The sequence below is a fragment of the Streptomyces sp. NPDC001351 genome (assembly GCF_042896045.1).
GTDB lineage: Bacteria > Actinomycetota > Actinomycetes > Streptomycetales > Streptomycetaceae > Streptomyces.
The window spans coordinates 503558-559419 of sequence record NZ_JBIAWS010000007.1; the positions used below are offsets into that span (position 1 = coordinate 503558).

The window sequence follows — 55862 nt, forward strand, 5'->3', positions numbered from 1 at the left end:
GATGCGCTCGTCGACAGTCTCAGCGACATCTCCGTCTGGCCCGAGGAGGCGGCGGACGGGCTGCTCGTGGTCGTACGGAACTGGCAGCCGTACGCGACGCTGCGCCCGGAGGAGTGGAAGGTCGCGCGGGAGGTGTTCTCCGCCGCCATGGAGCGGACGCCCGCGCTCACCGTGGCGCTCGCCCTTGGAGGTTCCTCCTAAGCGCCTCTGACCAGCCTGGATGTTGTGACGGGGCATCGCATTCCGGTCGTCATGGGACAATGAAGTACGTGCTCTTCCCCCTGGCTGACCTGTCCGGGGGCCACCTCTGATCGACTGGGATGTGCAGCACGTGCGTTTCCTCAACGACATCCAGCCCCCGTACGACCTGACGTACGACGACGTCTTCATGGTCCCGAGCCGCAGCGCGGTCGGCTCGCGGCAGGATGTGGACCTCAGCTCCCCGGACGGGACGGGCACCACGATCCCGCTGGTCGTCGCCAACATGACCGCCATCGCCGGCCGCCGCATGGCCGAGACGATGGCCCGGCGCGGTGGCCTCGTCGTCATCCCCCAGGACATTCCGATCGAGGTCGTCACCGAGGTCGTCTCCTGGGTGAAGAGCCGCCACCACGTCCTGGACACCCCGATCGTGCTGGCCCCGCACCAGACCGTCGCCGACGCGCTGGCCCTGCTGCCCAAGCGCGCCCACAACGCCGGCGTGGTCGTCGACGAGGACGGCCGGCCGGTCGGCGTCGTCACCGACCAGGACCTGACCGGCGTGGACCGCTTCACGCAGCTCGAGGTCGTCATGTCCCGGGACCTGCTGCTCCTGGACGCGGACATCGACCCGCGTGAGGCGTTCAACCGGCTCGACCACGCCAACCGCCGCTACGCGCCCGCCGTCGACAAGGACGGCAGGCTCGCCGGCATCCTCACCCGCAAGGGCGCCCTGCGCGCCACGCTGTACACGCCCGCCACCGACGCGCAGGGCAGGCTCCGCATCGCCGCCGCCGTCGGCATCAACGGCGATGTCGCGGGCAAGGCCAAGCAGCTGCTGGACGCGGGTGTGGACACGCTCGTCATCGACACCGCGCACGGCCACCAGGAGTCGATGATCAGCGCCATCAAGGTGGTGCGCGCCCTCGACCCGCAGGTCCCGATCGTCGCCGGCAACATCGTCGCCGCCGAGGGTGTGCGCGACCTGATCGAGGCGGGCGCGGACATCATCAAGGTCGGCGTCGGCCCCGGCGCGATGTGCACCACCCGGATGATGACCGGCGTCGGCCGGCCGCAGTTCTCCGCGGTCCTGGAGTGCGCGGCCGAGGCGAGGAAGTACGGCAAGCACGTGTGGGCCGACGGCGGTGTCCGGCACCCTCGCGACGTCGCCATGGCCCTGGCGGCCGGTGCGTCGAACGTGATGATCGGGTCGTGGTTCGCGGGCACCTACGAGTCCCCCGGCGACCTGCAGCAGGACGCGAACGGCCGCCTCTACAAGGAGTCGTTCGGCATGGCCTCCGCGCGTGCGGTCCGCAACCGCACGTCGGACGAGTCGGCGTACGACCGTGCCCGCAAGGCGCTGTTCGAGGAGGGCATCTCCACCTCGCGCATGTTCCTCGATCCGGCGCGTCCCGGCGTGGAGGACCTGATCGACTCGATCATCGCGGGCGTTCGCTCCTCCTGCACCTACGCCGGTGCGGGCTCCCTGGAGGAGTTCGCCGAGAAGGCGGTGGTCGGCATCCAGAGCGCGGCCGGCTACGCGGAGGGCAAGCCGCTGCACGCCAGCTGGAGCTAGGCGCCCGGCTCGGGGAGCCGAACAGGTCGTGGGGCAGCTGCGCGAGACCACATGTCCCGTCGCCTTGCTGGACCAACGCCCCGTCGGCCACGCGGAGTTGCGCCGGAACGGCTGCGACGCCGCCGTGGTCCGGACGGCGCGCGGTCGTCGGGCTCGGCGTGGCCGAGGACAACCCGCGCGCGGCCGCCAACCGCACACCCCTTCGGTTGCAGCGGCCCGCTCCTGGCGCAACGAATGGGCACACACCCCCGATGAACGCAACGATCTTGCGGCCATGCGCAAGGTTGCTGCATTTCGCCTGCGAAGGCATGCCCCGTAGGGTCATGCCCTGTACGTGGCGTGGCAGGGACCCCGCTCGGTGGGTTCCTGCTCGCGCGGGGATGCCGCCGGTCCCCGCCGCCCTGACCGCAGTGACGAAGGAGTCAGCGCGTGCTCGATCAAGGCGCACCCCCGCAGGACCGCACCACGAACGCTCCACCGTCTTTGGGCGTCGGCGCGCGCCTCATGCGGCGCAAGCCCGTGGAGCGCCTGGTCGCGGAGGGCGGCCAGGGTGAGGGAGGGGCCCTGCGCCGCTCCCTCGGACTGTGGCAGCTCACCATGATCAGCATCGGTGCCACCCTCGGCACCGGCATCTTCGTGGTCCTCGGCGAGGCCGTGCCCAAGGCCGGCCCCGCCGTCACCCTGTCCTTCGTGATCGCCGGTCTGACCGCGCTCTTCTCGGCCCTCTCGTACGCCGAGCTGGCGGGCACCATCCCGGTCGCCGGATCCTCGTACTCGTATGCATACGCAACCATGGGCGAGCTGATCGCCTGGATCTGCGGCTGGTGTCTGGTCCTGGAGTACGGCGTCTCGGTCGCCGCCGTGGCCGTCGGCTGGGGCGAGTACCTCAACGAACTGCTCGACGGGACCATAGGCGTCACCATCCCGGACGCCCTGTCCGCCCCGCCCGGCGACGGCGGCGTCTTCAACCTGCCCGCGCTGATCGTCGTACTGCTGGCCATGGCGTTCCTGCTGGGCGGCGCCCGGGAGTCCGCCCGCGCCAACACGATCATGGTCTGTGTGAAGATCGCCGCACTGGTGCTGTTCTGCGCCATCGGCATCCAGGGCTTCAAGTCCGGGAACTACGCGCACTTCATGCCGCTCGGCATGGCGGGCGTGAGCGCCGCCGGTGCCACGCTCTTCTTCTCCTACATCGGCTTCGACGCCGCCTCCACCGCGGGTGAAGAGGCCAAGAACGCCCAGCGCGACCTGCCGCGGGCCATCATGCTCTCGCTCGTGATCGTCACCGCGCTGTACGTGCTCGTCGCCGCCGTCGCCGTCGGCGCCAAGCCCTGGCGGCGGTTCAACGACTCGGAGGCCGCGCTCGCCCAGATCATGCGTGACGTCACCGGCCAGTCCTTCTGGGGCACCCTGCTCGCCGCCTGCGCCGTCATCGCCATCGCGAGCGTCGTGCTGACCGTGCTCTACGGCCAGACCCGCATCCTCTTCGCGATGTCCCGGGACGGGCTGGTCCCCAAGGTGTTCGGCAAGGTCCACCCGAAGACCGGCGCGCCCCGCGCGAACACGGTCATCGTCTCCCTGTTCTGCGGAGTCCTCGCCGCCGCGATCCCGCTCGGCCAGCTCGCCGACGCCACCAGCATCGGCACCCTCTTCGCCTTCGCCCTGGTCAACATCGCCGTGGTGGTGCTGCGCCGGACCCGGCCGAACATGCCCCGCACCTTCCGGGTGCCGCTCTCCCCGGTCCTGCCGGCCGTGGGCTTCGCGTTCTGCGTCTGGATGATGGGCAGTCTGTCCGCCGTCACCTGGGTGGTCTTCGGGGTCTGGATGGCGGTCGGGCTCGTGTTCTACTTCGGGTACGGCTACCGCCGCTCCCGCCTTGCCACGCGAGAAGAACTCGCGACTCCAGACGTACTCGCGACTCCAGAGAAGTGAACCACCAGCAGTGCTGAACGATCTCGACGAACGCATCGTGCACGCCCTCGCCGAGGACGCCCGCCGCTCCTACGCGGACATCGGGCAGCTCGTCGGCCTGTCCGCGCCCGCCGTGAAGCGGCGCGTGGACCGGCTGCGCGCCACCGGCGCCATCACCGGCTTCACGGTACGGGTGGACCCGGGGGCGCTTGGCTGGGAGACCGAGGGGTTCGTCGAGATCTACTGCCGGCACAACACCTCGCCGGAGGTCATCCGGCGGGGTCTCGAGCGCTACCAGGAGGTCGTGGCCGCCTCCACGGTCACCGGCGACGCGGACGCGATCGTGCAGGTCTTCGCCTCCGACATGCGCCACTTCGAGCGGGTCCTGGAACGCATCGCAGGGGAGCCGTTCGTCGAGCGCACCAAATCCGTGCTGGTGCTGTCGCCGCTGCTGCGCCGCTTCTCGTCGGGGTCACCGACATAATCCCCGGACGGGACCGCCGCACGCGCCTACCATCGGTGCCATGACCTGGCGACATTGATCCACCAGCCGTGCCTCCCGAGGACCGCCTCGGACGCCGTACCTCCGGCATCCGATCCGTCCCTGCGGGAAGGCCTCATGACACTCTCACCTGCACGCGTGCCCGTCACCGCCGGCGTCCGCCGGCTCACGGCCACGCTGTACGGCTACGCGTTCCTCGACGACTTCGTCCTGCTCTACCCGGTGTACGCGCTGCTGTTCAGCGACACCGGTCTGTCCGTCTGGCAGATCTCCTCCCTCTTCGCCCTCTGGTCGGTCACGGGCGTCGTCCTGGAGTTGCCCTCCGGCGCCTGGGCCGACGCCGTCTCCCGGCGGCTGTTGCTCTGGCTCGGCCCACTGCTCACCGCGGCCGGCTTCACCCTGTGGGTGCTCACCCCCTCGTACTGGGCCTTCGCCCTGGGCTTCGTCCTGTGGGGCGCCCGCGGAGCACTCGGCTCCGGCGCGCTGGAGGCGCTGGTCTACGAGGAGCTGGAACGGCTCGGCGAGGCCGACCGGTACGCCAGGATCATGGGCCGGGCACGGGCCGCCGGACATGTCGCGATCATGGCGGCCATGGCGCTCGCCGGACCGGTGTTCGCCTGGGGCGGCTACCCCGCCGTCGGAGCGGCGAGCGTACTGGCCTGCCTGGCGAGCGCCGCGACGGCGACCCGCTTCCCGGAGGACCGGGCGGTGCCGGAGGCCGACGCGGAGGACTGGTCCACGACCCTGCGGGAGGGGCTCACCGCGGTCCGCCGCGACCGGTCGCTGCGCGGAGCGCTTCTGCTCGTCCCGGCGGTGGGGGCCGTGTGGGAGGCGCTCGACGAGTACACGCCGCTGCTGGTCCGGGACACCGGCGTGGCGGAGACGTCTGTCCCCTATCTGCTGCTGCTGATCTGGGCGGGAGCGACCGCCGGTGGCCTGCTGGCCGGACCCTGGGAACGCATGGGTACGGCGGGACTGGCGGCGGTCCTCGCGGTGGCCGCCCTCGCCATGGCCGTGGGCGCCGCGGCCCGTACCCCGGGCGCCCTCGTCCTGCTCGCCCTCGCCTTCGGTGGCTTCCAGCTGGCGACCGTACTGGCCGACGTCCGCCTCCAGCAGCGCATCGACGACACCCGCCGGGCCACCCTGACCTCGGTCGCGGGCCTGGGCAGCGACCTGGCCACGGTCGCGGCGTACGGCGTCTACGCGGCGATCGAGACGAGAGCAGCGCACAGCACCGCGTTCGCGCTGTTCGCGGTGCCCTATCTGGTGACGGCGATGCTGCTGGTGCTCAAGTGGCCATTGCGGTCCCGCCGGAGCTTCCCGTAGGTTGTGCGGCGTCGTTACCGACGGGTAGCACTGGCGAGTAACTCCGGGGAGTGAGTATGCGCCGGCTCATCGGCCGTCCCAGCACGGTACGCGCCCGGATCGTCGCGCTCGCGTTCGCTCCCGTGCTCGCCCTGCTGGTGCTGTGGAGCTTCGCCATGGTCTCGGTCACCGGCGAGCTGCGCGCGCTCGTCCGGGTGCAGGGGGTGTACGAGGAGTTCGGCACCCCCGTCGACACGGCGATCGGGCAGATCCAGATCGAACGGCGGCTGTCCGCCGCGTACTTGGGCACGGACAGCCGTACGCCGCCCGTCGCCGGCCTGCTGGAGCAGCAGCGCCGTACGGACCGGGCCGTGGACGCCATGCGCGACGCGATCCGGTCCGGGGACCGCGACCGGCTCTCCGAGCGGCAGCGACAGGCGCTGGACGCCATGGTCAGGACCGCCGGCAGGCTGGAGGGCCTGCGGGATCGGGTGCTGTCCCGGGACATCTCCTGGGACCGGGCGGTGAGCGAGTACAGCGCGCTGGTGGAACCCGGCTTCGACGTCGAGTCCACGCTCACCGCCCTGCAGGCCGGGCAGCTCGCGCGGGAGGCCCAGGTCGTCGTCGAGCTGGTCCGGGTACGGGAGTTCGTCTCGCGGGAGGACGCGCTGGTCGCCGGAGCGCGGGCGGCCGGCACACTGACCGGCCGGCAGTACGACACGCTCACGGCGACCGTCGAGGACCGGCGGGTCTTCGAACGGACATATGTTCCCGACCTGCCGGGGGACTCGCGGGCGCTGTTCGAGGCGTTCCAGCGCGGGCAGCTGCACCGGAAGCTGGTGGCGAGCGAGGACGCGCTGCTGCGGGCCGGAGCGGCGGGCGCGGGGGACGCCGTCGCGGCCGACTCCTGGCGCTCCACCACCGACCAGGCGGTCAAGCAGTACATGCGGCTGTGCACCCGGTCCGCCATGAACTCCGCCGGGCGCGGGCGGCAGTTCGCCTACCGGGAGCTGGCGAGGGCCGCCGTGGTGGGAGGGGTCGGGCTGGCTGCCGTAGGGCTGTCGCTGTGGTTCGCGGTGCGGGGTGCGCGGCGGATCTCGCGGCGCCTCGAGACGCTGCGGGATGCCGCCGATCTGCTGGCCACCAGCCAGCTGCCCGACGTCATGGCGAGGTTGGGTGCGGGCGAGGACGTGGACGCGGTCACCGAGGCGCCGCCGCTCGCGGACGGGGAGGCGGGCGCCGACGAGATCGGCGACGTGGGGCGGTCCTTCAACGCCGCGCGCCTCGCGGCCGTCGAGGTGGCCGTACAGCAGGCGAACCTGCGCCGCGGGCTCTCCGCGGTGCTGCTCAACATCGCCCGGCGCAACCAGTCGCTCGTACACCGGCAGCTGAAGCTCGTCGACACGCTGGAGCGGCGCACGGACGACCCGGACGTTCTGGAACAGCTCTTCCGCATCGACCACCTCACCACCCGGATGCGGCGCCACGCCGAGAACCTGATCGTCCTCTCCGGCTCGGCACCCGGCCGCAGATGGCGTCGCCCGGTGCCCGTCGCCGACGTCGTCGCCTCCGCGGTCGGTGAGATCGAGGCGTACGCCCGGGTCGAGGTGCCGCCGATGCCCCGGGTGGGCGTCGCGGCGGACGCCGTCGCCGACGTCGTCCATCTGATCGCCGAGCTCGTCGAGAACGCCACGGTGTTCTCGCCGCCGGACACCCGCGTGACCATGCGCACCGCACGGGCCGACGGCGGCTTCGTCCTGCAGATCGACGACCGGGGGCTCGGGTTCGACGCCGGGCAGCTGGAGGAGGCGGAACGGACGATCGGGAATCCCGGCGGCTTCGACCCGACCCGGCACGACCGGCTCGGGTTGTACGTCGTGGGGCGTCTCGCCGCCCGGCACGGGATCGAGGTGGCGTTCGGCCCCTCGCCGTACGGCGGGACGACGGCGGTGGTGACCCTGCCGGAGGGCGTGCTGGCGGAGGAGGACGTGGCGGCGCGGGCGTCCCTGCCGTGAGCGACGAGCACTGGTACGAGGACGAGACCGGGGCGATGGTGCGGCCGTACACCGTCACCAGGGGGCGGACCCGGCCTTCCGACGGGCATCGCCTTGATCTGATGGCGTGGGTCACTGCCGTGGGCGGGGAGGCGGGGGCGGGGGTCGACCATGCCGGGGCCGCACTGCTTGCGCTGGTCCGGGGTCGGTCCCGGCCGGTGGTGGAGCTTGCCGCGGATGCGGATCTGCCGCTGACGGTGCTGCGGGTGTTGCTGGGGGATCTGGCCGAGGCCGGGCTGGTGCGGGTTGATGCGCCGCGGCGCGGTGCTGCGGGCAGGGCCGCGGATGATCCTGAGTTGCTGCGGGAGATTATTGAGCGGTTGCGTGAGCTTTAGCGTGGGCCGGGATCGATGGTTGTCTGCGGGTGCGTTGTGGCTGGTCGCGCCCGCGCGGCGGAGCCGCATATCGACACAGCCCCGCGCCCCTATCGGGGCGCTGCAGGAACCCGGTGGCTGAAGAGCGCAATGAATCGCCGTCTGACAGGCCCCGGACGCAACGAACCGCTCACCAGCGCGCAACGGGTTCTTCTTGCTGGGCCCAGGCCAGCGACCGTACCGTCTAAATGGCCCCCGAAACCCTCCGTACCGCTGAGGAACACGCATGCGTACCGCCCTGCTCCAGAGCTCCGGTCGTCCCGGGTCCGTCGGCGAGAACCTCAAGGTGCTCGACGCGGCCGCCGGGCGTGCCGCTGCCGCGGGTGCCCTGCTGCTGGCCGCGCCGGAGATGTTCCTGACCGGGTACGCGATCGGCGACGACATCGGCCGCCTCGCCGAGCCCGCCGACGGCGAGTCCGCGGACGCGATCGCCGACATCGCCGGGCGGCACGGGCTCGCGATCGCGTACGGGTACCCGGAGCGGGACGGCGAGACGGTCTTCAACTCCGCGCAGCTGATCTCCGCCGAGGGCATCCGCCTCGCGAACTACCGCAAGACCCACCTCTTCGGCTGCTTCGAACGCGACCACTTCACGCCGGGCGAGCAGCCGGTCGTCCAGGCCGAGCTCGGCGGGCTCGCCGTCGGCCTCATGATCTGCTACGACGTCGAGTTCCCGGAGAACGTCCGCGCCCACGCCCTGGCCGGCACCGACCTGCTCGTCGTGCCGACGGCGCAGATGCACCCGTTCCAGTTCGTCGCCGAGTCGATGATCCCGGTGCGCGCCTTCGAGAACCAGCTGTACGTGGCGTACGTCAACCGGGTCGGTCAGGAGGGCGAGTTCGACTTCGTCGGCCTCTCGGCGCTGGCCGGTCCCGACGGGGTCGCCCGCGCCCGCGCCGGACGCGGCGAGGAGCTGGTGTTCGCCGACGCCGACCCCGCTTTCCTCGCCGCCTCCCGCGAGGCGAACCCGTACCTGAAGGACCGTCGCCCGGGCCTCTACGGGTCCCTCGTCTGAACCCCTCACCCCGTACTCGTACTTTCCGTGCAAGGAGTCCGTACCCCATGACGTCCACCGTGCCCAACGCCGTCGAGCACGCAGACGAGCAGCAGCTGCCGCCGATCACCATGTTCGGCCCGGACTTCCCGTACGCGTACGACGACTTCCTCGCCCATCCGGCGGGCCTCGGCCAGATACCGGCGACCGAGCACGGCGCCGAGGTCGCGGTCATCGGCGGCGGACTGTCCGGCATCGTGGCCGCCTACGAGCTGATGAAGATGGGCCTCAAGCCGGTCGTGTACGAGGCCGACCGGATCGGCGGGCGTCTGCGGACCGTGGGGTTCGAGGGCTGCGACCCGTCCCTCACCGCCGAGATGGGCGCGATGCGCTTCCCGCCGTCCTCGACGGCCCTGCAGCACTACATCGACCTGGTGGGACTCGAGACCCGGCCCTTCCCCAACCCCCTCGCGGAGGCGACCCCGTCGACCGTCGTCGACCTCAAGGGGGAGTCGCACTACGCCGAGACGGTCGACGACCTGCCGCAGGTCTACCGCGATGTCGCCGAGGCGTGGAACAAGTGCCTCGAAGAGGGCGCCGACTTCTCCGACATGAACCGTGCCCTGCGCGAGCGTGACGTGCCGCGCATCCGCGAGATCTGGGCGAAGCTGGTCGAGAAGCTCGACAACCAGACCTTCTACGGCTTCCTCTGCGACTCCGAGGCCTTCAAGTCCTTCCGCCACCGCGAGATCTTCGGCCAGGTCGGCTTCGGGACGGGCGGCTGGGACACCGACTTCCCCAACTCCATCCTGGAGATCCTGCGGGTCGTCTACACCGAGGCCGACGACCACCACCGCGGCATCGTCGGCGGCAGCCAGCAGCTCCCGCTGCGGCTCTGGGAGCGCGAGCCCGAGAAGATCGTCCACTGGCCGTACGGGACGTCCCTGAAGTCCCTGCACGTGAACGGCGAGCCCCGCCCGGCCGTGACCCGGCTGCACCGCACGGCGGGCAACCGGATCACCGTGACCGACGCGAACGGCGACATCCGCACCTACCGGGCGGCGATCTTCACCGCCCAGTCCTGGATGCTGCTGTCGAAGATCACCTGCGACGACTCGCTCTTCCCGATCGACCACTGGACGGCCATCGAGCGCACCCACTACATGGAGTCCAGCAAGCTCTTCGTGCCCGTCGACCGCCCCTTCTGGCTCGACAAGGACGAGGAGACCGGCCGGGACGTCATGTCGATGACGCTCACCGACCGCATGACCCGCGGCACCTACCTGCTGGACGACGGCCCGGACAAGCCCGCCGTCATCTGCCTCTCCTACACCTGGTGCGACGACAGCCTGAAGTGGCTGCCGCTGTCCGCGAACGAGCGGATGGAGGTCATGCTGAAGTCGCTCGGCGAGATCTACCCGAAGGTCGACATCAGGAAGCACATCATCGGCAGCCCGGTGACGGTGTCCTGGGAGAACGAGCCGTACTTCATGGGCGCGTTCAAGGCCAACCTGCCCGGCCACTACCGCTACCAGCGGCGCCTGTTCACGCACTTCATGCAGGACCGGCTGCCCGAGGACAAGCGAGGAATCTTCCTCGCCGGCGACGACATCTCCTGGACGGCCGGCTGGGCCGAGGGCGCGATCCAGACCGCGCTGAACGCGGTCTGGGGCGTCATGCACCACTTCGGCGGCGGGACCGACGCGACCAACCCGGGGCCGGGCGACGTGTACGACGAGATCGCGCCGGTCGAGCTGCCGGAGGACTAGATCCCGGCGGCGCGCACGGACTCGTAGAGCTCGGCGGCCACGTCCTTCAGCTCCTGGGCGTCCCGCGCGCCGCCCTGGAGCTCGAAGAAGAACTCGTCGAGGCCGCTTTCGGCATGGGCGGCGAGATCCTCGACGATCTGGGCGATGCTGCCCTGGAACGGGGAGCGGTCGGCCCCGTCGTACGCCTTGGGTGTGTACCGGGCGTTCACCCGTACCGCCGTCTCGATCGGCCCGGTGCGGCCGCGCTCGGCCGCCAGGTCCTGCAACTGACGCCATTGCGCGGCCAGTTGCTCGGCGCCCATGGCGATCGGCATCCAGCCGTCGGCGCGGTCGACGAGCCGGGTCATCGCCTTCCTGCTGTTGGTGGGCAGCAGGATCGGGACGGGACGGGCGGGCTTGGGGCCGACCACGGCCGAGGCGATCCGGGTGATCCGGCCCTCGTACGTCACCGGGTCCGGGCCCCACACCGCCCGGCAGACGTCGATGATCTCGTCCAGGACCCGGCCCCGCTCCTCGAAGGGGGCCACGCCCGCGGCCGCGTACTCGTCGAGCGACCAGCCCGTGCCGAGTCCCGCCAGCACCCGGCCGCCGCTCGCCGCATCCAGCGTGGCGAGCGACTTGGCCAGCTGGAAGGGGTTGTGCAGCGGGGCCACCAGGATGCTCGTGCCGAGCCGTGCCCGGTCGGTCGCCGCGGCGGCCAGGGTCAGCGTCACCAGGGGGTCCGGCACGCCCCGGTACACGTCGGGCCACGGCAGGCCCTCGACGCCGTACAGACCCTGGGTCGCGGGTTCGGGGAAGAGGGCACGCTCATAGACCCACAGGCTCTGGTAGCCGATCTGTTCGGCGGTGCGTGCCACGTCGGGCACATCGCGTCCGATGTCGTACTGCCGTGCCTGAGGAAGGCTCAGTCCCAGCCGAATGGCCATGCGTCCGCTCCTTTGCGTCCGGTTCAACAGTCAACTTAACTCGGGAGTGGTGTGAGCAGCATGCGTCCCGCGAAGCCCACCGCCGCGTCGAGGCGCTCGGTGAACTCGGCGGCGACCTCGGGCAGTCCGCGCAGCGCCCACAGCGCCCGTGCCGCGGTCCAGGTGGCGTCCCGGGCGCGCTCCAGACTCCAGGCGCCGAGCAGATGGGTGAGCGGGTCGGCGATCTGGAGGAGGTCGGGGCCCGGCATCAGATCTTCGCGGATGCGCTCCTCCAGCGAGACGAGGAGCTCGCCCACGCGATCGAATTCGTCCTCCAGCTCGGCCGGTTCGCAGTCCAACGTACGGCAGCTGTCCACGACGGCGAGCGCCAGGTCGTGCCCGATGTGCGCATTGATGCCCGCCAGCGCGAACTGCAGCGGTCGTACTCCGGGATGGCGGCGCAGCTGGAACAGGGGCCGCCAGCACGCGGGCGGGTGCCGCTCGGCGGTGACCGCGTCGACGGCGGCGAGATAGCGCTCGGCGAACCGTACGTCCAGCGTCGTCGCCGCCCGCGCGTTCGCGAACCGATGGGCGTCGATGCTGCGGTCGACGGCCTCGGTGACGGCGAGGTAGACGCGGTTGAAGACCGCGACACCGTCCCGTTCGGGCAGGGCCGCGTCGAGGGCGCGCATCCGGGAGACGACTGCGTCTACAGAAGTGGTGAACTGTTCCAATTGCGCCATGGGGGAAGGGTCCCAGTCCTAGGCTGACGGGGGTGTCGGCGGGCCCGGCGCTTCCCCAGAACGGGGGAACGGAGTGGGGGGGGGAGCAGCACCGTGTCAGGCTTACGCGCGCAGCGACTGGCCGCACGCAGGGCCGAGCGCAGGCGGGCCAAACGGCGCGGCGCCATGGCCGCGGCGGCCTGGGTCGTGGTCGCCGTCGGCACCGCGACCGGCATGATGTCGGCCCTCGACGACGGACGCGGCGCGCAGCAGGCGAAGCCCGAGGTGACCAGTTCGCCGCGGCTCGAGCAGCTGCCGGTGGTGCCCTCCGCGTCGGCCACGCCCACCAAGTCCGCGTCCCCGACGCCGAGTTCATCGACGAAGGCCAGTCCGTCGCCGACCAGGACGGAGCAGAAGCGGCAGCCCGCCGCCGTGTCCGCCCTCCTCTACCGGCAGTCCGGCTCGCGGGTGCTCGACTGGGTCCGCGCCCATCCGGACGACCCGCGCACACCGGTCATAGAGTCCCGGATAGCCGATCAGCCGGCCGCCGTGTGGTTCGCCGACTACACGCCGGCGACCATCACCTCCCGGGTGCGCGCGGTCACCTCGGACGCCGCGGCGCAGGGCCGGGTGCCCGTCGTCGTGCCGTACGCGATACCCGGCCGCGACTGCGGGGGCGCCTCCAAGGGCGGGGCGCCCGACCTCGCCGCGTACGACGCCTGGATCGACAGCTTCGCGGCGGGGCTCGGCTCCGGCGAGGTCGTCGTCGTCCTGGAGCCCGACTCCATAGCCCAGTCCGGCTGCCTCTCCGACCGCGCCCGCGCCGACCGCTTCGCCTCGCTGGCCCGCGCGGGCCGCGTCCTGAAGGCCGCCGACCCGAAGGCGCGGGTCTACTACGACGCCGGGCACTCCGGCTGGAACCCGGCCGCGCAGCAGGCGGCGCTGCTGAAGGAGGCGGGCGCCGCCTCGGCCGCCTCCTCCGACGGGATCTTCAGCAACGTCTCCAACTTCCAGACGACGCCCGACGAGATCGCCTACGACCGCCAGGTCCTCACCGCCCTCGGCGGCCCCGCGAGCCTGGGCGCCGTCATCGACACCAGCCGCAACGGCAACGGCGCCCCGGCCGACGGCGAGTGGTGCGACCCGGCGGGCCGCAGGATCGGCCGGGCGCCCACGCTGAGCACAGGCGAGGCGCGCATCGACGCCTATCTGTGGGTGAAGCTGCCGGGGGAGTCGGACGGCTGCAAAGGGGCTCCGGGCACGTTCAGCCCGTCGTACGCCTATGACTTGGCCTCGTCGTAGGAGGACGTGCCCTCGTCCAGGAGCGGCTCCTGGGTCTTGAGATGCGCGGGCGCGAAGGCACGCAGGGCGTGGTAGCCGGTGATGACGACCAGGGTGCCCAGGGCGATGCCGCTGAGGGAGAAGTGGTCGGTGAACTTCAGCGTCACGTTGCCGACGCCGATGATGATGCCCGCCGCGGCCGGCACCAGGTTCAGCGGATTGCGCAGATCCACCCGGGCGTTGGTCCAGATCTGCGCGCCCAGCAGGCCGATCATGCCGTAGAGGATGACGGTGATGCCGCCGAGGACTCCGCCCGGGATCGCGGCCACGACCGCGCCGAACTTCGGGCAGAGGCCGAAGAGGAGGGCGAAACCGGCGGCCGCCCAGTACGCGGCGGTCGAGTACACGCGGGTCGCGGCCATCACGCCGATGTTCTCGGAGTACGTGGTGTTGGGCGGGCCGCCCACCGCGGTGGACAGCACGGAGCCGATGCCGTCGGCCGCGATCGCCGTGCCCAGCCGGTCGTCCAGGGACTCGCCGGTCATCTCGCCGACCGCCTTGACGTGCCCGGCGTTCTCCGCGACCAGGGCGATCACGACCGGCAGCGCGACGAGGATCGCGGACCACTGGAAGGACGGGCCGTGGAAGGACGGCAGGCCGATCCAGTCCGCCTTGCCGACACCGGAGAGGTCGAGTCGCCAGTGGTCGGTGAGCTTGCCGCTCGCGTCGACCGAGTGGATCTTCCCGAAGATCCGGTCGAAGGCCCAGGAGATGCCGTAGCCGAAGACCAGGCCGAGGAAGATCGCGATCCGCGACCAGAAACCGCGCAGACAGACGACGGCCATACCGGTGAACAGCATGACCAGCAGGGCCGTCCACTGGTCCTGCGGCCAGTACGTGGAGGCCGTGACCGGCGCCAGGTTGAAGCCGATCAGCATCACGACCGCGCCGGTGACGATCGGCGGCATCGTGGCATGGATGATCCGCGCCCCGAAGCGCTGCACGGCGAGTCCGGCGACGAACAGCGCGATGCCGACGACCAGGACCGCGCCGGTCACCGTGGCGCTCGTACCGCCCTGCGCGCGGATCACGGCGGCTACCCCCACGAACGACAGTGAGCAGCCCAGATAGCTGGGCACCCGGCCGCGGGTCGCCAGCAGGAAGATCACGGTCGCGACGCCCGACATCATGATCGCGAGGTTGGGGTCCAGGCCCATCAGCACCGGCGCCACGAAGGACGCACCGAACATGGCCACCACGTGCTGGGCGCCGAGGCCGGCCGTGCGGGGCCAGGAGAGCCGTTCGTCGGGGCGTACCACCGCTCCGGGCGCGGGCGTCCGCCCGTCTCCGTGCAGTTTCCAGCGCACGCCGAGATCCATGGTGGGGTTCTCTTTCTCTGTGCATGAAGACGGTCCGGACCATTGTCACGGCCGGTCGTCGCCTCTACGCTCTCACGGTCCTACTCATGAACTGCGTTCACATTTCTGACCCTTCGTTCGATGGATCGGAGTGCTCGATGAGTGGAAGATCCCGTGCCGCCGTCCTGCTGGCCGCGGCGGCGACCCTCGCAGCCGTCCTCGTCCCCTCCGCGCACGCGGCACCCGCGGCTCCCGACACGGCCGTCCTCGACGGTGCCCAGCTGCAGCGGACCAAGCTCCGTCTGGAGCAAGGCGATGCACAACTTCAGCTCACGCTGAGGGAGTTGACGGCCCGCGCCGACAACTGGCTGAGCCAGGGCCCCTGGACGGTCGTCGACAAGCCCAGACCGGCACCCGGCGGCGACCTCCACGAGTACCTCAGCCAGGCCCCCTACTGGTGGCCCACCCGGACCCCCACGGCCGACAATCCGTGGGGCTGCCCCTACGTTCAACGGGACGGACAGCGCAACCCCGAAGTCGACTCCGGCACCGATCGCCAGGACGTCGAGAAGGTCTTCGACTCGACCTACGACCTGTCCCTGGCCTGGTACTACACCGGCAAGCGGGCCTACGCCGACAAGGCGGCCCAGGTCCTGCGCACCTGGTTCCTCGCCCCGGCCACCCGCATGAACCCCAACCTCGACCACGCCCAGTTCATCCCGTGCAAGTACGACGGCCGGGCCATCGGCATCATCGACTTCTCGCAGTCGTACACCAGCGTCGTCGACGCCCTGGCGATCCTCGGCACCGGCGCCCCCGGCTGGACGAAGACCGACCGGACGGGGATGGCGAAGTGGAACGCCGACTTCCTCGGCTGGCTGAAGAACAGCGCCTTCGGCAAGGAGGAGGGCGCGGCGGCCAACAACCACGGGACCTTCTACGACATGCAGCTCGCCGCCCTCGCCTACGCCACCGGCGACCGGGCGCTGGCCCGGCGCACCGTTCTCGACGCGCGCACCAAACGCATCGACCCGCAGATCGCGGCCGACGGCAGCCAGCCCCAGGAGCTCGCCCGGACGCGGAGCTGGCACTACTCGACCTTCGACCTGGTCGCGTACACCCGGCTCGCGGCGATCGGCCGGCACGTCGGCGTGAACCTGTGGGCCTATCAAGGCCCGGACGGGCAGGGCCTGTTCAAGGCCGTCGACTACCTCCTGCCCACCGCGACCGGCTCCACCGCGTGGCCGCACCCGGAGCTGGAGTTCCACCGCTACGCGGCGAGCGACGTCGTGCACGCGGCGGCGGACGCGGGCGACAAGGCGGCGCAGCAGGCCGTCCCCAAGCTGGAGACACCGCCCGACGGCGACCTCTGGGCGCTGCGCCCGGCGGCCGAGCAACTGGACTCGATAGCGGGCTGACCAGGGCCTTTCCGGCGGCCCTTCCGGTCAGGGCTCCTGAGCGTCCGCTTAGGATGAAGTGTCCCGCCGCTTCGTCCCCTTGCTCAGGAGCCCCACCCGTGACCGCCGAAGCCACGATCGCCCCCGCCCTGTCCTACGGCCGGCTGATCCCCGTCACCGTCCACTTCGACGACCTGGACGCCCTCGGCCTGCTCCACAACGCCCGCTACCCGCTGATGGTCGAGCGGGCCTGGGCCGAGCTGTTCCAGGAGTACGGCTTCAGCTTCGAGGGCGACTGGGCCGCGGCGGGGGACGCCTGCAACGCGGTCAAGGAACTCCTGATCAGCTACGAGGCCCCGGTCACCCGGCCGGGCGCCTACGCCGTCCACCTCTGGCTGGAACGGCTCGGCACCACCGGACTGACCTACGGCTTCCGGTTCTGCTCCCCGGACGGTTCGGTGACCTACGCGCACGGGATCCGGGTGCTGGTCCGGCTGGACTCGGAGACGATGCGGCCCGCGCCGTGGAGCGAGCGGTTCAGGGCCGCGGGTCGGGAACTGCTGCGCTCGGACGGCTGACCTCCGGGCGGCTGCGGTCGCCGGTGCGCAGGACGCCCGCGAAGGCCGCGAGACCGCACGCCAGGACCGTCACCAGCACGAACGACACCACCAGGCTCGTCGCCTGCGCCACCCCGCCGATCAGGCTCGGTGCGATCAGCCCCGAGGTGTACGTGATGGTCGCGACGCCCGCGATGGCCTGACTCGGGTTGGGGCCGCTGCGACCGGCCGCCGCGAAGCACAGCGGTACGACGACCGCGATACCGAGGCCGAGCAGCGCGAAACCGCCCATCGCCACGGCCGGATGGCCCGCGACGACGATGAGCAGCCCGCCCAGGACCGCCAGCGCGCCGCCCGCCCGCACGGTGCGGACCGCGCCGAAGCGGTCGACCACCACGTCGCCCACGAGCCGGGCCACCGCCATGGTCAGCATGAAACCCGTCGTGCACGCGGCGGCCAGGCCTGCCGACGTGTCGAGCTGGTCGCGCAGATAGACCGCCGACCAGTCGAGACTGGCGCCCTCGGCGAACACCGCGCAGAAGCCGACGGTGCCGATCAGCAGCGCGGACTTCGGCGGCAGCGTGAACCGCGGCGGCGGCTCCTCGTCCTCGGTGGCCTGTATGTCGAGCACCCAGCGGCAGGCCAGCACGCCGAGCAGGGTGAGGGTGGCCGCCGCCAGCGCGAAGTGCAGACGGGCGTCCGAGCCGAGGTGCGCGGCGAGCGTGCCGGCCGCCGAGCCGGTCAGCGCGCCCGCGCTCCACATGCCGTGCAGGCTCGACATGATCGACCTGCCGAGCAGCCGCTCCACCTCGACACCGAGCGCGTTCATAGCGACGTCGGCCATGCCCGCGCTCGCGCCGTACGTGAACATCGCCAGGCACAGCGTGAGCATGTTCGGCGCGAGCGACGGCAGGACGAGGGCCAGCGTCCACAGCGCGATCAGGCCGCGCAACGCCGAACGGCTGCCGAAGCGGTGGGTGATCCGCCCGGCCAGCGGCATGGAGCAGGACGCGCCGAACGCGGTGAAGGCGAGGGCGAAGCCGAGCTGTCCGGCACTCAGCGAGGCATGGTCCTGGACCCATGGCACCCGGGTCGCGAAGGACCCGGTGACGGCGCCGTGCACGGCGAACACGGCGGCCACGGCGTACCGGGCCCGCCTCACCTCGCGCAGGTCGTAGACCACGTCGCCCATGCTCGGCCCCTCCCCATTTCCCCTACGGCTCCCACCGGCGTCGCGTAAACTATCAGGAACCCTGCCTGATAGATAGGGGATTTACGGCCGCCCGGGCGCACGCTCGCCTCGGGCCGGTCCCGCCGATCTGGAAGGATCCCGGCATGCCCGCATCCCCCAGCACCGCCCGGGCCATCAACGACCGGCTCGCCCTGCGTCTGCTGCAGCAGGAGGGCCCGTTGACGGCAGGCCAGTTGAAGCAGCTGACCGGCCTGTCCCGGCCGACGGTCGCCGACCTGGTGGAGCGCCTCGGCACGGCCGGCCTGATCACCGTGGTCGGGGAGGCGGGGGAGCAGCGGCGCGGGCCGAACGCGAAGCTGTACGGGATCGTCGCGGACCGCGCGTATCTCGCCGCCCTGGACGTGCGTACCGAGGGCGTGGCCGTGGTCGTCTCCGACCTGCTCGGCCGGGTGCTCGCCGAGGCCTCCCTGCCGATCGGCGGTGACACAAGCACGGGCCCGGCGGTGGAGCAGGCGGTCGCGCTGGTCGAACGCGTGGCGAAGGAGGCCGGCGCCGACCGCCTGCACACCGTCGGGATCGGCGCGCCCGGCCTGATCGACCCGTCCACCGGCGAACTCCGCAACTCCTCGGGCCTGCCCGAGTGGCACCGCCGCCTGGTCGCCGCCCTTCAGGAGCGCCTCCCCGAGGCGCGCGTCAGCGTCGAGAACGAGACCAACCTCGCGGCTCTCGCCGAACAGCGCGACGGCGCCGCCCAGGACCGCGACACCTTCGTCCTGCTGTGGCTCGGCCACGGCACCGGCGCGGCCGTGGTCCTGGACGGCACCCTGCGCCGCGGCGCCTCCGGCGGCACCGGGGAGATCGGCTTCCTGCCCGTACCGGGGACGCCCGCCCTGCCTTCGGCGACGGACTGCGAGGGGGGCTTCCACTCCCTGGCGGGCTCGGCAGCGATCGTGAAGCTGGCACGGGAACACGGTCTGACGGCGGAGGGTGCGGGGCATGAGCCGGTTGCCGCAGGGGTGGTGCGGGGGGCGGTTGCGGTGGTTTCGGGGGCTGGCGGGGTGGTGGGGGCGCCGGCTTCAGGGGATGGCGTGCGCGGCCTCGATGCCCGGTCCGCCGACGGTTTCCTCGACGCCCTCGCCGATCGGCTGGCCGTCGGTGTCGCCTCCGTGGTGGCGATCCTCGACCCCGGCTGCCTCGTGCTCGGCGGTGAGGTCGGCCGGGCCGGCGGCGACGAACTCGCCGCCCGCGTGGCCAAACGGGTCCGCCGTATGTCCCCCTTGCCCACCGAGGTCCGCGCGAGCGCCCTCGGCGGCAGCGCCGTACTCCGCGGAGCCCTGCTCACCGCGCGGGACCGCGCTCAGGACGAGTTGTTCGCACCGCCTGGGCGGTAGTCCGCCTGGTGTCGCACGCCTTCCGAGGGGTGGGCGACGGGGTGCGGTGCCGTGAAGGCCGGGGTTTCTGCCGCCGGCCGTGGCAGCGCCGCCGGAGCCACCACTCCCACCCCCAGCAACCCCACCCGCACCGCTCCTCGCCGACGCCCCCGCGGAGCCGGTCGCGACGGCTCATCCGTGCCGCCCGGTGAGGTATCCCTCGAACGTGCCCTTGCCGACGGCGTGTTCGGGCGCAAGGTGTCCACCGCTGCGGAACGCCCGGTACGCCTTCCCCCGCAGCGGCACGTTCACCACCGCCCGCCGACGCCCGGTCGCCTTCAGATAGGAGCGCGCCAGCGACTCGAACGTCCGGATCTCCGGCCCGCCCATGTCCTCGACCCGCCCCGCGGGAGCACCGGCGGCCAGTCCGGCCAGCCGCGCCGCCACCTCCGCCACCTCGACCGGCTGGTCGCTCACCCGCGCCGGCAGCAGCATGACCGGCAGTTTGGCCAGCGTCTTGAACACCATCACGAGCAGGTCGTGGAACTGGGTCGTGCGCAGCACGGTCCAGCCGAGCCCCGACTCCTCGATCAGCTTCTCGACGGCGAACTTGGTCCGGTAGTACGGAAACGGCACCCGGTCCACGCCGACGATCGAGATGTAGACCAGGTGCCCCACCCCGGCCCGCCGCGCCGCCGCGACGAGGTTCCGGGCCGCCTTGTCGTCACCGCCGGTCTGCGTCGTCGCACAGTGCACGATCGTGTCCACGCCCGCGACCGCCGCCTCCAGCCCGGCACCGCCCTCGCGCAGATCGACGGCGTACGGCCGGCTGTGACGGCTGAGCACCCGCACCTCGTGCCCGTCCGCGCGCAGCCGCTCGGTGACGAGCCTGCCGAGCGTTCCGGTGCCGCCGGTCACCAGGATCGTGGTCATGCTGTTCAGCCCCTTCGGACGCCGGGCGCTCCCGGGTGGAGCGCCCTACGTCAGCTGAGACGGGGTAGCCGCGTGGAATGTGACAGGTCACCACGACCGTCGTGTGGAAGGTGACCTGCCACTAGGCCGCCCGCCCGAGCTGCCGCCGGACGAAGCCCAGCTTGTCCGGGTTCACCACGACCCGGATATGGGCGATCAGACCGTCCCGCACCTCGAACGCGACCATGCCGACCAGCGCGTCGCCCGCCCACGCGGCCAGTCCCGTCTCGCCGTTGACCTCGGCCGCCGTGAAGTCCAGACCGGCCGCGAACCGCTCGGCGCCGCCCACCGAGAGCCGCGCCACCTTGTCCAGACCCTCGACCGGCCGCCGGGCCGCACTGACCTTGCCGCCGCCGTCGCTCGACCAGACCACATCCGCGGTCAGCAGCTTCTCCAGACCGGCCAGATCACCGTCCCGGGCCGCCGTGAGGAACGACGCGACGAGCTCCTCCTGCCGCTCGGGCGCCGGCTCGAAACGGGACCGGTCCTCGCCCACCCGCTGCACCGCCCTGCGGTACAGCTGACGGCAGTTGGCCTCGCTCAGGTCCAGTACGCCGGCGATCTCGCGGTGCCCGTACCCGAACGCCTCCCGCAGGACGTACACCGCGCGCTCGGTCGGACTGAGCCGCTCCAGCAGGATCAGCATCGCCATCGACACGGCATCGCGCTGCTCGGCCGACTCCAGCGGGCCGAGCGCGCCGTCCGACGTGATCACGGGCTCCGGTAGCCAGGTTCCGACGTAGTGCTCGCGCCGGGCGCGGGCCGAGGTCAGACGGGTGAGGCAGAGGTTGGTGACGACCTTGGCCAGCCAGGCCGCCGGGTACTCGATGCCCGTGCGGTCGGCCCCGCTGAAACGCAGATAGGCGTCCTGCACCGCGTCCTCCGCCTCCTCGGCCGAGCCCAGCATGCGGTAGGCGAGGCCGAACAGCCGCGGGCGGTGCGTCTCGAACTCGTCTGCGGTCGCGCTGCTCATGCGCACCAATCTGCCAGAGCCCGCGGGCGGGGGAGTGGTGAGGCCCGGCGGTGGGCAAGGGCCGTCGTCACCACCGCCGGGCCGGTCTGCGAAGATCCGGAAAGGACTAGACCAAAGGGTCCATCAGTGGGGCCGGGTTGAGAAGTCCATCGACGGCGCCTGTGAGCCAACCCACACCGTTCGCTTGTATGGACCTCGATCAGGCGTGGCACACTGACCCTGTACCAGAAGCAGCGCACTCCGGGGTCGGTGAAAGTCCGAACCGGCGGTTACAGTCCGCGACCCGACCGCTTCCAGCGGCCGGTTGACCAGGTGAAATTCCTGGACCGACGGTTAAAGTCCGGATGGGAGGCAGTGCGCGGCGGGCGGGCATACACGTATGCGCGCCGCCGTATCTGGGCTCGTCCTCGGGGCGGGTCCCGTCCGGCGTCGTCCTCGATGTCCTCGCTCGTTCATTCTGTCGTCATCGACAGGCCCCGGAGTCCGTGCCCGAAGAGGCAGGAGGACCCGGGAAGTGTTCACCGGAATCGTCGAAGAGCTGGGCGAGATCACGGCCGTCGAAAACCTCGGCGACGCCTCCCGCTTCCGGCTGCGCGGCCCCGTCGTCACCGAGGGCGCAAGGCACGGCGACTCCATCGCCGTGAACGGCGTCTGTCTCACCGTCGTCGAGCACGAGGGCGACGAGTTCACCGCCGACGTCATGGCGGAGACCCTCGACCGCTCCAGCCTCGGCGCCCTCGCCGTCGGCTCCCGCGTCAACCTGGAACGCCCCATGGCCGTGGGCGCCCGCCTCGGCGGCCACATCGTCCAGGGCCATGTCGACGGCACGGGCCAGGTGTTGGAGCGCAAGCCCTCCGACCACTGGGAGATCATCAAGATCTCCCTGCCCACGGACCTGACCCGCTACGTCGTGGAGAAGGGCTCCATCACGGTCGACGGCATCAGCCTCACCGTGGTCGACGCGGGACCGGACTACTTCACGGTCAGCCTCATCCCCACCACCCTCGCCCTGACCACGCTCGGCATCAAGCAGCCCGGCGACCCGGTCAACCTCGAGGTCGACGTCGTCGCCAAGTACGTCGAGCGCCTGCTCGGGGCCGGTCAGGGGGCGGACCGGTGAACTGGCTGAACTCGCAGGCCTTCACCCTCCTCGGCCAGCACATCATCTGGTCGGACATGATCGGCAACATCCTCGGCCTGATCACCCTGGCCCTCGGCTGGCGCCGCTCCCTGCTGACCTGGCCGGTCCAGTTCCTCTCCGGCCTCGTCCTGTTCATCGCCTTCTACGGCCACCTCGCCGGCAGCGCCGGCAAGCAGGTCGTCGTCATGGTCGTGGCGCTGTACGGCTGGTGGCAGTGGAACCGCAACAAGAGGCAGGCGCAGGACGGTCACATAGCCCCGCGGTTCGCCACCTGGCGCGAGCGCGGCGCGATGATCGCCGCCGCGGCCGTCGGCACGGTCGCCGTCGCCCTGCTCTTCAAGGCGTACCCGTCCCTGTCCTGGGACCCCTGGCCGGACGCCTACATCTTCGTGGGCACCATTGTCGCCATGTACGCCCAGGCCCGCGGCATGACCGAGTTCTGGATCGCCTGGCTCCTCGTCGACCTGGTCGGCGTCCCCCTCAACTTCGCCAACGGCTACGCCTTCTCCGGCTTCGTCTACGTCATCTACGGCGCACTCGTCCTGTGGGGCATGCGTGACTGGTGGCTGCGCTCCCGGCAGGCGTCGCAGCCCGTCCTGGAAGGAGCGCCGGCATGACGGCGGCACCGATTCTCTACAGCACCGACGGCATCGAGGACTGGTCGCTCGACCCGGTCGAGCAGGCCATCGCGGACATCGCCGCCGGCCGTCCGGTCGTGGTCGTCGACGACGAGGACCGCGAGAACGAGGGCGACCTCGTCATCGCCGCCGAGAAGGCCACCCCCGAGATCGTCGCCTTCATGATGAGCGAGTGCCGCGGCCTGATCTGCGCGCCCATGGAGGCCGACGAGCTGGAGCGGCTGAGGCTCCCGCAGATGGTCGAGGACAACACCGAGTCGATGAAGACCGCGTTCACGGTCTCCGTGGACGCCTCCGCAGCGCACGGCGTGACCACCGGCATCTCCGCCTCCGACCGCGCCACCACCCTCCAGCTGCTGGCGAGCGGAGAGACCCGCGCCGACGACTTCGTCCGCCCCGGCCACATCTTCCCGCTGCGCGCCAGGTCCGGCGGTGTGCTCGTGCGCAACGGCCACACCGAGGCCGCCGTCGACCTCGCCCGCCTCGCAGGACTGCGCCCGGCGGGTGCGATCGTCGAGATCGCGGGAGAGGACGGCCGTATGCTCCGCCTCCCCGAGCTGATCCCCTTCGCCCGCAAGCACGGCCTGACGATCATCTCCATCGAGGACCTGATCGCCTACCGCCGCAGCTCCGAGCACACCGTCCGCCGCGAGGCCGAGACCCAGCTGCCCACCGCCCACGGCGAGTTCACGGCCTACGGCTACCGCTCCACCGTCGACGGCGTCGAGCACGTCGCCCTGGTCCACGGCGAGATCGGCGACGGCGAGGACGTCCTGGTCCGCGTCCACTCCGAGTGCCTGACCGGCGACATCTTCTCCTCCCTGCGCTGCGACTGCGGCCCCCAGCTGGACGCCTCCCTGGAACGCATCCAGGAAGAGGGCAGGGGAGTGGTGGTCTATCTGCGTGGCCACGAGGGCCGCGGCATCGGCCTGCTGTCCAAGCTGCGGGCGTACGAGCTCCAGGAGCGCGGCCGCGACACCCTCGACGCCAACCTGGAACTCGGCCTGCCCGCCGACGCCCGGGACTACGGCGCGGGAGCACAGATCCTGGAGGACCTCGGTGTCCGCAGCGTGCGCCTGATGACCAACAACCCCGACAAGACCGACGCACTCGTCCGTCACGGCATCAAGGTCACCGGCCGTGAGCCGATGCCCGTACAGGCGGGCGAGCACAACCTCCGCTACCTGCGCACCAAGCGGGACCGGATGGGACACGACCTGCCCTGGCTGGACACGGCCCCCGTGTCCACCTGCAGCAACCAGTAAGACCAGAGCACACCGAGGAGACAAGAGAACGTGAGCGGCAAGGGCGCACCGGAACTGTCCGTACGCAATGTGGGTGACCTGCGGGTCGCCGTCATCGCGGCGCAGTGGCACGAAAAGGTGATGGACGGCCTGGTGGACGGCGCCCTGCGCGCCCTGCACGACCTGGGCATCGACGAGCCGACCCTGCTCAGGGTCCCCGGCAGCTGGGAGCTCCCGGTGGTCGCCAAGGTCCTCGCGGGCCGCGGCTACGACGCGATCGTCGCCCTCGGTGTCGTCATCCGCGGCGGCACCCCGCACTTCGAGTACGTGTGCCAGGGCGTGACCCAGGGCCTCACCCAGGTCTCCGTCGAGACCGGCGTCCCCGTCGGCTTCGGCGTCCTCACCTGCGACACCGAGGAGCAGGCCCTGGACCGGGCCGGCATCGCGGGCTCCAACGAGGACAAGGGGCACGAGGCGGTGACCGCGGCGGTGGCGACCGCGGCGACCCTCCGCTCAGTATCTGAACCGTGGCACTGACGTATACGGGGTTTGGCATAGGCTGAGCGTCACCATGTCCAATAAGACGTTCGAGGAGCTCTTCACCGAGCTCCAGCACAAGGCCGCCCACGGCGACCCCGCCACTTCCCGCACCGCAGAACTGGTCGGAAAGGGCGTCCATGCCATCGGCAAGAAGGTCGTCGAGGAGGCCGCCGAGGTCTGGATGGCCGCCGAGTACGAGGGCAAGGAAGCGGCCGCCGAGGAGATCTCGCAGCTGCTGTACCACGTCCAGGTGATGATGGTCGCCCGCGGCATCTCCCTGGACGAGGTCTACGCCCACCTCTGAGCCGTCACAGCCGCAAGAAACCCCGCACGTCTCCGTACGCACGAACAAAGGAAGCCGACCTCATGCTGCGCATCGCCGTCCCCAACAAGGGTTCCCTGTCAGGCCCTGCGGCGGAGATGCTGCATGAGGCCGGCTACCAGCAGCGCCGGGAGTCCAAGGAACTCAGGATCGTCGACCCGTCCAACGAGGTCGAGTTCTTCTACCTCCGCCCGCGCGACATCGCGATCTACGTCTCCTCCGGCCGCCTCGACATCGGCATCACCGGCCGCGACCTGCTGATCGACTCCGGCGCCAACGCCGAGGAGATCCTCCCGCTCGGCTTCGCCCGCTCCACCTTCCGCTACGCCACCAAGCCGGGCACGGCGAACGGCGTCGAGGACCTGAACGGCATGACGGTCGCCACCTCCTACGAGGGCATCGTCGCCAAGCACCTCGCCGACCACGGCGTCGACGCCTCCGTCGTGCACCTCGACGGCGCCGTCGAGACCGCCATCGAGCTGGGCGTCGCCGAGGTCATCGCGGACGTCGTCGAGACCGGCACCAGCCTGCGCAACGCGGGCCTGGAGGTCATCGGCGAGCCGATCATGAAGTCCGAGGCCGTCGTCATCCGCCGCACCGGCGAGAACGGCGAGGAGCCCAAAGTCCAGCAGTTCCTGCGCCGGCTGCAGGGCGTCCTGGTGGCCCGGACGTACGTGATGATGGACTACGACTGCCGCGCCGAGCACCTGGAAGAGGCGGTCGCCATCACCCCCGGCCTGGAGGGCCCGACCGTCTCTCCGCTGCACAACGAGGGCTGGGTCGCGGTCCGCGCCATGGTGCCCGCCAAGGACGCCCAGCGGATCATGGACGACCTGTACGCGATCGGTGCCCGGGCCATCCTGACCACGGCCATCCACGCCTGCCGTCTCTGAGAGCACAAGAAGAGGCACACAGAGATGTCCGACCTGCCCGCTCTCCCCGTCACGTTCCGGCCGGGCCGCACCCGGGCCGTCCTGCTCACCTCCGGTGCGGTGATCTTCGCGGTGATCACGACCGTCGCGCTGCTCCTGGAGCAGCTCAGCCCCGGAGAGAAGCTCAGCTTCGTCTTCACCGGAGCGGTCCTCTTCGGTGTCCTCGCGCTGCTCGCCCGGGTGAAGGTCGTCGCCGATGAGACAGGCGTCACGGTCGTCAACATCGCCAGCAGGCGGCACCTGGAGTGGGCCGAGATCCTCCATGTGAACCTGCGACCCGGCGATCCCTGGGTCTTTCTCAACCTCAGCGACGGTACGAGTCTGCCCGCGCTCGGCATCCAGCCGGGCATCGCCAAGGAGCGCGCCATCGCCGACGCGCGCACCCTGCGGGCACTCGCCGAGGCCCGCTCGACAAGGGATCTGCCGTAACGGCCCCTGTCTTGATTAATCTGTTGGCGGAGGCGTTTTCGTTGCGCCTCCGCCGCTGAAGTTCCCGCCGGGCTTCAGAGGCCCCCTGCTACCCGAGGAGTGACTCCCTCCAGCGATGGACGGATCGTCCTGTAGTACCTGCGCCGCCACCTCACGACATACCGAGGCGGCGGCATCATGACCACCCCCCTGCTGCTCCTGGGAGCGGCCCTCCTGCTGATCCTGGCCAACGGCTTCTTCGTGGCCGCCGAGTTCGGCCTGGTCACGGTCGAGTCGACGGACGCCGAGAAGGCCGCCGCCGAAGGCGACAAACGGGCCCGAAGGGTCGCCGAGTCGCTCAGGGAGCTGTCCTTCCAGCTCTCCGGCACCCAGCTCGGCATCACCATCACCTCCCTCGTCGTGGGCATGCTCGCCGAGCCCGCTCTCGCCCAGCTGCTGCACGGCCCGTTCACCGCGATCGGCATCCCCGAAGGCGCCGTCTCCGGTGTCGCGGTGGTCGTCGGCATGCTGCTGGCCTCCGCCGTGCAGATGGTGATCGGCGAGCTGGTGCCCAAGAACTGGGCGGTGTCCAAGCCGATGCAGGTCGCGCGCTTCGTCGCCGGCCCGCAGCACACCTTCGCCCGGCTGTTCCGCCCGGTCATCGCCGCACTGAACGCGGTGGCCAACCGTCTCGTCCGCGCCCTGGGCGTCGAGCCCGCCGAGGAGCTGGCCTCCGCCCGCACCCCCGGCGAACTGGTGTCCCTGGCCCGGCACTCCGCGCAGGCCGGCGCCCTGGAACAGGACACGGCCGACCTCTTCGTACGGACCCTGTCGCTCGCCGAGCTCACCGCGCAGCACGTCATGACCCCGCGGGTGAAGGTGAGCGCCCTGCAGTCGACGGCGACCGCCGAGGACGTGGTGAACCTGACCCGCGCCACCGGCCTGTCCCGCTTCCCCGTCTACAAGGAGCGGATCGACGAAATCGTCGGCATGGTCCATCTGAAGGACGCCCTGGCGGTCCCTGCGCACGAGCGCCTGCGCACCCCCGTGGGCCGCATCGCCCGTCCCGCGCTGCTCGTCCCCGAGACGCTGCCCGTGCAGCCGCTCCTCGCCCAGTTGCGCAGCGAGCAGCCCATCGCGGTCGTCGTCGACGAATACGGCGGCACGGCGGGCGTCGTGACGCTGGAGGACATCGTCGAGGAGATCGTCGGCGAGGTCCGCGACGAGCACGACGGGCAGGACGTGCCCGAGCTCGCCGCCGCCCCGCCGGAGGACGGCAGGCCCGCCTGGGACGCCGACGGCAGCTGCCGCGTGGACATCCTGCAGCGCATAGGACTCGACGTGCCCGAGGGGCCGTACGAGACCGTCGCCGGCCTCGTCGCCGACCGGCTCGGCCGGATCCCGGCCGTCGGCGACAAGGCCGAACTGCCCGGCTGGCGGCTGACCGTGCGCCGCGTCGGCCACTACCGCGCCGAGCGGGTCCGGCTGGTGCGGACCGGCCTGGTCGTGGAGGTCGCCCGATGAGCGTGCTCCAACTCCTGTTCGCCGCCCTGCTCGTGCTCGCCAACGGCTTCTTCGTCGGCGCCGAGTTCGCCCTTGTGTCCGTACGCCGCAGCCAGATCGAACCGCTCGGCACGGCCCGCGCCCGCCAGGTCCTCTACGGCCTTCAGCGGCTGCCGCAGATGATGGCCGCGGCCCAGTTCGGCATCACCGTCTGCTCGCTGACCCTGGGCGCGGTCGCCGAACCGACGGTCGCGCACCTGCTGGAGCCGGTCTTCGAGTGGATCCACCTCCCGGACGGGATGATCCACCCGCTGGGTTACGTCATCGCGCTTGCCGCGGTGGTCTTCTTCCACCTCGTGATCGGCGAGATGGTCCCGAAGAACCTCGCGATGGCTGCCCCGGAGAAGGCCGCACTGTGGCTCGCCCCGGGCCTCGTCGCCTTCGCCCGCGTCTGCAAGCCGATCACCGTCGCCCTCGGCGCCGTCGCCCAGGCGATCCTGCGGCTCTTCAGGGTCGAGCCGAAGGACGAGGTCGAGGCCGTCTTCACCAGCGAGCAGCTCAACCGCCTGGTGGAGGACTCCGGCCAGGCGGGCCTGCTCGATCCCGAGGAGCAGGAACGCCTCGAGGACGCCCTGGAACTGGGCTCCCGCCCGGTGACGGACGTGCTCCTGCGGCGCGAGTCCCTGGTGACGGTTCCTCCGTCGGTCACCCCGGGCCGGATCGTCGAACTCACCGCGCGCACCGGTTACTCCCGATTCCCCATAGCCGCGGAGAACGGCGCCTTCATGGGCTATCTGCATGTGAAGGACGTACTGGACCTGGAGGACTCCGAGCGGGCGGTGCCGCAGCAGCTGTGGCGGCCGATGACGACGCTGCGCTCCGAACTCCCCCTGGACGACGCCCTGACGGTGATGCGCCGCGCCGCCACCCACCTGGCCCAGGTCGCCGACGCCTCCGGCAGGGTACTGGGCCTGGTGGCCCTGGAGGACGTACTGGAACTCCTGGTCGGCGAGGTCACGGACCCGGCCCACCGGGACATCCCGGAGGTCAAGGTCACGGAGCCGAGGGCCAGCGGCGAGCCGGAACAGGCCTTGGCAGGTTAGCGCCGGGTCCCCGCGCCCCCCTCAGGGGCGCGGGGAACTGCGCGATCAACCACGACGAACCCGCATCCGCAAAAGATCGGAAGCGACCGGGTCAGTGGGCGCAGCTCACAACCCTGACGGATCCTGCGGCCCCCGCCCGGACAGCACTTCCCCGTACGCCTGCATCAGATCCGGCAAGCGCAAGGTCGACAAGTCGTCCCTCGACAACACCCCGGGATACGTAGACAGCCGCAGATCCCGATACGCACAGCTCTTCTCGTACAGCGTCCGCAGGAACCGCCCGTTCCCGAGCTCGTCGATCCACCCCTGGTCCACCACATGCCCGGCGATGGACCGCAGCTCGTCGAGCGCCTCCTCGTCCCAGACGTCGCCGTTCTCGGCAGCCAGCACCTCACCGATCGAGGTGAGTTCCAGCGGCCGGTACGAGGGAAAGTCCACGCGGGTGGTGAAGCGGGACGACAGTCCGGGGTTGGCGGCCAGGAGGCGGTCCATGCCCTCCGGGTAGCCGGCCAGGATGACCACCAGATGGTCGCGGTTGTCCTCGGCCCGCTTCAGCAGCACCTGCAGCGCCTCGTCGCCGTACGCGTCGCCCTTGCCGTACCCGGAGTTGGACAGCGAGTAGGCCTCGTCGACGAACAGCACACCGCCGATCGCCGAGTCGATCAGTTCGTTGGCCTTCACTGCCGTCTGGCCCAGGTACTCGCCGACCAGGTCGGCCCGCTGCGCCTCCACGAGGTGGTCGCCGCCGAGCAGCCCGAGGGCGTAGAAGACGCGGCCGAGGATGCGGGCGACCGTGGTCTTGCCGGTGCCGGAGGGGCCGGAGAAGACGAAGTGCCGTTTCGGCGGCTGGACCGGCAGGCCTTGCCCGGCGCGCAGCCGCGCCATGTTCAACTGGGCGGACAGCGCCTTGACCTGGCGCTTCACCGGCTCCAGACCCACCATGCGCTCCAACTCGGCGAGCGCCTCCTCGAGCAGTGCGGGGTCGGTGGGCCCTGCCGGCAGCGGGGACCCCGGAGGGCCGACGGTCTTCTCGCGTACCGTCGGGTCGATCGAGGACGGCAGCGGGCCCACCGGCGGCAGGTCGGACTCGGAGAGCCTCAGGTCCCGGCCCTCGGTGCCGAAGAGCGGATCCAGGGTGTCGGGGCCCTCCAGGGCGTCCTGGCCGCCGGAGAGCGTGATCGCCGCGAGGTCGGTGGCCTCGTCGTACCCGTCCCCCTCGGCGATCGCCGCGAGCCGGGCCGAGGTGTCCATGAAGGCGGGGTCGACGCGGTGCACGGCCCGGTAGAGGGGGAGGGCGGCGGCCGAGCGGCCCGTGCCCTCGTGGGCGCGCGCCAGCCAGTAGCGCAGCTCCTTGCGCTGCGGCTGCTCGCTGCGGCAGCGCATCAGGGCGGACGAGAGCAGGGGCTCGGCCTGTCCGTACATCTCCAGGCGGACCCGCGCCATGCCGCCGAACAGGCCCGCCTCGATACCGAGCAGGGCGTCGTCGATCAGCGGGTCGGTGTGGCGGACGAGCTGGTCCCAGTCCTTGACGAGATAGGCGCGGCACGCGTGCAGAAAGCGGACCTGCGGGTCGGTGTCCACGGGCGGCAGGCCCGCGAGCGCCCGGTCCAGCTCCGGGACATGGCGGCCGTCCAGCCAGTGGGAGGCGTGCGCGAGCAGCAGGTCGCGCGGGCTCTCCAGTACGGGCTGCACCCACCAGCCGAGCCAGTACCAGGAGTTGAGGGAGCGGCGGTGCCGGGCGCGCTGTTCACCGAAGCGGTCGCGGTGCCGGAACATCCGTAACAGCGCGGTCGTCGTGTCGACGCGCAGCGCGTGCAGTCCGAGCCAGCCGTCGGCCATCCCGGGGTCCATCCGCACCGCGGCCCGGAACTCCTCCTCCGCCTGCGGATAGGCGCCCATCGTGTAGGCGTCCACGCCTCGCAGCCAGGCGAGGTCGGCCGGGGCCTCGGGGCCCTGCGTGCCGAAATCCATCACGTCCCCCACAAACCGTGCCCCCGTCGGTTGACCGCCGGACCGATGTCCGCCGGCCGCCTTGATCGAACCGCCGTACCGCGGACCGGAGTTGCGGTGCGCGCAGCCGTCCATCAGGTCGCACCGAGGGCATCGTACCTGCGGGGGTGTCGCCCGCCGAAGGGTGCCGCACGGGCCGTTTGGCGAGGTGGGAGCAGACGGGGCGCACGTCGGACGGTGACGGTGCGTGAGCGAAATGTGCCGCGGAGCGTCCGGAAAACCGGGTGCGGGCAGAACGAAGCCCCCGATCACGGGGGAACAACCGGGGGCTTCGCGACTCTGGGCGGCTTCGAATGGCCGCACATTGAGAACGTAAGTCCTGTACGGCCCCCCGGTCAAGCGGAGTTGAGGCACTCCGGGAAGTTCTCCGGCGGGCGTCTTCACAAGTTCAGCACACTGCCGATGGTCCGTCACCGTGCGTGAGCGGCTGGTCCGGTCCAATAGTCTTCACGGGTCCCGGGAGCACCTCGTACCCCTTCTCCGACTGCCGTATCAGAAGGTCGGCGAACGGCCTCGAGGGGTCCTCGGCGAAGTGCCGTCGCTCCGCCCTGACCCAGCCGGCCCAGAACTCCCGCTGCTCCTCCCCGTCCCGCTGCCGTCCGCGTGTCCAGGACTCCTCGTGGGGCAACTCCATCCACAGGAGTGCCGCGAGGTGCGGGCGCAGTGTGCGGCGGCCGGCGCCGACGCCCTCGATGAGGACCACCGGGGCGGTCGGCAGCGTGCGGGGCGGTCCGAAGTGGCGGGTGTGCCAGTCGTAGGGGGCGTAGTGGGCGCTCTCGCCGCGGCTCAAGGGCCCGATCACCTCGGCCAGCAGCCGTCCGGTCCACTCGAACAGCTCGTCGTGACTGGCGATGTCGTCGAGATGCAGCACGGGTGCGCCGTCCAGGGCCCGGGCCAGCCGCCCGGCGAACGTGGACTTTCCGGAGCCGGCGTGTCCGTCGACGCCGATCAGGCGGACCGGGCCGCAGGACGGGGGCAGACGGCGGAGCCGGGAGGCGAGGTCGTGAATGGCTGTTCCTTGGCTGACCGGGGAGTTGGGCATATTCGACGGGAACATTCTAGTGGTGGGTGAAAACGGGGCGAATGGGTGGGCCGGAAAATAGTGTCGCATTGAACCAGTCGTTGGCTGGCTCCGAGCCAGTGTCAATCCCGCCCCAAAGCCTGGGCCCACCATCTCGAAAAGCGCGTTCCGGTTGCGCTCGTCGCTGAGTAAGGTGCTGGGTGCACCACTGCGAGGCGTCGTACGGGGAGACAGGAGCAGATGGCCGCTGGGTTATTCGAGGGGCAGTATGTGTGGCATCCGGCGGCCGATGACCGCTTGCTTGCGAGCGTATGCGTCGACGTACGCGCCGGCCGATACCGGAGCGCCCATGAAGCCCTCGCCGAAACACGCTCGGACTTCGGTCTGCGCGCCCACCGCTCCCTGGTCCTCGCCTCCGAGGCGGCCGACTCCGACCTCGCCGAGCGCTGGCTGGCCGAGGAGCCGACCCCCGAGGCGGCGCTGCTGTGGGCGCGGGTGGCGGTGCTGCGGGCGGTGCGCGCCGCCGACGCGAGAGACGATCGGGCCGAGGCGCTGGAGCGGATCGCGCTGACCGCCTGCGACCGGGCGGCGGCGATGAACCCGGCTGATCCCACGCCCTGGGCGGCCCGGCTGGCCATGGCCCGGCTGCACCGGCTGACCGACCCCGCCCCGCGCGGGCTGCTCACCGCACCGCCCGGCCCCTGGCGGCTGTTCGCGCACGTCCTGTCCCTCGACCCCTGGCACCGCGAGGCCCACCACCGCTTCCTGGCCTGCTTCTTCACCCGCCACGGCGGCTCCGTAAACGCCGCCTGGGACGTCGCCGCCTTCCTCGGCCAGCGTGCACCCGCCGACTCCCCGCTGCGCCTGCTGCCCCTCGTCGCCCTCGTCGAGAGCTACAACCCGACCCAGTTGCTCGCCGACCGCGTCTGGGAGCAGCCGCAGTGGCGCTCCACCGCCCTCGCGATCTACCAGAACTGGCTGCCCACGATGCCCGGTTACCGCTTCACGCCGGTGCTCGACCTGGCCTACCTGGCACACGCCCTGGTCATGGGCAAGCGCGAGTTCGAGGCCCGCGCGGTCTTCGCGGCCATGGGGCCGTACGCCTCCCGCATGCCCTGGTCCGCCTTCGGGGAGCCGGCCGACCAGCTCTCCCGCGCCCGCCGCGCCTGCGGCCTCCCCGTTCCCCCGTAGACCCCCCCGCAGAGAGAAAGGCCGAACTGTGCCGGAACGGATATCGGACGACGACGCCGTACTTCATGAGATGGGGTACCCGAGAAAACTCACCCGTCGCTTTCAGGCGTTCGACAATTTCGCCATCTCATTCACCATCATCAACATCATTTCGGGAATCTTCTCCAGCTTCGGATTCGGGCTGAATGCCGGAGGGCCCCGCATTCTCGTCTTCGGCTGGATCGGCGTCTCCGTCATGGTCCTCTTCGTCGGTCTCGCCATGGCGGAAGTCGCCTCCGCCTATCCGACGAGCGGCGCCCTGTATTTCTCCGCCGGTAAACTCGCCAGACGGCACAAGGGAGCCTGGTCCTGGTACACCGGCTGGCTGAACTTCGTGGGACAGATCGGCGGCACCGCCGCCACCGGCTACGCCGCCGCCACCTTCATCCAGGCCTTCATCGCCCTGCAGTGGCCCTCCTATGTGCCGACCACCCACCAGACGGTGCTGATCACGGCACTGCTCATCGTGCTGCAGGGACTGGCCAACACCTACACCGTCCAGCTGGTCGCGCTGCTCAACCGGATCTCCGTGTGGTGGCTGCTGATCGGTCTCGTGGTGATCGTGGGCGCACTGATCGTCGGACCCGACCGGCACCAGTCGGCCTCGTTCGTCGCGCATTTCGCGAACAACACCGGTTTCACGAACGGGCTTTACGGCGGGATGCTCGGCCTGCTCGTCACCAGCTGGACCTTCACCGGCTTCGACGGCAGCTTCCACATGTCCGAGGAAACGGTGCGGGCCACGGTCAACGCCCCGAAGGGGATCACACGTGCGATCGGCTACTCGGCGATCACCGGTCTGATCCTGATGCTTGCACTGGTCTACAGCATTCACGACTACGACCATGTGGCGGGCGCATCCGCTCCGCCCGTCCAGATTCTCATCGACGGTCTCGGCCTGACCACCGCCAAGGTGCTCCTGCTGATCGTGATCGGCGCGATGCTCTTCTGCGGTCTCGCCAATCTCACCAGCAACACCCGGCAGATCTTCGCCTTCTCGCGCGACGGCGCCATGCCCGGCTCGCGGCTGTGGCACTCGGTCTCGCCGCGCACCCGCACCCCCGTCAAGGCCGTCTGGCTCGCGGTCGCCTGCTCGCTGGCCCTGGTCCTGCCCGGCTGGTGGTCGCACACGGCGTTCACCGCCATCGTCAGTGTCAACGTCGTCGGGCTCTTCCTCGCCTATGCCGTGCCGATCCTGCTCCGCCTGAGCCTCGGCGACGAGTTCCAGCGGGGGCCGTGGCACCTGGGCCGCTGGAGCACGCCCGTCGGTGTGATCGCGGTGGCCTGGGTCCTGCTCAGCAGCATCCTGTTCATGCTCCCGCAGGCCTCGCCGATCACCGTCGACTCCTTCAACTACGCGCCGATCGCCCTCGTCGTCGTGCTGGTCGTCGCCACCGTCTGGTGGTTCGCCACCGCCCGCCGCCGCTTCCAGGGGCCGGTCAGCTACGGCCGCCCCGACGAGGTGGCGGCGATGGACCTGATCTGAGTTCCGGACCCGGCGCGCGTCCGCGTGCGCCGGGCCGGACGGCCCAGCAGGTCACGCCAGTGGTCCAGGCCAATATTGGTGGGCGTGGCATGGCCCGAAGTGCTGGCAGGAGGCCCCGCCCGCAGCCATAGTTGGCGCACAACGATGCAGCGCAACCACGCATTTGGACCTGCCCGACTCGGACACCTGGGGGTCGTTCCACCCATGAGCAGAGCCGAACAGCCGTCCCGCAGAACAGTCCTCGCCGCCGCGGTGGCCGCCGTGGTGGTGGGCCCCGCCGTCACCGCGGACGTGGCCGACGCCGAGGAGTCCGCCGTGGTCCCGACCCTTCGCGACTCCGCGGGGACCCCCACGGTCGACTACCACTCCTGGACCTCGTACCAGGACTGGCGTGCCGGCGCCGCGCGGGGCACCCGTGCCGTCGCGGGCGCCCGCCCCGGCGTGGTGATCGCCGCCCCGGCCGGCACCACCGACTACACCGACCCGCACACCGGCACGACCGCCACCTGGGAGTACGCGACCTGGACGTCCCCCGTCCACCGGCTCCGCGTCCCCGCCACCGAGGTGATCGCCTCCTGGAACGCGCACACCCCGGCGGGCACCTGGCTCCAGGTCGAACTGCACGGAACGTACTCCGACGGCACACAGACCCCCTGGTACGTGATGGGCCGCTGGGCGGCCGGCGACCAGGACATCAAGCGGACCTCGGTGGACGACCAGAAGGACGGCAAGAGCGCCGTCTGGACGGACACCTTCGCGATCGACGACGCCACGACCGGCCTGCGCCTGGTCTCGTACCGCCTCCGTCTCACCCTCCACCGCAAGCCGGGCACCAAGCTCACCCCGACCGTGTGGCGGCTCGGCGCGATGGGCTCGGACGTCCCCGACCGCTTCACCGTCCCGGCCTCCACGCCCGGCCTCGCCCGGGAACTGATCGTCCCGCGCTACTCGCAGGAGATCCACAAGGGCCAGTACCCCGAGTACGACAACGGTGGCGAGGCCTGGTGCAGCCCCACCTCCTCACAGATGATCATCGAGTACTGGGGCGGCCGGCTCACCCCCGAGCAACTGGCCTGGGTGGACCCGAGCTATGCCGACCCCCAGGTCGACCACGCGGCCCGCTTCACCTACGACTACCAGTACGAGGGCTGCGGCAACTGGCCCTTCAACGCCGCCTACGCGGCTACGTACAAGGACCTGCAGGGCGTGGTCACCCGGCTCGGCTCGCTCACCGACCTGGAGACACTGATCGCGGCCGGCATCCCGGCCATAACGTCCCAGTCGTTCCTCAAGGAGGAGCTGACGGGGGCGGGTTACGGCACCGCGGGGCACCTGATGACCGTCATCGGCTTCACCGCCGACGGCGATGTGATCGCCAACGACCCGTTCTCGCCGAGCGACGGCGCCGTGCGGCGGGTCTACAAGCGGCGCGAGTGGGAGAACATCTGGCTCAGGACCAAGCGGTACAACGCCTCCGGCAAGGTCGTCTCCGGCACCGGCGGCGTCTGCTACCTGTACTTCCCGGCCCGGCCCACACCCCGCCAGCGCAAGGCGCTCGCGAGGGTCGGCGTGCGCTGAACGCCAGGCGGAAGGCCCGGGGAAGGGGACCTTCCGCCTGTGACCGACGTCTCCGCCGCGAAAGTCCCTCCCGATGGCAAGGTGGACAGAGCCCCTGGAGGAGAACCCCTGGGGGAGTTCACCGCCCGCCCGACCTCAGCGAGACGCCATGACCGCACACCCGGCCGCCGCCGCCCGCACCGGCGGCCCCGAGCAGGACGGCCCGAAGATCCTCGAGCACGTCATGGGCTGGACCCTCGTCATGGTCGTCGCGATGCTCGTCACCCAGCTCGGCCTGCTGTGAACTGACGCCGGCAGAGCCCCGTTCTTCCCGGCGGCCACACGTCGAGTGGACTCGAACGAGTGGACGTGGTTGTTCTGACATACTGCGGATGTCCCGCAGCCTGCCCGAGACCAGGGTCGAAATTGAAGATCAGCCAACAGAGCGACGCCACCCGGCCCCGGGCGCGCGGCACCGAGCGCTCGCTGGCGCGCCGAGCCGAACTCATCGCCATCGGGCGGAAGCTGTTCGCCGACACGTCGTACGACGCGCTCTCGATGGACGACATCGCACGGCAGGCGCGTGTCGCCAAGGGGCTGATCTACTACTACTTCCAGTCCAAGCGCGGCTACTACCTGGCGATCATCAACGATTCGGTCGCCGACCTGGTCACCTTCGCGGCGAGCGAGATCGAACTGGAGCAGCTGGACCGGGTCCATCGCACGATGGAGGGCTATCTGCGCTACGCCGAGCACAACCAGGCCGCCTTCCGTGCGATCGTCAGCGGCGGCGTCGGCTTCGATGCCGAGGTGCACGCCATCCGGGACGGTGTGCGGGAGGCGATAGTGGCGACCGTCGCCGAGGGGGCGTACGGCCGCACGGACATCGCCCCGCTGGCCCGCATGGGCCTGTTCGCCTGGGTGTGCGGCGTGGAGGGCGCCACCCTCGACTGGATCGACCGCCCCCGGCTGTCCCGCGAACAGATGCGCGAACTCCTGGTCAAGCAGCTCGGCGGCGCCCTGCGCGCCATCGAGGAACTGGACCCGGCCTACCCCACTCCGGCCCCGGCCCGCCGCGACACCTGACCGAGGAGCGAAGGCTCCCGCACGCCCGGACCCCCCTGGTTCCTGTACGCCACCTCCGTCTCGCCGAGGCCCAGGCGCATCCCGTCACGTTGCGCTGGACATCGCGTGCGGTCGGTGCCCGGGATATTCTTGAAGTAAGCGGTCGTTAACTGGTGACGGGATGCCTGCGATCGGGCATACTCACAGCGCACAGCCGCTGGTCAGCAGCTTCCGAGACCCGGGAGAGCGGAGCATCGGCCGGCCCCAGGAAGACCCGGCGGAGCCGCCCCCACCCAAGGCGCACGTCGGCCGATGTGCCCGAACAGGGAGGAGAGCGTCGCCATGCCCGACCGCGCCCCGCAGCCGGTGGACCGTCAACTGCCCACGGACGAGGCCCGGGATCTGATCTCGCTCGTCCGCGACATCGCCCAGCGCGAGATCGCCCCGAAGGCGGCCGAGGAAGAGGACGCCGGACGCTTCCCGCGCGAGGTCTTCACGCTGCTGTCCCAGGCGGGACTGCTCGGCCTGCCGTACGACTCCGAGTACGGCGGCGGCGACCAGCCCTACGAGGTCTACCTCCAGGTCCTCGAAGAACTCGCCGCGGCCCGCCTCACCGTCGGCCTCGGCGTCAGCGTGCACACGCTCGCCTCCTACGCGCTAGCCGCCTACGGCACCAAGGAACAGCAGGTCGAGCACCTGCCCGCGATGCTGGGCGGCGGCCTGCTCGGCGCCTACTGCCTGTCCGAGCCGTCGTCCGGCTCCGATGCCGCCTCTCTTCGTACGAGGGCGGTGCGCGACGGCGAGGACTGGGTGATCACCGGCACGAAGGCCTGGATCACGCACGGCGGTATCGCCGACTTCTACACGGTCATGGCCCGCACGGGGGAGGAGGGGCCGCGCGGCATCACCGCCTTCCTGGTCCCGGGCGACGCCGAGGGCCTGAGCGGCGCGGTGCCCGAGAAGAAGATGGGGATGAAGGGCTCACCCACCGCGCAGGTGCACCTCGACGGGGTCCGCGTCCCGGACGAGCGGCGCGTCGGCGAGGAGGGCCAGGGCTTCGCGATCGCCCTGGCCTCGCTCGACTCCGGCCGGCTCGGCATCGCCGCCTGCGCGATCGGCCTCGCCCAGGCGGCGCTGGACGAGGCGGTCGCGTACGCCACCGGGCGGCAGCAGTTCGGGCGGCCCATCGCCGACTTCCAGGGACTGCGCTTCATGCTCGCCGACATGGCGACCCAGATCGAGGCGGGCCGGGCCCTGTATCTGGCGGCGGCGCGGCTGCGCGACGCCGGGCGGCCGTTCGCCAAGCAGGCGGCCATGGCCAAGCTGCACTGCACCGACACCGCGATGAAGGTGACCACGGACGCCGTCCAGGTCCTCGGCGGGTACGGCTACACGGCGGACTTCCCGGTGGAGCGCTATATGCGCGAGGCCAAGGTGCTGCAGATCGTCGAGGGCACCAACCAGATCCAGCGGATGGTCATCGCCCGTCACCTTGCGGGTCCTGAAACGCGCTGAACTGCCCTCGGGTGACCTGCGGGGCCGCCAGTCTGATCCACTCCGGGTCGTGGCGGCCCGGCAGGGTGCGGCCCCGGTCGGCCCAGACGCGCATCAGATCGCGGTAGATCGGCGGGTCCTGCAGATGCGGCGGCACCGGCAGGGCCGTTCCTGCGGGCGGCGGAACGAACACGCGGCGCTGACGCCCGATCACGGAATAGGTGGGGGTCATACCAGGGCAACGCGGAGGTAGGCGGACAGGTCACCCATCCGCGGAATCGAGCGTGAGTTCCCGGACGTCCGGCTCCCTCTCTGGCCTCCGCCAGCTGTCTGACGTACCGTCAGCCCAGCCGTCTTCAGGGAGGTTTGGCGTGGCCGACGACCGCCCCGTACCACTCGACGAGTACCCCGTGCACCAGGTCCCGCTGTCCATGAAGCACGTGGCGACCGGGGACCGGAACGCCTACGACCGCTGCATCTTCCACGTCCTCGACCACGAGGGGCGCGCGCTGCTCATCGTGGGCCTCGGCGTCTACCCGAACCTCGGCGTGATGGACGCGTACGCGACCCTGCGGACCGGGGACGCCCTGCACGCCGTGCGCGCCTCGGACGCCCTCGGCGAGGACCGCATGCGGCTCGCCGTCGGTCCGCTCAGGATCGAGGTCGAGGAGCCGCTGCGGCGGCTGCGACTGGTGGGTGACGACGACCTGTTGTCGTACGACCTCACCTGGACCGCCGGCTTCCCCGCCCTGTGGGAACCCCACCACCTCCAGCGCCGCGGTGACCGGCTCACCCTCGAAGGGCGCCGCTTCGTCCAGGCGGGCGGCGTGGAGGGCGTGATCCGTGCCGCGGGTGAGGAGTTCCGGGTCACCGCCGGAGGGTGGACCGGCACCCGCGACCGCAGCTGGGGGGTGCGGCCCATACCGGGGGAGGAGGGCGGCCGCCTCGCGGAGGAGCACCCCACCGAGGGCTTCCACTGGCTGTGGTGCCCGGTGCGCTTCGAGGACCGCTTCCTCATGGTCATCGTCCAGGAGGACGCCGACGGCCACCGCTCCCTGAACGACGCCACCCTGATCCGGCCCGGCCACCGTGACCGGCAACTCGGCTGGCCGCAGCCCGAGATCACCTACCGCTCCGGCACCCGCCACCCGGACCGCGCCCTCATCCACCTCGGCGACCTGCGCAAACCCCAGGAACTTGAGGTCGAGATCCTCACCTCCTCACCGCTCGCGATCGGCGCCGGCTACCCGCCCGCCGACGACTGGCAGCACGGCACCTGGCGCGGCCGCGGCTGGACGGACCGCCGTACCTACGACCTGACGCAGCCGCACGCCCTGGCCGCCTACGGGGTCACCGACCATGCCGCCCGCTTCCGGCTGGACGGGCGGACGGGCCACGGCATCTTCGAGCACGGTTCGTTCGGGCGGCACGATCCGAGCGGGTTCACGGACTTCACTTCGGTCGCACCGTAGGCGGTATGTGACATGGCACCCACTGCACCCCGCCCCCGCACCACCACCCGAGACCCGGAGGAGCTCGCCCGCCGCCTGACCGCCTGGCTGTCGACCCGGCTGCCCGGCGCCAAGGCGGCCGGCGTCACCGTCCCCGAGTCCAACGGCATGTCCAGCGAGACCCTGCTCTTCGACATCGAACACCCCGAACCGCCCGTGCGCCGCTGCGCGTTGAGGCTCGCCGCGGACCCGGCGGCGTACACCGTCTTCCCGGTGTACGACATGCGGCGCCAGTACCGCACGATGCGCGTCGTGGCGGAGCACTCGGACCTGCCCGTGCCGAAGGTGCTGTGGCTGGAGGAGGATCCCGGGCCGCTCGGGGCGCCGTTCTTCGTGATGGAGCGCGTCGAGGGCCGTGTGCCGCCCGACGTCATGCCCTACACCTACGAGGGCAACTGGCTGCACGCGGCGAGCGACGCCGAGCGCGAGCACCTGGAGGCCGCCTCCATCGGGCTGCTGGCCCGACTGCACGACCAAGTGCCGCCGGAGACCGCCGAGTTCCTCGCGTTCCCGGGCGAGGGCGACGCCCTGCGCCGCCATGTCACCGCCCAACGCGCCTACTACGACTGGGTCGTCGACGGACGCGCCCGCTCACCGCTCATCGAGGCCGCGTTCGACCGGCTGGCCGAGCTCTGGCCGAGCGATCCGGGCACACCGGTGCTCAACTGGGGCGACGCACGCATCGGGAACGTCGTCTACGACGGCTTCGAGCCCGCCGCCGTCCTCGACTGGGAGATGGCCGCCCTGGCCCCGCGCGAGGTCGACCTCGGCTGGACCGTCTATCTGCACCGCTTCTTCCAGGACCTCACGGTCGCCTTCGGCCAGCCGGGTCTGCCGGACTTCCTGCGCCGCGACCGGATCGAGGCCCGTTACGCCGAACTCACCGGCCACACACCGCGCGACATGGACTTCCACACCCTGTACGCAGCGCTGCGGCACGCGATCGTCATGCTGCGTGTCGCGTACCGGCAGGTGCACTTCGGTGAGGCAGCCGTTCCGGCGGATCCGGACACACTGATCCTGCACCACGGCAGCCTGCGGGCCATGGTGCAGGGCAGCTACTGGAAGTGAGCGAGGCGGTTCAGGCAGCCTGACGGCGCATCGCCGGCACCCGCATCGGGCGCGAGCCCGGGCCGCCGACGTGCGAGAACGGCTGCGTCCGCCAGTCGAGCCCCTGAGGGAGCGTCAACAGCAGGGCGGTGTCCTGCTCCTGGGCCTCGGCCGACTCGTCCGCGGAACGGGCCTCGGCCGCCCGGCGGCCGGTGCCGGCGCAGACCGTGAGGCCGAACGGGTTCCACGGCGAGGCGCACAGCGCGTGCTCCGGCAGGACCTGCTCGTCCGCCAGCAGGGCGATGGGCTGCGCGCAGTCCGGGCAGATCACCCGGTACATCTCGAAGGTGTCGTACGCGTCGAGTTCGTCCTCGAAGGCGTCGGGTTCGACGCCCTCCGGCTCGGGCTCGACGACGGCCTGGAGCCGCTTGGGTGCGGTACGACCAGGGCGCTTAAGACTCTGCATGGGTTCTCCCCCTCGGGCTGGGCCGTTCGGGCACTGCGGCCTCGACCACAGCAAGCACTTCCCGCCCCGTCTCGGCGGTAATCACGAGAGCATCACGGAGACGTCTCGGCGGCTGTGTCCTTCGTCACATGCCGCCCGCAGGTGCCCGGGGCGGACGTTTTGTCCCCCGGACGGCTCACAGAGAGCTCTCGGGCACATCACAAAGCGGGTATGACCTGGACTGCTCAGGTATCGGAGGAGATCAAGCGCACTGTAGGTTCTTGCGTCATGGAGGAGCTGGACCGTCAAATCGTGCAGCTGCTCGTCAAGGACGGGCGGATGAGCTACACAGACCTGGGCAAGGCCACGGGCCTGTCCACGTCGGCCGTGCACCAGCGGGTGCGGCGGCTTGAACAGCGTGGCGTCATCCGCGGCTATGCCGCGGTGGTCGACCCCGAGGCCGTCGGGCTGCCCATGACCGCGTTCATCTCGGTCAAACCCTTCGACCCCAGCGCCCCCGACGACATCTCGGACCGCCTCGCCGGGGTCCCCGAGATCGAGGCCTGCCACAGCGTCGCGGGCGACGAGAACTACATCCTCAAGGTGCGGGTGGCCACACCGCACGAGCTGGAGGAGCTGCTGGCGCGGCTGCGCACGCTGGCGGGTGTCTCGACGCGTACGACGGTGGTCCTCTCCACGCCGTACGAGGCCCGGCCGCCGCGGATCTGACCGGCCCGGGGGCAGGACGGCCGGGACGAGGCCGACCTGCGTACCTGGCGGCACCGGTGACGCGCGAGACTGTTCCCCATGACTGAGCGCAGCCCCGAGCCGAAGACCGTCCTGCTCCGCCGTGGAGAGGTCCACAGCCCCGCCGACCCCTTCGCGACCGCGATGGTCGTGGAGCGCGGCCAGGTCGCCTGGGTCGGTTCGGAGGGCGCCGCGGACGCCTTCGCGGACGGTGTCGACGAGGTGGTCGACCTGGACGGCGCCCTCGTCACCCCGGCCTTCACCGACGCCCATGTGCACACCACCTCCACCGGCCTCGCGCTCACCGGCCTCGACCTGTCCGACGCGCCCTCCCTGGAGGCGGCCCTCGCCCTGGTACGGGACTTCGCCGTGTCCCGCCCGCAGGACAAGGTGCTGCTCGGGCACGGCTGGGACGCCGCCCGCTGGCCCGGCGGCCGCCCCCCGACGCGCTCGGAACTGGACGAGGCGACCGGAGGCCGTCCCCTCTATCTCTCCCGGATCGACGTCCACTCGGCGGTCGTCACCACGGCCCTGCTCGACCTGGCCCCCGGTGTCGGCGCAGCGGACGGCCCGGTGACCGCCGACGCCCACCACGCCGTACGCGCCGCCGCGTTCGCAGCCGTGACGCCGGCCCAGCGCGCCGACGCCCAGCGCACCGCGCTCGCACACGCCGCCTCCCTCGGTATCGGCTCGGTCCACGAGTGCGCGGGACCGGAGATCTCCTCCGAGGACGACTTCACCGGACTGCTCCGGCTCGCGGCCGTAGAGCCGGGACCGCGAGTGATCGGCTACTGGGCGGAACAGGCCGAAGAAGGGGTGGAGAAGGCGCGCGAACTGGGCGCGGTGGGCGCGGCGGGTGACCTCTTCGCGGACGGCTCCCTCGGCTCGCACACCGCCTGTCTGCACACGCCGTACACCGACGCCGACCACACGGGCACCGCCTACCTGGATGCCGCCGCGATCGCCGCCCACGTCGTGGCCTGCACCGAGGCGGGCCTGCAGGCGGGCTTCCACGCGATCGGCGACGCGGCCGTGACCACGGTCGTGGACGGGGTGCGCGCCGCCGCCGAGAAGGTCGGCCTGGCCCGCGTCCGCGCCGCCCGCCACCGCGTCGAGCACGCCGAGATGCTCACCCCCGAGACGATCGCGGCCTTCGCCGAACTGGGCCTGACCGCCTCCGTGCAGCCCGCCTTCGACGCGCTGTGGGGCGGCGAGGACGGCATGTACGCGCAGCGCCTGGGCGCCGACCGGGCCCGCACCCTGAACCCGTTCGCGGCCCTGCTCAGGGCCGGCGTCCCGCTCGCGTTCGGCTCCGACAGTCCCGTCACCCCGCTCGACCCGTGGGGCACCGTGCGCGCCGCCGCCTTCCACCGCACACCGGAGCACCGCGTCTCCGTCCGGGCCGCGTTCACGGCCCACACACGCGGTGGCTGGCGGGCGATCGGGCGGGACGACGCGGGCGTCCTGGTGCCCGGCGCACCCGCCGACTACGCGGTGTGGCGCACCGACGAGCTGGTGGTCCAGGCCCCCGACGACCGGGTCGCCCGCTGGTCCACCGACCCCCGCTCCGGCACCCCCGGCCTGCCCGACCTGAGCCCCGGCCGCGACCTGCCGGTCTGTCTGCGCACCGTGGTCGGCGGGCGGACGGTGTTCGTACGGCCGGGCGAGTGATCTCCCGGGGTGGCGCGGCGCCGATCGACGCCCCCGGCGGCGTCGCACGACCTGCGTATCCTCCGCCCTGACCAGGGCATTGATGCAAAATGCGCAGGTCAAACGGCTGTTGACAGCCGATGGCAGGGGGCCGGTAGGTTCGGCCGAGTCCACCACCGGACGCCCGACCGGGGAACTTCCGCGCACTCGTCGCAGCGCCGCTGGGTCAGGGACGGTGTGCCGCACCGGGGCACCGCCACTGGGAGCCAGGCTCAGCGCCCGCGCCGCGACGGGAGGAGAGTTCCGGCCGGTCGGGGAGGTGCGACCCGGGTGGGGCCCGGGCTCAGTAGACAACGGCTTTCGGTCGACCCGCAGCCAGCGGGCCCCAGGTCGGCCCGAAGGGCGCCGGGCCCCCATCCGTAGATCCGCGCATGCGCCCGAAAACGCGCTCTTACCCCGCTCTTGTGGAATCGACACCACTATACGAACGTCCTGTCGCGTCATCGCAGGCCGTGGCCACTATGGTGGACGTCTGCGTACGGACACGAAGGGGCAGCAGTGAACGACGGCGACGGGACCCTCACGGCAAAGGCCCAAGGGAGGCAGTTCGGCCCGCTCGGCACGGCCTTGGTGATCATTCCGACCTACAACGAGGCGGAGAACATCAAGTCCATCGTCGGCCGGGTGCGGAAGGCGGTCCCCGAGGCTCACGTCCTCGTGGCCGACGACAACAGCCCCGACGGCACCGGCAAGCTCGCCGACGAACTGGCCGTTGAGGACGACCACGTCCAGGTGCTGCACCGCAAGGGCAAGGAGGGCCTCGGCGCCGCCTACCTCGCGGGCTTCCGCTGGGGCCTGGACAACGGCTACGGCGTGCTGGTCGAGATGGACGCCGACGGCTCCCACCAGCCCGAGGAACTGCCCCGGCTGCTCACCGCGCTCAAGACCGCCGACCTGGTCCTCGGCTCCCGCTGGGTGCCCGGCGGCCGGGTGGTGAACTGGCCCAAGAGCCGCGAGTTCATCTCCCGCGGCGGCAGCCTCTACTCCCGTCTCGCGCTCGGCCTCCCGCTGCGCGACATCACCGGCGGCTACCGCGCCTTCCGCCGCGAGACCCTCGAGGGCCTCGGCCTCGACGAGGTCGCCTCCCAGGGCTACTGCTTCCAGGTCGACCTGGCCCGCCGCGCGGTCAAGGCCGGCTACCACGTCGTCGAGGTGCCCATCACCTTCGTCGAGCGTGAACTGGGCGACTCCAAGATGAGCCGCGACATCCTCGTCGAGGCCCTGTGGCGGGTCACGGCATGGGGCGTGGGCGAGCGGGTCGCCAAGGTCACGGGCCGCGGCAAGAAGGCCTGACCGCCGTCCGTCCGCGCACGGCCCGCGTACGGTCCCTCAGGCGCGGTTGATCATTCGCTTACGCCGCACTGAGGCGGGCCCAGGCACACTGGACGTATGACGACAGGTGCTCCGACCCCCACGTATCCCGCTCGGCCCCGGCGCTCCCGGCTGCGGACCTTTCTGCCGCTCGGCGTCGCGGCCTGGCTGGTGCTGGAGATCTGGCTGCTGACCGTGGTCGCGGGCGCCTCGAGCGGGTTCACCGTGTTCCTGCTGCTGCTCGCGGGCTTCGTGTGCGGAGCTGCCGTGATCAAGAAGGCGGGCCGGCGTGCTTTCCAGAACCTCAATGAGGCGCTGCAGCGCGGCGGCACCCCGCAGAGCGGCGGCGGCAACGGCCTGCTGATGCTCGGCGGTCTGCTCCTGATGATCCCCGGCCTGATCTCGGACGCCGTGGGTCTGCTGCTGCTGATCCCCCCGGTGCAGAAGGCCCTGAGCCGTTTCACCGAGCGCGCCCTCGACCGCAAGCTGCGCGAGGCCGGTCCCGGCAGCTTCGGTGACGCCTTCCAGCAGGTCCGCATCCACCGCCCCGACGGCAAGGTCGTCCAGGGCGAGGTCATCAGGGACGAGCCGGGTGGCGACACCCCGCAGACCCCGCGCCCGCCGCTGACCCGCTGAGAACGCGGCGGAACACACGACTGCGGGCGTCCACGCGCATTCGCGTGGACGCCCGCAGTCGCTTGCGTGCGTAGTAGGTCCGCCCGACCCCGGCAGGAACTAGGCCGACTTGCGGCTGTCCCGCGGGTGAACCGCGATGTTCATCGCGCCCGAACGGAGAACGGCCAGACGCTCCTCGAGGACCTCTTCGAGTTCCTCGCGGGTGCGCCGCTCCATCAGCATGTCCCAATGCGTACGCGCGGGCTTGGCCTTCTTTTCCTCAGGGCCGTCGCCGTCAACGAGGAGTGCCTGGGCCCCGCAGACCTTGCACTCCCACTCCGGCGGGATCTCCGCCTCGACCGAGAAGGGCATCTCGAACCGGTGCCCCTTCTCGCATGCGTACTCCACGGCCTGGCGCGGGGCCAGGTCGATGCCGCGGTCCGTCTCGTAGCTGGTCACCACGAGGCGCGTGCCGCGAAGAGCTCGCTCACTCATGAATCGTGCCTCCCGGGCTTGTCGCCCACAGGACAGGTGTCGCTGTCGTCGTCATCCGGTCAACGTCCGGTCGGCGGTAAAGATTCCCGTTCCGTGTCCCGTTCCGGGTCATGCGTCGCCGTCGTAGCCGCCCCTTGTTGTACCCACCAGCGCCCGGTTTGTCACATCTGCTAGCAGATGTCACCCAGCGTTTCGGCATCTTTGACGCGCAGTAACGGTACGCCTGGCAGGCCAAACGCGTACACTACAGCCCTTTCGCCGCGAGTGCTAAATCCTCTCCGGAACCGGATTGCCCGCATCCAAGATCGCCTGCCGTACCGGAACCCTTGCGAGCAGGGCAAATCCGATGACGAAGAAGGCCACGAGCGAGATGATCGCGTCGCGATAACTTCCCGTCAGCTGGTAGGTGATCCCGAACAGAAGGGGTCCGAGCCAGCTCATGCCCCGGTCGCTCATCTCGTACGCCGAGAAGTACTCGGCCTCCTTGCCGGGCGGGACCAGATGCGAGAACAGCGAGCGGGACAGGGCCTGGCTGCCGCCCAGCACGAGACCGATCCCGGCCGCCAGCACGAAGAACCACACCGGCGCCCCGGCCGGCAGGAAGTATCCCGCTGCCAAGGTCACCGTCCACGCCACCAGCGAACCGAGGATGGTGCGCTTGGCTCCGTACGTCCGGGCCAGCCTTCCCATCCCCAGCGCGCCCGCCACCGCCAGCACCTGGACCATCAGCACGGCCGTGATCAGCGTGGACTGGCTCAGGCCCAGCTCCTGGGAGCCGTAGACCGATGCCTGGGAGATCACCGTCTGGATGCCGTCGTTGTAGATGAGGTAGGCGAGCAGGAAGCCCAGGGTGAGCGGTTTGCCGCGCATGTCCCGGACGGTGGACGCCAGCTGCCGCCAGCCGTGCACCGCGGGCGCCGACGACGTCGTACGGCGGTCGCGCAGCCGCTTCAGCGGTACGAGGGTGAAGGCACCCCACCACAGCCCCGCGGAGGCCAGGCAGATGCGGACCGCCGTCGACTCGGAGACGCCGAAGGAGTCGTGCCCGGTGAACAGCACCAGATTCACGATCAGCATCGACGAGCCGGCCGCGTAGCCGAAGGCCCAGCCGCGCGAGGAGACCCGGTCGCGGTCCTCGGGCGGCGCGATCTGCGGCAGGTAGGAGTTGTAGACGACCATCGAGACGGCCACGGACGAGTTGGCGACGATCAGCAGGAGACCGCCCAGCAGATAGCGGTCCCCGGACAGGAAGAACAGGCCCGTGGTGGCCGTCGCGCCCACGTAGGCGCAGGCGGCCAGCAGCGGCTTCTTCCGCCCCGTGCGGTCGGCGGCCGCGCCCACCAGCGGCATCACGAGGATCGACACGATCACGGACGCGGAGACGCAGTAGGCGAAGAACGACCCGGCGCGCACCGGGATGCCCAGCGGATGCACGAAACCGTCCGCGTCCGCCGCCGACTTGGCGACCGCCGTCAGATAGGGACCCAGGAACACGGTGAGCACGCTCGTCGAGTAGACGGAGCAGGCCCAGTCGTAGAAGTACCAGCCGCGCTGCTCGCGCCGCCGGTCGATGACGTCCGTCCGCACGGTGTCGGTGCTCACCCGTGCCCTCGCTTCCCCGCTGAAGTGCCGTGCGAAGGAACGGGCGAGCGATCGCCGGGGCGCTCAGACCCAGACGCCGCGTTCTTCCATGACCTTGCGCAACGTGTCGATGTGATCGGTCATGATGCCATCGACTCCCAGGTCCAGGAGCCGGTGCATGCGCTCGGGCTCGTTGATGGTCCACACGTGCACCTGCAGCCCGCGCGCGTGGGCGGCGCGTACGAAGCGGTGGTCGACGACCTGGATGCCGGACTGCGCCTCGGGCACCTGCGCGGCGACCGCGGAGGCGCGCAGTGCGGCCGGGACGCCCCAGGAGCGCAGCCGCAGGTTGAGGACGCCCCGCGTGCCGTACGACGTCGCCAGGCGCGGACCGGCCAGCCGCTGGGCGCGCACCACGCGGGCCTCGGAGAAGGAGCCGACGCAGATCCGGTCCCACGCGTGCGTGCGCTCGATCAGGTCCAGGAAGGGGTGGAGCGAGGACTCCGCCTTCAGGTCGACGTTCCAGCGCACCTCGGGGAAGGTCTCGAGCAGCTCCTCGAAGAGCGGCACCGGCTCCTTGCCCGCCACGCGCGCGTGGCTCACGTCCTTCCACGGGAGGTCGGCTATGCGCCCGGCGCCGTCCGTCATGCGGTCCAGGGTCGAGTCGTGGAAGGCGACGAGCTTGCCGTCCGCCGTGGTGTGGACGTCGGTCTCGATGTAGCGGTAGCCCGCCTCCACCGCCCGCCGGAACTGCAGCACGGTGTTCTCCAGGCCGTCCGCGGCCCCGCCCCGGTGGGCGAAGGCGATCGGGCCGGGATGGTCGAGATAGGGGTGGCGTATCCGCGTGGTCACCGTCGAAGTATGGCCCTGCGGGGTTGCCCTTCGGCAACGACCGTGCTGCCGCCGGATGCCGACGGGACGTCGAACACCCGCAGGAAGAGCTGGGCGAGCGGGCCGATCGAGACCGCGTAGAGGACCGTGCCGATGCCGACGGTGCCACCGAGGATGAAGCCAGTGGCGACGACCGCCACCTCGATCGCCGTCCGCATCAGGCGGATCGAGCGGCCGGTACGCCGGTGCAGGCCCGTCATCAGCCCGTCCCGCGGGCCCGGCCCGAAGCGGGCGGAGATGTAGAGGCCGGTGGCCACACCGTTGAGCAGGATGCCGGCCAGCAGGAGCGGGATCCGTACGGCCAGGGAGTGCACGTCCGGGACGAGGGCGAGCGTGCCGTCCATGGCGAGGCCGACCACGAAGACATTGGAGACCGTGCCGAGGCCCGGGCGCTGGCGCAGCGGGATCCACAGCAGCAGCACCGCCGCGCCCACGACGATCGACACGACCCCGATGGTCAGGCCGGTGAGCCTGGCCAGGCCTTGGTGCAGCACCCCCCAGGGTTCGAGGCCCAGGCCCGCCTCCACGAGGAGTGCGGAACTCACGCCGTACAGCGCGAGTCCGAGGTACAGCTGGATCAACCGTCGCCCGAGACGGTTCTTCGTGGACAAGAGGTGCCCCCCTGTGGTCGCAGTGGCCTGGTTCGTGACACCCTGTGGCTTGGGTGGAAACTTCATCCATGGCCAATTCCGGGAAGGTGGACTGATTTCCATGGCGACGTGGACTTCGGCGATGGGGGCGGCGCAGCTCGCCCGGCTGCTCAACTCCCAGCAGGACCGCCCGGCCGGGCCCGGCACCCGCCGCCCGCCCGCCTACCGTGCCCTGGCGGACGGCATCCGGCTGCTGGTTCTGGAGGGCCGCGTTCCGGTGGCCGCCCGGCTGCCCGCCGAGCGCGAGCTGGCCCTGGCCCTGTCCGTCAGCCGTACGACGGTCGCGGCGGCCTACGAGGCGCTGCGCACCGAGGGATTCCTGGAGTCCCGGCGCGGGGCCGGCAGCTGGACCGCCGTACCGGCCGGCAACCCGCTCCCCGCGCGCGGCCTTGAGCCCCTGCCGCCCGAGGCCCTGGGCTCCATGATCGACCTGGGCACCGCGGCACTCCCCGCGCCCGAGCCATGGCTGACCCGTGCCGTCCAGGGCGCCCTGGAGGAACTGCCGCCGTACGCCCACACGCACGGCGACTACCCGGCCGGGCTGCCCGCGCTGCGCTCGATGATTGCCGACCGGTACACCGCGCGCGGGATCCCGACGATGCCCGAGCAGATCATGGTGACGACGGGAGCGATGGGGGCGATCGACGCGATCTGTCACCTCTTCGCGGGCCGGGGCGAGCGCGTCGCCGTCGAGTCCCCGTCGTACGCCAACATCCTGCAGCTGATGCGGGAGGCGGGGGCGCGGCTGGTGCCCGTGGCGATGGCCGAGGGTCTGGCCGGGTGGGACATGGACCGCTGGCGGCAGGTGCTGCGCGAGGCCGCGCCCCGGATCGCGTACATCGTCGCCGATTTCCACAATCCGACCGGCGCGCTCGCCGACGACGACCAGCGGCGTCAGCTCGTGGAGGCGGCCAGGTCCGCGGGGACGGTGCTGATCGCCGACGAGACGATGAGCGAGCTGTGGCTGGACGAAGGTGTCGAGATGCCGCGGCCGGTGTGCGGCTTCGACCCGGCCGGGTCCACGGTGATCACCGTCGGATCGGCCAGCAAGGCCTTCTGGGCGGGGATGCGCATCGGCTGGGTGCGCGCGGCACCGGACGTGATCCGCAGCCTGGTCGCCGCGCGCGCGTACGCCGATCTGGGCACCCCCGTGCTGGAGCAGCTCGCGGTGAACTGGCTGTTCAGCACGGGGGGTTGGGAGGAGGCCGTGGAAGTGCGGCGCGGCCAGGCCCGGGAGAACAGGGACGCGTTGGTCACCGCGGTGCGGCGGGAGCTGCCCGACTGGGAGTTCGAGGTCCCGAGGGGCGGACTGACGCTGTGGGTGCGGACCGGCGGGCTGTCGGGCTCCCGGCTCGCCGAGGTGGGGGAGCGGGTCGGGGTGCGGGTGCCGTCCGGGCCGCGCTTCGGGGTCGACGGTGCCTTCGAGGGGTATGTGCGGCTGCCGTTCACCGTGGGCGGTGCGCTGGCCGACGAGGCGGCGATGCGACTGGCCGCGGCGGCTCGGCTGGTGGAGAGCGGGGCGTCGGGGAGCGGGGAGTCGCCGCGGACGTTCGTGGCGTAGCCGCGGGGTGCCGTTCCAGGGGGACTGCGGCATCCGGCGGCGGAAACTACTGCGCCTCTGCCGCCATGGCCTCCGCGGGCACCGGCTTGGCCTCGGCCGGCTCCTCGTCGATGGGCACTGCCTCGACCGGCACTGCCTCGACCGGCGCCGTCTCGACCGGCGCCGTCTCGACCGGCTTGGGCTCGGCGCACTCCTGGTCGGCCGGTGTGGTCCGCGGCGGCAGCAGCGCCAGGACCGCCTTGCGGTGCGCGTCGCTCGCCGTGTCGTCGTACGGGTCCGGAGTCGACGGCACCTGGAGCCGGTGCACCGGGCCCGTGCCGAGGCGGGCGTAGCCGCGGCCGGGCGGGACCTCGGCGGCCGGAGTGCTGGACGGAAGGGCACCCAGGACCCCTGACAGCTGCTCCGCGGTGGCGGGGCCGAGGACGACACGCGCGCGCGTGTGCTGCCGTACGCCGTCGCTCAGCGCTTCGGCGTGGTCGAGCTGTTCGCCCACCACGACCGTCACATTCACCGCGCGGCCGTGCCGGAGCGGGACCTGGAGCAGGGACTGCGGGTCCTCGCGGCCGTCCGCGGCGGCGAGATGGGTGAAGGCGCTCGGGCGGTCCAGGAGGAGCCACAGGGGACGCTTGGTGTCCTCCGGCGGCGGCTGCCCGGCCTGACGGGCGCGGTTCGCGGCGATCAGGCGGCGCTCCGTCTCGAGGGCGGCCCACTCGAGGCTCGTCAGCGCCCCGGTCAGGCCGCACTCGACGGCCAGAACACCGTCCCGGCCGGTCAGGCATGCGAACTCGCCGGTGCCGCCCTCGACGATCACGACGTCGCCGTGCTGCAGCGCCTGCACGGCGATGGAGCGCAGCAGGGTCGAGGTGCCGCTGCCGGGCCGGCCCGTGATCAGGAGGTGCGGTTCGGTGGAGCGGATGCCGGTGCGCCAGACGACCGGCGGAACGTCACGTTTGTTCTCGCCGTAGGTGAGCGGAAGCGTGCGCTGGACCTGGGTGGGGTCCGTGAAGCCGAGGACCGTCTCGCCCGGCGCCGTGACGAATCGCTGGGCGGCGATGTCGGTGGGCAGCGGGGGCAGCACCGTGACCGTCAGCTCGTTGCCCTCTTCCTCCCAGGCGAAGTGGTACTCGCGGCCGCGCCCCGACTTGGCGTGCAGCAGCTGCTCGATCCGGGCACGGGACTCGGCCTCGCCGTCGGTGAAGTACGCCGGGTAGCGGATCACGAGCTGGGTGACGCGGCCCGATTCGTCGAACTCGTACGCGGGGAAGGCCTTCTCCCACTCGCCGCCGTAGGTGTACAGCGGGGCGGGGTCCTCGGCGATCGAGAAGTACGGGATCAGGGCCTCGTACAGCGACTTGAGGCGCTGCACCTGGGACTCGTCCGGCCCGTCGGGCGCCGCCGGTGCGCGGTTCCGGCCGTGCAGGGCTGCCGCCGTCATCAGGCCGATGACGGCGAGCAGGGGGCCGTAGGGCACGAGTGCCACGACCAGGATCACGGAAGCCGCGAGGAACAGCAGCGGCCCACGCCGGTCCTTGGGGGTGTCGGCCCACTTGTGCCGCCCGGCCGCCGCCAGTCGGCCCAGACCGCGGGTGATCGTGATCAGCGGGTGGAGGACGTCGGTGGCGCTGTCGGCCGCCGTCCGGGCCAGCTCCCGGCTCCGGGCGATCTGCATCCGCGCGATCTGCGCGTTGTCCTTGCTCAGGATGCGGGGAAGGGGGCGCCGGGCCACTGCGTTCTCCTGGTGGTGCGTGCGGGCGGGAGGGGTGGCGTCAGAACTTGATGCCGCCGAGGAGACTCGCGAGGCTCTCGCCGCCGGCCTTGATGCTCGGGGCGATCGCCGTGCTCGCGAGGTAGAAGCCGAACAGGGCCGAGACCAGGGCGTGCGAGGCCTTCAGGCCGTCCTTGCGGAAGAAGAGGAAGACGATGATGCCGAGCACGACCACGCCGGAGATGGACAGGATCATTTTTTTCTCCTGGTTCACGGGGACAGTCACCATGAGTACTTCCAGGATCACAGCATGTATCCATCATATTAAAGGTGCAAATGGATGAATCTCGGTAGATTTCCCTCAAGTGGTCGAGCCGGGTGGGGCGGACCGGGCCGAACCTCCGTGGCCTGCCTGGTCTGTGGTGATCTTTACCTCCGGCGGGCCGGGCCATGTACCGCGGAAGCCAGTACCCTGGCGATTCACCTGAACGGTTGTATTGAGAGGCGGTCCGGCCGATGACTGAAGCCCCCGACCCCGAGGTCGTGGAGCTGGCGACCAAGATCTTCGATCTGGCCCGGCAGGGGCAGACCGAGGCGCTCGTGGCGTACGTCGACGCGGGCGTTCCGGCCAACCTCACCAACGACCGCGGTGACTCGCTCGTGATGCTCGCCGCCTACCACGGACACGCGGACGCGGTACGCGCCCTGCTCGCCCGGGGCGCGGAGGGCGACCGGATCAACGACCGGGGCCAGACCCCGCTCGCCGGGGCCGTCTTCAAGGGCGAGACGGACGTCATCAAGGCCCTCCTGGAGGGCGGTGCCGATCCGGCCGCGGGCACCCCGTCGGCCGTCGACACGGCGCGGATGTTCGGCAAGACGGAACTGCTCGAGTTGTTCGGCGCACACTGATCCGAATGTTCTGACCAGCACAAACACAGAAAACGGGGGAGGCGGTACAGGGCCGCCGAAATTTCGGTCGCGGCAGGTCGAAGTGCCGAGTCATCATGACGTCGTGATTCACGGACGCGATGGCTGGGCAGGTGTTGCCGCACCGCGCGGGCCGTGATGCGGTCCGCGAGGGCCACTGACGAGAGGCAGAGGAAGATGGTCTACAGCAAGCAAGAGACGGCGGGCGCCCCGACGTTGTGTCACGCGGCCAGGTAATGCGTGTTCCCCGGTTGCGTCGACGCTTGATGTGAGGCTGTTTCCCATGTTCGATCCGGTCATAGCGCCCAGCGGTACGCTGCTCGGCCTGCTCCAGCGGGGCCGCGGCGACGGCACACTGCACGCGCTCACAGCCCCGCGCGCCGAGGCGCTCGCGGCGCTGAACCACTGTGTGCTGCGCGACCCCCGCCACGACTGGCAGGTGGAGAACCGCTCCCTCTACTACGCCCGTCTCTACCTCGACCTGAACGGCGAGCTGGACGAGATCGAGGCGCACCTCTTCGACGTCGAGGACGTCTTCGACACCGAGGAGTCCCGCACGGGACTGGCCCTGGCCGTCCTCGGCCACCTCGCCTCCTACGGCAGGCGGGACGCGCTCGAACTGCTGCGCAGGTACGCCGCCTCCGGCTCCAACTGGGCCTGGGCCCTCGACGAACTGGCGCTGCGCGACGACGACGCCGGCCTGCGGGCCCTCGCGGCTCCCGTGCTGGCCCGCTTCGCCACCGACGCCGAGGGCGAGGCCGAGCTGGCCGCCGTCGTGCGTGACGCCTTCGAGCCCCGGCCGTGGCGGCTGTGGGCGGAGGATCCGCGCGAATCGATCGCCACGCGGGTGCGTGCCGCTCAGGAGACCGGCTGTTTCGACCGCTGGCAACGCCAGATGCGGCCGTCCGGGCCCCGTCCGGGGTGGAGCGTGCGGGCCGTGTTCGAGTGGGCCCAGCAGGGCATCGAACGGGGCGCCGCGCTGCACGTCCCGGCCGCCCGCTGCCTCACCGCCGTCGCCGGCCCCGAGGACCGGCCCGAGATCGTGCAGGCCGCCAAGGACGGCATCGACGGAGCCCGCTGCACCGCGCTGCGCTATCTCGCCGACAGCAATGATCCCGACGCCCTCGATCTGATCGAGGGGGCCGTGCTCACCGGCTCACCGGCCGTCGTGGAGGCCGCCGTCGACGCCTTCGAACGGATGTGCAGTGTCGCCGCCGTCGACCGGGCCCGCGGCTGGGCCCACCGGCCCGACCCCCTGGGCGCCGCCGCCGGCCGTATGCTCGCCTGCCGCGGGGGAACCGAGGACAAGGACCTCGTCCTGGGAGCCTTGCGCGAAGCCGTACGAGGCGAAGGGCCGGACGCCCCGACGCTGTGGACCCTCGTCGACGGCACCGGCCGGCTCGGCATCGCCTGCGCCGCCCCCGTGCTGCGCCATATCTATCGCGAAACCGCCTCCTCCCACCTCCGCGGCCGGGCCGCCCGCGCCCTGGCTGCCACCGACCCCTCCTTCCCGGCAGGCTTCGCCGTCGAGTGCCTCTGGGACTGCGAGGAGACCACCC

The 55862-nt window shown here is 71.2% G+C and carries 53 protein-coding genes and 1 riboswitch (2 of these 54 running past the window's edge); of the genes, 37 read left to right on the forward strand and 16 right to left on the reverse strand.

From position 1 onward, the window contains the following. The 9 genes from ACFY1U_RS27620 to ACFY1U_RS27660 all read left to right on the forward strand — a co-directional run. Positions 1-201, forward strand: the 3' portion of a protein-coding gene (locus ACFY1U_RS27620) for a barstar family protein (protein ID WP_390696791.1). It extends 111 nt beyond the left edge of the window; 201 of the gene's 312 nt are visible here — the last part of the coding sequence; the start codon falls outside the window, past its left edge; its stop codon occupies positions 199-201. A 130-nt stretch (positions 202-331) separates the two neighbouring features. Next, a complete protein-coding gene (locus tag ACFY1U_RS27625; RefSeq protein WP_390696875.1) occupies positions 332-1774 on the forward strand; it encodes a GuaB1 family IMP dehydrogenase-related protein in 1443 nt (480 codons plus the stop codon). 429 nt (positions 1775-2203) lie between these two features. Then, complete coding sequence (locus ACFY1U_RS27630; RefSeq protein WP_390696792.1) at positions 2204-3706, forward strand: amino acid permease; 1503 nt, start codon at positions 2204-2206, stop codon at positions 3704-3706. A 10-nt stretch (positions 3707-3716) separates the two neighbouring features. After that, on the forward strand, positions 3717-4169 hold the full coding sequence (locus tag ACFY1U_RS27635) for an Lrp/AsnC family transcriptional regulator (protein WP_030946804.1): 453 nt from the start codon (positions 3717-3719) through the stop codon (positions 4167-4169). Positions 4170-4304: 135 nt separating this feature from the next. Further along, entirely contained in the window at positions 4305-5513 is a 1209-nt protein-coding gene (locus ACFY1U_RS27640) for an MFS transporter (protein ID WP_390696793.1), read from the forward strand. 56 nt (positions 5514-5569) lie between these two features. After that, complete coding sequence (locus ACFY1U_RS27645; RefSeq protein WP_390696794.1) at positions 5570-7507, forward strand: nitrate- and nitrite sensing domain-containing protein; 1938 nt, start codon at positions 5570-5572, stop codon at positions 7505-7507. After that, positions 7504-7881 carry a DUF742 domain-containing protein gene (locus ACFY1U_RS27650; protein WP_390696795.1) on the forward strand — a complete coding sequence of 126 codons (378 nt, stop codon included), beginning with the start codon at positions 7504-7506 and terminating at the stop codon, positions 7879-7881. The genes ACFY1U_RS27645 and ACFY1U_RS27650 overlap by 4 nt, the downstream gene beginning before the upstream one ends. 265 nt (positions 7882-8146) lie before the next feature. Further along, positions 8147-8935 (forward strand): carbon-nitrogen hydrolase family protein, encoded by a 789-nt coding sequence (locus tag ACFY1U_RS27655; protein WP_390696796.1) that lies wholly within the window; start codon positions 8147-8149, stop codon positions 8933-8935. Between the two features lie 47 nt (positions 8936-8982). Continuing rightward, positions 8983-10683 (forward strand): flavin monoamine oxidase family protein, encoded by a 1701-nt coding sequence (locus ACFY1U_RS27660; protein WP_390696797.1) that lies wholly within the window; start codon positions 8983-8985, stop codon positions 10681-10683. Here the strand turns inward: ACFY1U_RS27660 and ACFY1U_RS27665 are convergent. Beyond that, positions 10680-11609 carry an LLM class F420-dependent oxidoreductase gene (locus tag ACFY1U_RS27665; RefSeq protein ID WP_390696798.1) on the reverse strand — a complete coding sequence of 310 codons (930 nt, stop codon included), beginning with the start codon at positions 11607-11609 and terminating at the stop codon, positions 10680-10682. The two genes, ACFY1U_RS27660 and ACFY1U_RS27665, sit on opposite strands and share 4 nt — an antisense overlap. A 35-nt stretch (positions 11610-11644) precedes the next feature. Next, positions 11645-12331, reverse strand: coding sequence for a DUF5995 family protein (locus tag ACFY1U_RS27670; RefSeq protein WP_390696799.1), 687 nt, complete (start codon positions 12329-12331; stop codon positions 11645-11647). Between the two features lie 165 nt (positions 12332-12496). Here ACFY1U_RS27670 and ACFY1U_RS27675 point away from each other — a divergent pair, with 165 nt between their 5' ends. Continuing rightward, positions 12497-13612, forward strand: coding sequence for a glycoside hydrolase family 6 protein (locus ACFY1U_RS27675; RefSeq protein ID WP_390696876.1), 1116 nt, complete (start codon positions 12497-12499; stop codon positions 13610-13612). Here ACFY1U_RS27675 and ACFY1U_RS27680 read toward each other — a convergent pair. Beyond that, positions 13591-14970 (reverse strand): uracil-xanthine permease family protein, encoded by a 1380-nt coding sequence (locus ACFY1U_RS27680; protein ID WP_390696800.1) that lies wholly within the window; start codon positions 14968-14970, stop codon positions 13591-13593. The genes ACFY1U_RS27675 and ACFY1U_RS27680 overlap by 22 nt on opposite strands. Positions 14971-15107: 137 nt before the next feature. Here ACFY1U_RS27680 and ACFY1U_RS27685 point away from each other — a divergent pair, with 137 nt between their 5' ends. Together ACFY1U_RS27685 and ACFY1U_RS27690 are read left to right on the forward strand one after the other, a co-directional pair. Then, positions 15108-16367 carry an alginate lyase family protein gene (locus ACFY1U_RS27685; protein WP_390696801.1) on the forward strand — a complete coding sequence of 420 codons (1260 nt, stop codon included), beginning with the start codon at positions 15108-15110 and terminating at the stop codon, positions 16365-16367. Between the two features lie 98 nt (positions 16368-16465). Then, positions 16466-16924 carry an acyl-CoA thioesterase gene (locus ACFY1U_RS27690; protein ID WP_390696802.1) on the forward strand — a complete coding sequence of 153 codons (459 nt, stop codon included), beginning with the start codon at positions 16466-16468 and terminating at the stop codon, positions 16922-16924. Here the strand turns inward: ACFY1U_RS27690 and ACFY1U_RS27695 are convergent. After that, positions 16884-18095, reverse strand: coding sequence for an MFS transporter (locus ACFY1U_RS27695; protein WP_390696803.1), 1212 nt, complete (start codon positions 18093-18095; stop codon positions 16884-16886). The genes ACFY1U_RS27690 and ACFY1U_RS27695 overlap by 41 nt on opposite strands. Positions 18096-18238: 143 nt before the next feature. Between ACFY1U_RS27695 and ACFY1U_RS27700 the strand changes: the two genes are divergently transcribed. After that, positions 18239-19486: an ROK family transcriptional regulator gene (locus ACFY1U_RS27700; protein ID WP_390696804.1), complete on the forward strand. Its 1248-nt coding sequence runs from the start codon at positions 18239-18241 to the stop codon at positions 19484-19486. A 171-nt stretch (positions 19487-19657) separates the two neighbouring features. Here the strand turns inward: ACFY1U_RS27700 and ACFY1U_RS27705 are convergent, their stop codons facing one another. Further along, a complete protein-coding gene (locus tag ACFY1U_RS27705; protein WP_390696805.1) occupies positions 19658-20398 on the reverse strand; it encodes an SDR family oxidoreductase in 741 nt (246 codons plus the stop codon). Between the two features lie 121 nt (positions 20399-20519). Then, positions 20520-21410, reverse strand: coding sequence for an RNA polymerase sigma-70 factor (locus ACFY1U_RS27710; protein ID WP_390696806.1), 891 nt, complete (start codon positions 21408-21410; stop codon positions 20520-20522). A 231-nt stretch (positions 21411-21641) separates the two neighbouring features. Further along, positions 21642-21772, forward strand: a riboswitch (FMN riboswitch). Positions 21773-21924: 152 nt separating this feature from the next. Here ACFY1U_RS27710 and ACFY1U_RS27715 point away from each other — a divergent pair. From ACFY1U_RS27715 to ACFY1U_RS27755, 9 genes are all read left to right on the forward strand, one after another. Next, the gene (locus tag ACFY1U_RS27715) at positions 21925-22530 is read left to right on the forward strand and encodes a riboflavin synthase (protein ID WP_390696807.1); all 606 of its coding nucleotides are present in this window, start codon (positions 21925-21927) and stop codon (positions 22528-22530) included. After that, a complete protein-coding gene (gene pnuC / locus ACFY1U_RS27720) occupies positions 22527-23168 on the forward strand; it encodes a nicotinamide riboside transporter PnuC (RefSeq protein WP_390696808.1) in 642 nt (213 codons plus the stop codon). Before ACFY1U_RS27715 ends, pnuC begins: the two co-directional genes overlap by 4 nt. Further along, positions 23165-24454, forward strand: a complete 1290-nt coding sequence (locus ACFY1U_RS27725) for a bifunctional 3,4-dihydroxy-2-butanone-4-phosphate synthase/GTP cyclohydrolase II (RefSeq protein WP_390696809.1) — start codon at positions 23165-23167, stop codon at positions 24452-24454. Before pnuC ends, ACFY1U_RS27725 begins: the two co-directional genes overlap by 4 nt. Positions 24455-24484: 30 nt before the next feature. Then, a complete protein-coding gene (ribH, locus tag ACFY1U_RS27730; RefSeq protein ID WP_390696810.1) occupies positions 24485-24970 on the forward strand; it encodes a 6,7-dimethyl-8-ribityllumazine synthase in 486 nt (161 codons plus the stop codon). A gap of 34 nt (positions 24971-25004) precedes the next feature. After that, the gene (locus ACFY1U_RS27735; RefSeq protein ID WP_344405831.1) at positions 25005-25277 is read left to right on the forward strand and encodes a phosphoribosyl-ATP diphosphatase; all 273 of its coding nucleotides are present in this window, start codon (positions 25005-25007) and stop codon (positions 25275-25277) included. 62 nt (positions 25278-25339) lie between these two features. Further along, a complete protein-coding gene (gene hisG / locus ACFY1U_RS27740; protein WP_115909391.1) occupies positions 25340-26188 on the forward strand; it encodes an ATP phosphoribosyltransferase in 849 nt (282 codons plus the stop codon). Between the two features lie 24 nt (positions 26189-26212). Continuing rightward, complete coding sequence (locus ACFY1U_RS27745) at positions 26213-26656, forward strand: PH domain-containing protein (RefSeq protein ID WP_115909392.1); 444 nt, start codon at positions 26213-26215, stop codon at positions 26654-26656. Positions 26657-26833: 177 nt separating this feature from the next. Further along, a complete protein-coding gene (locus tag ACFY1U_RS27750; RefSeq protein ID WP_390696811.1) occupies positions 26834-28159 on the forward strand; it encodes a hemolysin family protein in 1326 nt (441 codons plus the stop codon). Next, positions 28156-29241, forward strand: a complete 1086-nt coding sequence (locus ACFY1U_RS27755; RefSeq protein WP_390696812.1) for a hemolysin family protein — start codon at positions 28156-28158, stop codon at positions 29239-29241. The genes ACFY1U_RS27750 and ACFY1U_RS27755 overlap by 4 nt, the downstream gene beginning before the upstream one ends. 105 nt (positions 29242-29346) lie before the next feature. Here ACFY1U_RS27755 and ACFY1U_RS27760 read toward each other — a convergent pair whose 3' ends face one another. Both ACFY1U_RS27760 and ACFY1U_RS27765 read right to left on the reverse strand, forming a co-directional pair. Beyond that, positions 29347-31212: an AAA family ATPase gene (locus tag ACFY1U_RS27760; RefSeq protein WP_390696813.1), complete on the reverse strand. Its 1866-nt coding sequence runs from the start codon at positions 31210-31212 to the stop codon at positions 29347-29349. Positions 31213-31639: 427 nt separating this feature from the next. Beyond that, complete coding sequence (locus ACFY1U_RS27765) at positions 31640-32293, reverse strand: uridine kinase (protein WP_390696814.1); 654 nt, start codon at positions 32291-32293, stop codon at positions 31640-31642. A 219-nt stretch (positions 32294-32512) separates the two neighbouring features. On the opposite strand from ACFY1U_RS27765, the gene ACFY1U_RS27770 reads away from it, so the two are divergent. From ACFY1U_RS27770 to ACFY1U_RS27795, 6 genes are all read left to right on the forward strand, one after another. Further along, complete coding sequence (locus ACFY1U_RS27770; protein ID WP_390696815.1) at positions 32513-33463, forward strand: hypothetical protein; 951 nt, start codon at positions 32513-32515, stop codon at positions 33461-33463. Positions 33464-33533: 70 nt separating this feature from the next. Continuing rightward, entirely contained in the window at positions 33534-34988 is a 1455-nt protein-coding gene (locus tag ACFY1U_RS27775; protein WP_390696816.1) for an amino acid permease, read from the forward strand. Between the two features lie 204 nt (positions 34989-35192). After that, on the forward strand, positions 35193-36566 hold the full coding sequence (locus ACFY1U_RS27780) for a peptidase C39 family protein (RefSeq protein ID WP_390696817.1): 1374 nt from the start codon (positions 35193-35195) through the stop codon (positions 36564-36566). A gap of 148 nt (positions 36567-36714) precedes the next feature. Beyond that, the gene (locus ACFY1U_RS27785; RefSeq protein WP_365835488.1) at positions 36715-36849 is read left to right on the forward strand and encodes an SCO1431 family membrane protein; all 135 of its coding nucleotides are present in this window, start codon (positions 36715-36717) and stop codon (positions 36847-36849) included. Between the two features lie 122 nt (positions 36850-36971). Next, the gene (locus ACFY1U_RS27790; RefSeq protein ID WP_390696818.1) at positions 36972-37631 is read left to right on the forward strand and encodes a TetR/AcrR family transcriptional regulator; all 660 of its coding nucleotides are present in this window, start codon (positions 36972-36974) and stop codon (positions 37629-37631) included. Between the two features lie 321 nt (positions 37632-37952). Beyond that, positions 37953-39125: an acyl-CoA dehydrogenase gene (locus ACFY1U_RS27795; protein ID WP_390696819.1), complete on the forward strand. Its 1173-nt coding sequence runs from the start codon at positions 37953-37955 to the stop codon at positions 39123-39125. On the opposite strand, the gene ACFY1U_RS27800 is transcribed toward ACFY1U_RS27795, so the two are convergent. After that, positions 39088-39336, reverse strand: coding sequence for a hypothetical protein (locus ACFY1U_RS27800; RefSeq protein WP_390696820.1), 249 nt, complete (start codon positions 39334-39336; stop codon positions 39088-39090). The two genes, ACFY1U_RS27795 and ACFY1U_RS27800, sit on opposite strands and share 38 nt — an antisense overlap. A 139-nt stretch (positions 39337-39475) precedes the next feature. On the opposite strand from ACFY1U_RS27800, the gene ACFY1U_RS27805 reads away from it, so the two are divergent. Beyond that, entirely contained in the window at positions 39476-40576 is a 1101-nt protein-coding gene (locus tag ACFY1U_RS27805; protein ID WP_390696821.1) for a hypothetical protein, read from the forward strand. Between the two features lie 12 nt (positions 40577-40588). Further along, a complete protein-coding gene (locus ACFY1U_RS27810; protein ID WP_390696822.1) occupies positions 40589-41686 on the forward strand; it encodes a phosphotransferase family protein in 1098 nt (365 codons plus the stop codon). Positions 41687-41696: 10 nt separating this feature from the next. Here ACFY1U_RS27810 and ACFY1U_RS27815 read toward each other — a convergent pair whose 3' ends face one another. Beyond that, the gene (locus ACFY1U_RS27815; protein ID WP_390696823.1) at positions 41697-42131 is read right to left on the reverse strand and encodes a hypothetical protein; all 435 of its coding nucleotides are present in this window, start codon (positions 42129-42131) and stop codon (positions 41697-41699) included. A gap of 267 nt (positions 42132-42398) precedes the next feature. On the opposite strand from ACFY1U_RS27815, the gene ACFY1U_RS27820 reads away from it, so the two are divergent. The 4 genes from ACFY1U_RS27820 (at position 42399) to fxsA (ending at position 46514) form a co-directional block, all read left to right on the forward strand. Then, positions 42399-42839: an Lrp/AsnC family transcriptional regulator gene (locus ACFY1U_RS27820; protein WP_030946711.1), complete on the forward strand. Its 441-nt coding sequence runs from the start codon at positions 42399-42401 to the stop codon at positions 42837-42839. A 78-nt stretch (positions 42840-42917) separates the two neighbouring features. After that, on the forward strand, positions 42918-44528 hold the full coding sequence (locus ACFY1U_RS27825; RefSeq protein ID WP_390696824.1) for an amidohydrolase: 1611 nt from the start codon (positions 42918-42920) through the stop codon (positions 44526-44528). 537 nt (positions 44529-45065) lie between these two features. Further along, positions 45066-45860, forward strand: a complete 795-nt coding sequence (locus tag ACFY1U_RS27830) for a polyprenol monophosphomannose synthase (protein ID WP_390696825.1) — start codon at positions 45066-45068, stop codon at positions 45858-45860. A 96-nt stretch (positions 45861-45956) separates the two neighbouring features. Further along, a complete protein-coding gene (gene fxsA / locus ACFY1U_RS27835; protein WP_390696826.1) occupies positions 45957-46514 on the forward strand; it encodes an FxsA family membrane protein in 558 nt (185 codons plus the stop codon). A 99-nt stretch (positions 46515-46613) separates the two neighbouring features. On the opposite strand, the gene ACFY1U_RS27840 is transcribed toward fxsA, so the two are convergent. From ACFY1U_RS27840 to ACFY1U_RS27855, 4 genes are all read right to left on the reverse strand, one after another. Continuing rightward, entirely contained in the window at positions 46614-46988 is a 375-nt protein-coding gene (locus tag ACFY1U_RS27840; protein ID WP_003977404.1) for an RNA polymerase-binding protein RbpA, read from the reverse strand. A 267-nt stretch (positions 46989-47255) separates the two neighbouring features. Beyond that, positions 47256-48590, reverse strand: a complete 1335-nt coding sequence (locus ACFY1U_RS27845) for an MFS transporter (RefSeq protein WP_390696827.1) — start codon at positions 48588-48590, stop codon at positions 47256-47258. A 63-nt stretch (positions 48591-48653) separates the two neighbouring features. Next, entirely contained in the window at positions 48654-49421 is a 768-nt protein-coding gene (locus ACFY1U_RS27850) for a glycerophosphodiester phosphodiesterase (protein ID WP_390696828.1), read from the reverse strand. Then, complete coding sequence (locus tag ACFY1U_RS27855; RefSeq protein ID WP_390696829.1) at positions 49418-50071, reverse strand: YitT family protein; 654 nt, start codon at positions 50069-50071, stop codon at positions 49418-49420. Before ACFY1U_RS27855 ends, ACFY1U_RS27850 begins: the two co-directional genes overlap by 4 nt. Positions 50072-50171: 100 nt before the next feature. Between ACFY1U_RS27855 and ACFY1U_RS27860 the strand changes: the two genes are divergently transcribed. Continuing rightward, positions 50172-51671, forward strand: a complete 1500-nt coding sequence (locus ACFY1U_RS27860) for a PLP-dependent aminotransferase family protein (RefSeq protein ID WP_390696830.1) — start codon at positions 50172-50174, stop codon at positions 51669-51671. Positions 51672-51717: 46 nt separating this feature from the next. On the opposite strand, the gene ACFY1U_RS27865 is transcribed toward ACFY1U_RS27860, so the two are convergent. Next, entirely contained in the window at positions 51718-53397 is a 1680-nt protein-coding gene (locus ACFY1U_RS27865) for a hypothetical protein (RefSeq protein WP_390696831.1), read from the reverse strand. A 40-nt stretch (positions 53398-53437) separates the two neighbouring features. Then, on the reverse strand, positions 53438-53632 hold the full coding sequence (locus ACFY1U_RS27870; RefSeq protein ID WP_390696877.1) for a hypothetical protein: 195 nt from the start codon (positions 53630-53632) through the stop codon (positions 53438-53440). A 260-nt stretch (positions 53633-53892) separates the two neighbouring features. On the opposite strand from ACFY1U_RS27870, the gene ACFY1U_RS27875 reads away from it, so the two are divergent. Next, positions 53893-54285 (forward strand): ankyrin repeat domain-containing protein, encoded by a 393-nt coding sequence (locus ACFY1U_RS27875; RefSeq protein WP_123963814.1) that lies wholly within the window; start codon positions 53893-53895, stop codon positions 54283-54285. A gap of 301 nt (positions 54286-54586) precedes the next feature. Beyond that, positions 54587-55862, forward strand: the 5' portion of a protein-coding gene (locus ACFY1U_RS27880; protein WP_390696832.1) for a HEAT repeat domain-containing protein. 143 nt of this gene lie beyond the right edge of the window; only the first 1276 of its 1419 coding nucleotides appear in the window; it begins with the start codon at positions 54587-54589; the stop codon falls past the right edge of the window.

What these genes read in the sequence shown, in the direction of transcription:
- ACFY1U_RS27640 (WP_390696793.1), top strand. Translation starts at nt 4,305, where the DNA reads ATGACACTCTCACCTGCACGCGTGCCCGTCACCGCCGGCGTCCGCCGG.
- ACFY1U_RS27645 (WP_390696794.1), top strand. Translation starts at nt 5,570, where the DNA reads ATGCGCCGGCTCATCGGCCGTCCCAGCACGGTACGCGCCCGGATCGTC.
- ACFY1U_RS27655 (WP_390696796.1), top strand. Translation starts at nt 8,147, where the DNA reads ATGCGTACCGCCCTGCTCCAGAGCTCCGGTCGTCCCGGGTCCGTCGGC.
- ACFY1U_RS27660 (WP_390696797.1), top strand. Translation starts at nt 8,983, where the DNA reads ATGACGTCCACCGTGCCCAACGCCGTCGAGCACGCAGACGAGCAGCAG.
- ACFY1U_RS27665 (WP_390696798.1), bottom strand. Translation starts at nt 11,609, where the DNA reads ATGGCCATTCGGCTGGGACTGAGCCTTCCTCAGGCACGGCAGTACGAC.
- ACFY1U_RS27670 (WP_390696799.1), bottom strand. Translation starts at nt 12,331, where the DNA reads ATGGCGCAATTGGAACAGTTCACCACTTCTGTAGACGCAGTCGTCTCC.
- ACFY1U_RS27675 (WP_390696876.1), top strand. Translation starts at nt 12,497, where the DNA reads ATGGCCGCGGCGGCCTGGGTCGTGGTCGCCGTCGGCACCGCGACCGGC.
- ACFY1U_RS27680 (WP_390696800.1), bottom strand. Translation starts at nt 14,970, where the DNA reads ATGGATCTCGGCGTGCGCTGGAAACTGCACGGAGACGGGCGGACGCCC.
- ACFY1U_RS27685 (WP_390696801.1), top strand. Translation starts at nt 15,108, where the DNA reads ATGAGTGGAAGATCCCGTGCCGCCGTCCTGCTGGCCGCGGCGGCGACC.
- ACFY1U_RS27695 (WP_390696803.1), bottom strand. Translation starts at nt 18,095, where the DNA reads ATGGGCGACGTGGTCTACGACCTGCGCGAGGTGAGGCGGGCCCGGTAC.
- ACFY1U_RS27700 (WP_390696804.1), top strand. Translation starts at nt 18,239, where the DNA reads ATGCCCGCATCCCCCAGCACCGCCCGGGCCATCAACGACCGGCTCGCC.
- ACFY1U_RS27705 (WP_390696805.1), bottom strand. Translation starts at nt 20,398, where the DNA reads ATGACCACGATCCTGGTGACCGGCGGCACCGGAACGCTCGGCAGGCTC.
- ACFY1U_RS27710 (WP_390696806.1), bottom strand. Translation starts at nt 21,410, where the DNA reads ATGAGCAGCGCGACCGCAGACGAGTTCGAGACGCACCGCCCGCGGCTG.
- ACFY1U_RS27725 (WP_390696809.1), top strand. Translation starts at nt 23,165, where the DNA reads ATGACGGCGGCACCGATTCTCTACAGCACCGACGGCATCGAGGACTGG.
- ACFY1U_RS27735 (WP_344405831.1), top strand. Translation starts at nt 25,005, where the DNA reads ATGTCCAATAAGACGTTCGAGGAGCTCTTCACCGAGCTCCAGCACAAG.
- hisG (WP_115909391.1), top strand. Translation starts at nt 25,340, where the DNA reads ATGCTGCGCATCGCCGTCCCCAACAAGGGTTCCCTGTCAGGCCCTGCG.
- ACFY1U_RS27745 (WP_115909392.1), top strand. Translation starts at nt 26,213, where the DNA reads ATGTCCGACCTGCCCGCTCTCCCCGTCACGTTCCGGCCGGGCCGCACC.
- ACFY1U_RS27750 (WP_390696811.1), top strand. Translation starts at nt 26,834, where the DNA reads ATGACCACCCCCCTGCTGCTCCTGGGAGCGGCCCTCCTGCTGATCCTG.
- ACFY1U_RS27755 (WP_390696812.1), top strand. Translation starts at nt 28,156, where the DNA reads ATGAGCGTGCTCCAACTCCTGTTCGCCGCCCTGCTCGTGCTCGCCAAC.
- ACFY1U_RS27760 (WP_390696813.1), bottom strand. Translation starts at nt 31,212, where the DNA reads ATGGATTTCGGCACGCAGGGCCCCGAGGCCCCGGCCGACCTCGCCTGG.
- ACFY1U_RS27765 (WP_390696814.1), bottom strand. Translation starts at nt 32,293, where the DNA reads ATGCCCAACTCCCCGGTCAGCCAAGGAACAGCCATTCACGACCTCGCC.
- ACFY1U_RS27770 (WP_390696815.1), top strand. Translation starts at nt 32,513, where the DNA reads ATGGCCGCTGGGTTATTCGAGGGGCAGTATGTGTGGCATCCGGCGGCC.
- ACFY1U_RS27775 (WP_390696816.1), top strand. Translation starts at nt 33,534, where the DNA reads ATGGGGTACCCGAGAAAACTCACCCGTCGCTTTCAGGCGTTCGACAAT.
- ACFY1U_RS27780 (WP_390696817.1), top strand. Translation starts at nt 35,193, where the DNA reads ATGAGCAGAGCCGAACAGCCGTCCCGCAGAACAGTCCTCGCCGCCGCG.
- ACFY1U_RS27785 (WP_365835488.1), top strand. Translation starts at nt 36,715, where the DNA reads ATGACCGCACACCCGGCCGCCGCCGCCCGCACCGGCGGCCCCGAGCAG.
- ACFY1U_RS27795 (WP_390696819.1), top strand. Translation starts at nt 37,953, where the DNA reads ATGCCCGACCGCGCCCCGCAGCCGGTGGACCGTCAACTGCCCACGGAC.
- ACFY1U_RS27800 (WP_390696820.1), bottom strand. Translation starts at nt 39,336, where the DNA reads ATGACCCCCACCTATTCCGTGATCGGGCGTCAGCGCCGCGTGTTCGTT.
- ACFY1U_RS27810 (WP_390696822.1), top strand. Translation starts at nt 40,589, where the DNA reads ATGGCACCCACTGCACCCCGCCCCCGCACCACCACCCGAGACCCGGAG.
- ACFY1U_RS27815 (WP_390696823.1), bottom strand. Translation starts at nt 42,131, where the DNA reads ATGCAGAGTCTTAAGCGCCCTGGTCGTACCGCACCCAAGCGGCTCCAG.
- ACFY1U_RS27820 (WP_030946711.1), top strand. Translation starts at nt 42,399, where the DNA reads ATGGAGGAGCTGGACCGTCAAATCGTGCAGCTGCTCGTCAAGGACGGG.
- ACFY1U_RS27825 (WP_390696824.1), top strand. Translation starts at nt 42,918, where the DNA reads ATGACTGAGCGCAGCCCCGAGCCGAAGACCGTCCTGCTCCGCCGTGGA.
- fxsA (WP_390696826.1), top strand. Translation starts at nt 45,957, where the DNA reads ATGACGACAGGTGCTCCGACCCCCACGTATCCCGCTCGGCCCCGGCGC.
- ACFY1U_RS27840 (WP_003977404.1), bottom strand. Translation starts at nt 46,988, where the DNA reads ATGAGTGAGCGAGCTCTTCGCGGCACGCGCCTCGTGGTGACCAGCTAC.
- ACFY1U_RS27860 (WP_390696830.1), top strand. Translation starts at nt 50,172, where the DNA reads ATGGCGACGTGGACTTCGGCGATGGGGGCGGCGCAGCTCGCCCGGCTG.
- ACFY1U_RS27870 (WP_390696877.1), bottom strand. Translation starts at nt 53,632, where the DNA reads ATGATCCTGTCCATCTCCGGCGTGGTCGTGCTCGGCATCATCGTCTTC.
- ACFY1U_RS27875 (WP_123963814.1), top strand. Translation starts at nt 53,893, where the DNA reads ATGACTGAAGCCCCCGACCCCGAGGTCGTGGAGCTGGCGACCAAGATC.